Source organism: Bradyrhizobium sp. ERR14, assembly GCF_014198235.1.
Classification (GTDB): Bacteria; Pseudomonadota; Alphaproteobacteria; order Rhizobiales; family Xanthobacteraceae; genus Bradyrhizobium.
Genome location: NZ_JACIHD010000014.1, coordinates 109466 through 163259, shown reverse-complemented (window position 1 = coordinate 163259; position 53794 = coordinate 109466). Strand labels below are relative to the sequence as shown.

Genomic DNA, 53794 nt, shown 5'->3' with positions numbered 1-53794 from the left:
AGCGGCAATCGCCGCTCCGACATCAATCCCCCACGACATCCAATAGGAAACGCCAAATCGGAAACGGATTTGTTGGTTTTTCAGCGGACTGCTAGTGTCGAATGACGCTGAGGCAATGAACCGCCTCCTCGCCAAAGACAAAGAGCTGAAGGAGAAGAAGTTTACCCTTGCCGAGATCGCCAGTGGCAAAGAGCTTGTTAAGGCAGAGGTGCTCGGGCATCTGCGATCAATCGTCTATCACAACATTCCGCGAGTGCGCGCGCTCTACCAAATCGCTGCGGACATCGACCTATTCGAGCTCCTGGGCGACGATAAGGACAAGCTTTTCAAGGCCATTGAGTACCGGCACGACTGCGTGCATCGAAACGGCCGCGACAGCAAGGGCAACCGACTCGAGGTATTCACCAAGGCGTACGTCCAGGAGACGGCCGACATGATGAAGCACCTCGTCGGGAAGGTCGAGGGAAAACTTTACTTCGACGTGACTGACGACGACGACTTTCCGTTCTGAGCGACTCACGCGACGCCAGGGGCACAATTGACGGCTCTGCCGTTCCGTTATCGGCGCCAGTGTTCGTCAGATGAAGGACTATGCGAGCGGAGCAAGCTCCGTTTTGCCCCGTCCACTACCGTCCTTTGCGGCGAAATAGGAATCCGAATAGTCGGTTCGTACGGCGCTTGTTGATCCGCCTGCGGGTGTCCCCCTGCACCGCAATCTCGATGTGCCCGATCTCGAACCCTACGCGATTGCGTTCAAGACTAGTTTGTCTGAGATACCCCCCCATTTTCACAGGGAAGCTCTTGCGGCGGATCGTCTTCGCAATCAGGAGGCTCGGCTTTTTCAGATCCCGCTCTGGCGAACGTGTTGGACTAAATACTGGATGGAGGAGTTTTTCTGCGATCTTTTTGGGGTAGTTACCGTGGGACTAGCCTATGCCTCGGCGCACCGGAAACAACTCACTTGGTGGACGACGCTCGTAACGGAGGGGCTTTATCGTGGCGTTGATTTGCGCCTGTTCACCGAAGATCACCCCGACATGCTAGAAACGATACAGTGAAGCGCGGGCCCCGTCCAAAGTTCCCGCACATCGTCGTGTTGCCGACTACGCGAATGATCGATGCTGCAAGTTTACGGCAAAGCGCTCGGACGGTCGCGCGGAGTTATTCATCTGTGGGTAAAGCTTTATGGACTGCCCGCGCCCCCGCGCGTTGGGAATGGTTGGCTTACCCGCCTCTCGCTCGCGCCGCCGAGCGCTTGAGTTTTAGGCTCGTAGAAGCGAGGGACGGGGCATCCACGGGTTCACGCCGGTACTACGACGCTCAACCCACAGGAGAAGCGGCGTAGTTGACGATGCGCCGCTTTCGGCAGGACCCCGTTCAAAGCGGGGCGTTGGCATTTTTAAGCCCTGGGGCGGATCCGCCAGATGAGAACCCCAGGCTGCTGAAATCGATCATCAATCCCCTCGGCCGGCCGCCGCTGCCTAACGGCTGCCCTAGCGCAACCCATTGGGTCGTGCGGCGTGCCCTTAGGCGGGCCCTACTTCGACGGCCACCCGCTTGACGTTGTAAGTCGACACAGTGCCGGGGACGGCTTTATTCGGATCGAACAGAGCCAAGTTCATGCCGTCGCTGACAGAGCTGCGATAGACGACTCCATCGCGACCAGCTTTTTTTATGAATTCGCAAAGGTACTGGCTGGGGATGTAATCGATTGCGGCCCCTTGAGGCAGAACAGGTCGCGTCAGCTCCTCGCCCAGTCGCTCCAGAAAGGGGATGTCGGCTCGCAGCTGACCAATTGCACTAGCTTCGGCCAGCAAAAATGGTGAGACCAGCTTCCGTGGGTTTCTTAGGTCGATCGCCTTAAGTTTGGGGAGGCTAAAATCGGCAACGCATGCGACCTCGCCGGTGTGAGGGCGCACCTCGGCCACCGCCGTTTCCGGCAATGAACCAAGATAGAGGTAGGGAATGCCGGGTGGATTCGCTCGGCCGTGTGTGGCCAATCGCCTGGGCGGCGCTCCCATTTGATCTATTGTGTAGGCAGTGCCGCCAGCGCGGATGCGCGCTCGATACCACTTCGTTGGCAGGTCATCAGCTGGTAGATAGTCCAACAGATTTTCCAACCGATCCGCATCGATTACTTCATTCAAGAACCATCGGTTCTTGTACATCAGTTCATCGCGAAGTGCCTCCCATCCGACGAGCGCCTCGCTGTGGTAGGTTGTCGAAGGCGAGAACCGCTTTCGAACAATGTCGCCGTCGTCCAAGATGTCGCTCAACAATTCCTTCGAGTGAGCGACGTCCAGTCCCGGAAACAACTGCCAGTCATCTTTCATCCACTCGACCAGCGGCTTTCCGCTGCCGTCAGGCTCATAGATGCTGATAAGAAGCTCAAAATAGTTTGCAAGTTGCCCCGGCTCGACCAAATCAACGTCGACGGCAGCACAGTAGGCGCAGTTTCCCCGGGTGGGTCGAAGCGAGGGAATGATGTCGTTTCGTAGACCACGGTCATCGAAACAATGGGCGCAGCATTGGGCCGGCATCTGACGTTTCACTTAAAATAGTCGACGAGCGTCTCGATGTGGTGCTTCATCGAGAGCCTCTTCACATACCCAAGACCCGGAAAGTGGCCAGCGGCATGGAGTTCGCGAAACTCCGTGATGGCGCTCGACTCAAAGAGCTTGGAGTTTCCGGAAGCAAGCACGTTCATCAGCTTGTTGAGAGCCTCAGCAAACTTGCCGGCGGGATCCGTCGGCGTGTCCCTTGTGGTCGAGACGAAATGATAGATGAACATCACATCGTCTTGGTCAGGATCGATGAACGTCAAATGGATTGCAACGGCATATGCCGGTCCGCCGCTCTCTGTGTAGTCGTCGCCAACGATCAGAAAATCCCCGAACCCATCCATGCCTTCTTCTTGGAAGGTCACGTGCAGGTCCGAGAATAGCTCCAGTCGCGGTTGATCCGCATTCCGGCGGCGGATAAAGCCGTCCCTCAACAGAATCCTGTTGCTGCCTTGAAAGTGCTTGCGGTAGAGCCGTCCACAATGCGCCTCAAAGAACACGTTGCGAGTTCGGCGCAGAGCGCCGCCAAGTCGCTCAGCAAGCCCCTTCGCGTCGGTGAAGCCAGCGTGGATGAAGGTCGTGTTTTCGTGCTCATGTTCAGAATAGAGATTGAAGACCTGCCCGATTGGCATGTCCTTCTTGAGCAAGATGCCGACTGCGATTCTACTTTGATGATCGCTAAAGCCGTTGCGCAATAGCTCGGAAATATTGACACCGTCCTCGCTATGATCGCCGTGGTAAGGATTGATGATCACAATCGCGCGGCCGTCGGCCTCGCAGATAGCCTTGAGAGTACGCTCAAGATTGCCCAGCGACTCTTTCACCGGCTCGATGATCGGAACGAAGTCACGAGAGGCAAGTAGACCGGCTTTCTCACGAATGGCAATCAGCTCATTCTGCTTGCCGCGAAAATAAGGATGATACATTTCGGTTAAGCCCACGCCATCGCTGCGCGAAGCGGCGTTTCAACCGCTTGAACGAGACGCTCATGGTCCGCACGCCGCACCGGGATAGATAAGGCTGCCGCGTGCAGCGATGCAGGGAGCCGTTCCACAAGATCGATGAGCGGCGCGAGGTCGCGGGTCTGCTTCAACACCTTGACCATCGAAGTCTGCACGTCCCTCGGATCAAGTTGGCGGAAAAGCTCGCGCATGGCGCTATGCAATTTCGTGTTGGGAAGGTCGGGAATTGTGACTCCAAGTTCTCCAAGCACTGCTTGGGCCTCGGCAGATCTCAGGGATTCGAACACGGCGACAGGATCGATGTGCCGCGAGCGATCTGCCGCCTCGCGCATAGTCGAAATCCGATAGCGCCTAGACAGCTCCAACACGCCGACGTCCCTGGGCACGATCTGCAAAACCTTCTGCACGTGTCCTTCGGACGCGATGACATAGACCTTCGCGAACACCTTCTTGTAATTATTGATCTGGTTGGCGAGGCGATCCAACGAATCGCGCTCCGATTTGATCTCATACACGGTCGCGGTACCGTTCAGAATCACCAAGTCGGCCTTGCAAGTCCCTGCCCTGAACTCGTTGAGCATGCAGGCGGTGTTCAGCGAGTGCTTTCCCATGAGCACTTTCTGGGTCAGCGCAGCTCGGTAAATATATTCATCGCGCAGACCGCTGGTCTTCAGCACCTGGAACGCTGAGTTGAAGGCGTCTGCGACGGTCACCTCGTCGGTTCCGCTAGGCCGGATCTGAGTCTGTCCCAGCAGGCGGGTGAACAAGGCGGAGCGGCCTCTCTTCGCCATCTCGCGGAAGACGGCCGAAGAGAAGAGACGCGTCATTGCCGCAAGCTGAGAGCTGTCTAATCCCACTGTTCCACCCGGTCCCGCCACACCCTTTTTCCGAGAATCGCTTACCATAATACGCCTAAAAGGAGAACTTCGTCACGGCCAGCTTCCGGGCGGATACTTAATGGCTAGATGCCGGGGGTCTAGCGGGAGCCTGGGCGACCTCCTGCGGCGGTTTTACCCTCCCGGCACGGGGGATGTCCCTGGAGATGCCTGCGGCCGCAGTCGCCTGGTATATTCGAGAATCGGTGCGCCAATTACTCAAATGGGGCGCATCGCTTGGGGCTCGGGCGGCAGCGACCATGCGCGTCTCGGCGCCCTTCCGTGCGGCGCGCGCACCAACTTGGCCACCGCGCCGGTCGCGATGGCTGCCTCGCCGGCGGTGCCGGCTGGCATTGTGGCGAGGGTAAGCGAGGTGACGAACAAAGGATCGTCGCCTGTGCCGCCATCCAAGCCAGGAGCGATTCCGATGGCTGCGGGTTCGCATACATGAGCCGGAGGGTGAAGCTGGAATTCGAAGCGCGCGGCGATTCCTAGTCCATCGAAAAGCCGCAGATCGAATCCTACGCCGCGCAGGAGGTTCCCGATCTCTTCGCCGACCCCGCCTGCACGGTCGACGTTCTGGCTCTGCGTCGCACCTTCTGGGAGAAGGCGACGGGCTGTATGCCGAGCACCATCGCGAACCGCAGTCGCCGATACCACCTTACATCTAGCGGCACTACTACGACCTCGCGACGCTGGCGGATACGGAAGATGGCAAGGAAGCGATGAAGGACGGCGATCTGCTGAAGCAGGCTGCCGACCACAAGTCGGTGTTCTTCCGCGCGGCTTGGGCGAACTACGAAACCGACCGCGTCGGCACTCTCCAGCTTTCGCCCCCCGATCGCGTCGCAGATCTGCACGCCGACTACCGCAAGATGGCGCCGATGATGTTTGACGACCCGCGGCTGACCTTCGACGAGATCCTTGACCGGATCGCGCGGCTGGAGAAGCGGATCAATGGCGCCTAGCGCATCTCTCTTCGATGAGTGCGATCGAGACAGCGAACCTCGACCGTTCCATCAGCGCGGCGGAGGGCGTCTTCGGCGCGGACTGCCCCCTTCGCGATCGCCCCCCTCCCGGAGCAATTTCAGCATTGCTAGGGCTTCGTTCAACCTGCCACCGATCAGATCGAGACTTCTTCCGAAGCTTCGCTCGGGCCCTTCGGAGACGCCTCTCTCTGACGTCGTTCCGCGAATGGCCGTCGTGATCAACGGATAGATCTCGACTTCCACTCTTTGCCGTCGCATCAAGGAGCCTCCTATCTGGGTCTTGGCCGATAGAAGAACATCGAGCTCGACGATAGACAGATCGCATTGAGGCGCGCCCCAGAGATCTTCATCTCTGACTATCTCCCTTGCTATTCTCCAGCCGCCGCCCTGACCTATCGTCAGCATGTCGGAAACGCGCGAGAACGTCTGCAGTGCGCCTAGCCAAAGCCATGCTGCGGAAAGCTTTACGGCATACTCGGACATCAACGAGGCCTGCTGCTCGAGCCCGGGTCTGAGCGCGAAAGCCGCAAAGGCGAGCGCGAAGGCGTTCTCCGACCGAGGATGAGCTTCGTCCGCAGCGACGATTCGGGGAGCCACGAAGTCGAAGAACTTGACGCGCTGCTCCGGCGTCAGCTGCTCGAAATTCCCGAGTCCGTCGTGCGCATCGACGAACGGCGCCAAGACATCGGGGATCAGGCCGGCTGCCCTGCGACCTGCCCGAAGTTGGGCCATCCAGTTTTTCGTCGAGTTCAGAAGCAGCCCGGGAGACGCATCGATGTCGAAAAGCGCGAACACGACTTCGGCGGCGGCTCTCGCGAGGCCTCTGTCGAACTCCTTCTCATGGTCTCGCGGGAGGCTGAGATAAGCATCGATGACCTCGGCAATCGCATCGGGTGGATAACCCAAAGTCCACGCGCGTATGAGGGCAAAGGACAGGGTTATGTTGGGTCGGGCGTTCAACGCGGCTTCGAAATCTCCCCGTCCGTTCTGGGCGATGGTTTCGCATAGGACGAGTCCGACCGCGCCTGGCGCCAACGACCAGAACTCGCGATCCCGTCGTCGATCCACGACGGTCCGCAATTGCTCCATACTGATCGTGCGCGCGACGCCGCTGAGGGGCCCCAGTCCGCGCACATAGGACGCGCTCCACGCGTGCAAGTCCCGCAGGGCCGAGCGCGACCTGGCTACGATGATCTGGGGTAGAGGCGACAGTCTGGAACGTTGTCTGCCCGACCATACGACAAGCAAACCGTTGCCCGGATCCTCGTTGCAGAGCGAGAGTAGATCTGCGTCCCTCAGGCGCATATCGCGGCGCCCGTCGAGCAACTCGACAAGCTGTTCGCGACGGATCGTTTCCGACCACAGGGTTTCATCGGCGGCCAAATGCGGCTCCTATCTCAGGCCTACCAGGAGAAGCGACTCGGAATTCCTGGACCGCGGAATCGAGGTACGCCGGCAGCTGGGCCTCGTGATAGACTGACAGCGCGGTCTTCGCTCTTGTGACCGCCGTGTAGGCGAGGCGTTTCTGACCCGAGCCCGCGGTTGTGACGGTTTCCGCCGCAGCGACATGGAGGGCGCGAAACTCTAGGCCCTTTGCGCCATGGATCGTCGAAAGCCATATTGGCCTTGCCGGATCAATGGTGTTGTATTGCGTCTGGCGGTCCTGCACGCATAGCAAATGCCCAAGCCCGGCGCCTTCGAGCACGGATGCGATCGTTCGAACCTCGCCGATCCGGGGGCACACGACCCCGAGAAACCCTTCCGGGTAGGTTCGGCGTTGGAGTTGAAGCCTGGTCGCGATCTGTGCGGCTTGCTGCTGCAGAGACCCTCGGAAGACATCGACGCTCGAGTTCAGCGCAGGCGAATTGTAGTTGCACGTCGGCAAAATGGGATCGTAGCCCGCGGAGAACGTTCGACCGATCGCGTCAGCGACCCTGCAGATTTCGGGGCCGTTCCGATAGTGAAATCTGAGAGGCAGTATCTCGTCGACTACCTCTTCGAGCGTCTCCAAAGGAGAATCACCCGAGTAGATCCGCTGGCGACTGTCGGCGACCATGAAGACGTCCTCAGCCATGCGGCTAAAAAGCCGAATCTCCCTGGGCAGGAAATCCTGCGCCTCGTCGATCAGCAGGACGTCATAGGGCGGCGTCCTCCAGGAGGGCAGGAGAACCTGTTCGGCGCGTTCGATCCGCCGCAGCCTGTCGGCCTCGAAATCGCCGGTGCTGACGACCGGCTCGCCGGCCTCGCGCAGCATGCCGCCCAACAGCGATGCGCTCGTGACGACGTTCCTTGCGTTGAAGTCGTACCGGGCGGACCCGGATTTGATGAATTCCCTCAATGTGGCGTTGAATACGACGATCGCCAGATTCGGGTGCGAGCTTACCGTCAGGTAATTGGCGCGCAACAGCAGAAGATTCGTCTTCCCCGACCCGGGCGGTCCCTTGACGAGGTAACTGCCCTCATCGGGTAGCCCGATGACGTTCAATTGGTCCCTGTCGAGTTCGCCCTGATCGCGCCACCAGGCTTCCATGGGCATGAATCATATTTCCTTTATGTCGGGCCGGATGCTCAGACCCGCCGCGGGCGGCTCTCCCGTCCCCAAGGCCTTCTCTAGCGCGGCATGCAGATAAACGTCGATGCGCTCCTTCAAGTCCGGAGCCGACGATGCGCCGGTGAACAAAGTGCATTGGTCGTCGCCGATCGGTTTCTCCCCGAGCCGGGCGTCGCCGAGGACTCGCACAAGAGTCGCCTGGGTGTCGAGCGCATCGATGGTCAACTTGACGTGCAGCACGCCCGCCAACTCGTGCGCCTCCGACGGGCCGGCGCACAGGCAGACGACGGCGTGGTCGCCATCGATCTCCGCACTGAGCTCGACGGCGGGATACACCTCTCCCTGCCGACAAACCTCGCGCGCGATCGTCGCGATCGCACCCGACAGTTGGTTCAACAGCCTCCGGCTGGGCCGCGCGCCGGACTTGCTGGTGAGATTGGGAGTGCCCGGTAATTGGACGTTCCCGAGGCGTTTGGCAAGGCGCTGGCGGACCTCGGCCCCCGTTTCGGTCGGCTTGGACGGTCCCTCGAAATCTTTCCAGGCCACGAGTTCCTTGCGGACGCGCCAATCCTTGTGCAGACACTTGCGCGCCAGATCGACCAACCAGGGCTCCACGTCGTCGCAGTCGATCACCGGGGTATGCTCCCGGACCGCCTGGTACAATCGCGCCGTAGGCTGCTTGAAATCATCGAAAATGGGTCGCTTCATCAGAAGATCGTAGAGCGTGGCGCCGAGCTGATAGAACGTGACCGCACGCCACGCTTCGATCGTATCTTCCTCTTCCCGATACAGAAACTCGGGAGAGCTGTAGCGCGCAGTCCCCACGAACTGGTCGCCCGTGCCCGCACTCGGGCCCGTGGGATCCGACGGCGGATAGATGACGCCGAGATCCAGCAGCTTGACCGACGCGTAGTCGGCCGAGATCGTGGCGTTGTCCGGCTTGATGTCGCGATGGGCTATCCCCCTCGTTTCGAGGTATCGAGCGGCGCTTGCCAATTGCGAAATGACCGATCCGATGGATTTCCGGGGCAGCTTGTTGCGGACCTGACCCAACGTCTTCGAACTGACGAGCTCCATCACGACGAAGAGCTTCTGCGTTTCGTTGCATTGGCCGCCGTCGAGTATCTCGATAAGATTCGGGTGACCATGACCCGCAAGTTCCTTCTCCCGCAGAATGCGCGCCAGCTGGCGGTCGACGCCCGATCGCTCGACCATTTCGGGATCGATCACCTTGATCGCGGCGGATCGCCCCGACTTCTGAGCGCTGAGGACGACGGCCGAGAATCCGTTGCCGAGGTAACGGCCGATTTCCCACCCACCCACTGTGCGGCCTTGCAGCTCAAACGCCATACGCTTTGCACGTGTCTTGTCCATGGCCTCACTTGGCTGAGTGTTGCCGCCGATCAATTGGATCGTCCCGGGCCGAATTAAATCGACCGCGGCCAGACGTGCAAATGCATTTGCGCGCTCGTGGTAGCTATCTGGTAGCTACAACAATGCACTCAGTATTACGACTTTCGATAAACAACTGATTTGTTTGGTACAGTTGGGTGGGCTCGAACCACCGACCTCCTGTTCCACAGACAGGCGCTCTAACCAACTGAGCTACAACTGCATCCTGGCGAGCCGCCCTCGGGGCTACCTGAAAAGGCCGTCGACCTAGGGGGCTGGACGGGGCGGAAACTAGGTGTAACGGCCCGGTTTGGCAAGGCCGCATTGGTGCGAAAAACCGGCTGAAATCACCGTCAGTGCGACGAAATCCGGCCTGATGACGGGCATCGGAGTGTTGCGCACCCGCTGCCGCCTACCGAGACAATCCCCGGGCGGAGAGAACCCTCACCCGTCGCCCCGACGATGCTTCGCATCGCCCGGACGCCGGCCTCTCGCGCATCCGCCTTCGCCAAGGCTTCGGCGGGACAAGAGCGGGAGAGGCGAACAAAAAACCCGGGCCTTTCGGCCCGGGTTTCTCAATTCAAACCAACCGGCTGGATCAGGCGGCGGGCTTGTAGAACTTCGAGGCGCTGGCCTTGATCGGCTCGGCGGTCTCGGCGGCGACGCGCTGGGTCAGCTCGACCAGCTCCTTGGCCTGAGACTGGAAGGTCTCGAACTGGGTGCGGGTGTGGCCGGTCCACAGCTCCAGCGCTTCGGCCGGCGACTTCAGGCCGAACAGCTGCTGGGCGAAGTCCAGCTGGGCGTTGCTGTTGGCCTTCATGAATTCCACCAGCTTTGCGGTGTACTCGCTCGCGCCCTTGCTGGCGGAGGTGAACACGGCCTCGACGGTGCCGTTGTGGGTTTCGGCGGCGTCCTTGAACTTGGCGTAGCTCTCACGGGCCTGCGACACGCCCTTTTCGGCGAACGCACGCATCTGCTCGGGCACCTCGAACGGAATGATCGAGGCAGAAAACGGATCAGTCGCACCTGTCATGGTTGTCCCTCACGATAATGAAAAATGGAGTGAGCCTTCTGGCGCGCCCGCCGGCCCCCGGTCTGGGCCGTCACACATTGAGCGGGTACGAAAGACTGGAAACGCGAAACAAACGAGATGGCTCGCCCAGCGCCCAGGATTATGGCTGCCTATCATGTCAACATTGTGCAGCGCAATGCGGCGGCAGGGTGCGCCGCGATAATTTAATCTAGGTTAGGGCGAGGTTCCGGGTTCGGGGAACCGGGGGTTGAGGTAAGGGGGTGGTGCTTCTTACCCTCCCCTGGAGGGGGAGGGTCGGTCGCGCGTAGCGCGAGCGGGGTGGGGTGATCTCTCCCCTCGGGCAGGGTGCGATGTGGAGAGACTGTCACCCCACCTCGGCTCGCATTTCGCTTCGCTCCATGCGAACCGATCCTCCCCCTCCAGGGGAGGATGGGGACCTTTGATGCCGCGCGGCCTGTGACGCTCCTCTCTTCGAATCCCTTGGATGAACCGGGCGGCGGCTTGCGGGTTCGGGCTGATTAAGGTTATCGCGGCTTAGGGCCGCCGCCGGGGACCGGGGCCGTGGACCTGCCCGCGGGCGCGGGCGATACTAACCCTTTCTTAAGGCTGTCATTCCCGGCAGCCGCCAGCTTCAAGCGCGAGACACAGCCGGTCGGATGACGAGTTCGGATTTCCAGTTGCGAGGTGTGGGCGATCCCCGGCTGGCCGTGCATGCGACCTCGCCGCTCGCGACCTGGCTGTGGTCGACCGACGGCGCGCGCGTGCTGTGGGCCAATCCGGTCGGCGCAAAGCTGTTCGGCGCGGCCAACGGCGCAGCGCTGGCGGAGCGGGCTTTTGGCCCGGCGGACGGCCATCGCCGCCAGGTCGCCCGGCTCGCCCGGCAGCTGCCGGCGAGCGGCACTGTGCGGCTCGAACGGCTGCGCGGCTTCGGCGCCCGGCTCGGCACGCTGATGACCTGCGCCTGCGCCCGGCTCGACTTTGCCGATGGCGGACACGCCGTGCTCGTCACTGCGATGGACCCGACCTTGCGCACCATGCCGCTGGTCGAGCGGCTGCATCGCCTGGTCGAGGGCGCGAAGATGCCGATGGCGGCGTTCGCGCCCGACGGCCTGTTCGTCGGCGCCAGCGAGGCCGCCCGCTCCCTGCTCGGCTTCCGCGATCTCGGCGAGGCCGGCCTCGAACAGGCGCGCAGCGATGCGCTTCGCGAGGGCCGCGTCGAAACGCCGATCGGCATCGGCCAGATGGTGCTGCAACGGGTCGGCACGGGCGCCGATGTCGGCCTTGTCGCGCTGATCGAGCCGGCCACGCAGGCAGCACCCGCAGCTTCCGTACCCGAGAGCGCGGCGGAAGCCGCAAACGAGGCGCCGGTTGCACCTGCGCAGCAGGCCGCGGCCATGCCGTGCGAGCCGCCACCGTCGCAGGACGGATCGGCTGGAATCTCGTTGTTCGATGCGTTCGCCGAGCCGGTCGAGGCGTGCACAGCGACCGAGACAATCGCGCCTGAACCGCAGGACTCGACGGGGATCGAGGACACGGCCGAGCAGCCTGTTCGAGAACCAGCTCACGAAACGCCGGACCAGGGCGCCGACATCGCGCCCAAAACTCCGGTTGAAAACCCGCATCAAGCCATCGTCTCGCCGCAGGCTGCGCCGATCACTCCCGGCATGGTCGATCCACCGTCGAGCCAGGAATCGTCTGGCCGGGAATCGTCGGGCCAAGAGCCGCCCGCACCGCGTCAGCATCCGCTGCGCTTCCTCTGGCAGATGGATGCGGAGGGCCGCTTTGTGCTTCTCTCCGACGAATTCATCCGCCTGATCGGCGCGCGCACTGCCGCCGGCTTCGGCCGCCCTTGGCGCGAGATCGCCGAGGACTTTTCGCTCGACCCTGATGGCCGCGTCGCGGAGGCGCTTGCGCGCCACGACACCTGGGCCGGGATCACCGTGAACTGGCCGGCTGACGGCGGCGAGCATCTGCCGGTCGAGCTCGCGGGCCTGCCGGTCTACGACCAGTCGCGCAACTTTGCCGGCTTCAAGGGCTTTGGCGTCTGCCGCGATCTCGACGGCCTCAATCGTCTCGCAGCGCTGAGGCGCTTCGAGACGGTGACCGAACCGCCGGCGCAGCACGGCCCGTCTGCCGAACTGGTCGCGCCGGAGCCCGAGGCCGAGCCGGTCGCGGAGGCGCCGCCTCCGCCGATCGAGCCGCCCGCAGCCGAGCCCGAGCCAGCATCCGAACCTGAACTGCCCGAACCCACCAGCGACGCGAATTCACACCCAACCGATCCGGAAACGTCAGTGGAAACGCCAGTCGAAACCCCTCCGAATGTCGTGCCGTTCCGCCCGCACGGCGATGTCAGATCACCCAGTGATCAGAGATCGCCGACGCTGACGCCGGTCGAGAATAGCGCGTTCAACGAGCTCGCCCGGCAATTGTCCGAACGGCTCGAACGCGAGCGCGAGACGATCGCGGCAGAAGCTTCCGAGCCCGTGGCGGAGACCCTCACCGAGCCGCCGGCGCCGGAGCCCTCACCGCCGCAAGCTGCGGCCGAATGGCTGAGCGAGCCCGCGCCGCCGCCGCGCGGCGCCAGCGCGCGCGACCGCACCCTGCTCGACCTGTTGCCGACCGGCATCCTGATCTACCGGCTCGACCGCCTGCTCTATGCCAACCCCGCCTTCCTCGCGCGCATGGGCTATGCCGGCATCAACGCGCTGGAGAATGCCGGCGGGCTCGATGCGCTCTATGTCGAGCCCGGCGTGTCCTTGGCCAGCAGCACCTCGCAAGCCGGCACGCCTGTCACGATCAGCGCGACGCTCGCGAACGGTGAAGCGCCGCTTGCAACCACCGAGGCTCATCTGCACACGATCGACTGGGACGGCGAGAGCGCGCATGCGCTGATCTGCGCGCTGCCCAATCCTGCACCTGTTGTGGCGCCCAGCGTCGCGGCTTCGATCGCCGAGACCGTCGTCGTCGAGCCCATCGTCGCCGAATCCTTCCCCTACGCGCCCGAGCTCGACTCCGCGGCCGGCGATGCCGATGCGGAGGATCTCGCCGCGATCCTCGACACCACCGCCGAGGGCATCGTCATGTTCGATGCCGAAGGCAACATCCACGCCTGCAACCGCAGCGCCGAGGCGCTGTTCGGCTATGACGGCACCGACCTGCTCGAGCAGAATCTGGCGACGCTGTTCGCGCCGGAGAGCCGGCAGATCGTCGCCGACTATCTCGAAAGCCTCAAGAGCCAGGACATTTCGAGCCTGCTCGACCACGGCCGCGAGGTGCTCGGACGCGAGAAGAAGGGCGGCGTCATTCCGCTCGCGATGATCATGGGCCGCACGCGGCCGGACGGCCCGAACTTCTTCGCCGTGTTCCGCGATCTCTCGCAGAGCAAGAGGGGCGAGAGCGAGCTGACGCAGGCCCGCCACCTCGTCCACAGCGCGGCCAACGCCAAGGCCGACATGCTGGCGCGGATCAGCCACGAGATCCGCACGCCGCTCAACGCCATCATCGGCTTTGCCGAGGTGATGATCTCCGAACGCTTCGGCACGCTCGGCAACGAGCGCTACGGCGAATACATGAAGGATATCCGCGCCTCCGGCGAGCGCGTCATCGCGATCATCGACGATCTGCTGGAGCTGTCGCGGATCGAGACCGGCAAGCTCGATCTCAACTTCGCCAACCTCAGCCTCAACGACCTCGTCGAAGCCTGCGTGACTGTGATGCAGCCGCAGGCCAATCGCGAGCGCATCATCATCCGCACCTCGCTCGCGCATGCGCTGCCGCAGGTCACGGCTGACGCGCGCGCGATGCGGCAGATCACCATGAACCTGATCTCGAACTCGATCCGGCTGGCCAGCGCCGGCGGCCAGGTCATCGTCTCGACCGCGCTGTCCGACCGCGGCGAGATTTGCTTGCGCATCCGCGACACCGGCCATGGCCTCTCCGAGCGCGAAGTCGCCGCCGCGATGGAGCCGTTCCGCACCCCGCCGCCCGGGGACGCCGCGGACAATTCGGCACTGAGCCTGTCGCTCACCAAGGCCCTGGTCGAAGCCAACCGCGCCCGCTTCAACATCAAGAGCGCGGGGAATTCCGGCACGCTGATCGAAGTGGTGTTCGCACCGGTGGTGGCGGGGGCGTGAGGCGTTCTTAACCTCTCCCCGTAAGAACGGGGCGAAGGAGCGAAAGAGCGGCGCGCCCCTTACATCACGCCGCGCGCACGGTGTCCAAGAACCTGCTGACTTCGATCTTCAGCCGGCTGCTGTCGTTCGACAGCGACTGCGCCGCGGACAGCACCTGCGCGGAGGCAGATCCCGTCTCGGTCGCGCCCTGCCTGACGCTGCTGATGTTGGCGCTCACCTGCGTGGTGCCGGCGGCGGCATTCTGGACGTTGCGCGAGATCTCGCCGGTCGCGGCGCCCTGCTCTTCCACGGCCGCGGCGATGGTGGACGAGATCTCGGACAGCCGCTCGATGGTGCCGCCGATGGTCTTGATGGCGCCGACCGAATCCTCGGTCGCAACCTGGATGCTGGAAATCTGCTGACCGATGTCGCCGGTGGCCTTCGCGGTCTGTTCGGCCAGCGCCTTCACTTCCGAAGCCACCACGGCAAAACCGCGCCCGGCTTCGCCGGCGCGCGCGGCCTCGATGGTGGCGTTCAGCGCCAGCAAATTGGTCTGGCCCGCGATGGCGCTGATGAGCTCGACCACGTCGCCGATGCGCGCGGCCGCCTTCGACAATTCGCTGACGCGGTCGTTGGTCTGCCCTGCCTGGCTGACGGCTTCGCCGGCCATGCGTGCGGAGGCCTGCACCTGGCGGCTGATCTCGTGGACCGAGGCGGTCAGTTCCTCCGCTGCGGAGGCCACCGACTGCACGTTGGTCGCTGCCTCTTCGGAGGCCGCCTCGACCAGGGTGGCAAGCTCGGTCGAGCGGCTGGCGGTGGTGGTCAGCGAGGTCGCCGACGCCTCGAGCTCGTTGGCGGCAGACGACACGGTCTCGACGATCTCGCCGATCGCGCCTTCAAAATCGTCGGCCATCCTGATCATGTCGGCGCGCCGGCGCTCGGCGGCGAGCTTGTCCTGCCTGATCTTCTCTTCCGCCTCTTCCTGCGCCTTGCGCTCGGCATTGACCTTGAACGTCTCGACGGCCTGCGCGATCTCGCCGATCTCGTCGGGACGGCCGAGCCCGGGCAGCACGATGGCGAAATTACCGTTGGCGAGCTCGATCATCGCCGCGCGCATGGCCGACAGCGGCTTGGAGACCGAGCGGCCGATGAAAATGCCGAGGCCGAGCACGCAGGATGCGATCAGCGCGATCGCAACCGCAATCCAGAACTGGATGTTGGCACGTTCGGCCTCGTTCAGCCGGTCGGCCTCGACACGGATCTGGTCGACCGACTTCGAGACCTGCTCGATGACGGGCTCGACCGCCGAGAACGCTTCGGACATCGCCTTCAGCTCGGCCGCGAGCTTCAACGCGGTGTCCATCCACGCGGAGAAATCGCGCTGGTAGTCGGCGAGCTTTTGGCGAAGCTCGGCCTTCGAATTGTCGGGAATGGTTGCGGCGTTGAGAAGGGCCGAAAATTCAGCCGCACGCTTCTTGATGTCATCGCCATATCTGGCGTCGCGACGCAGCATGAAGTCCTTCTCGTGCCGGCGCATCATCAGCATGATCACCTTGAGAGAGGAGTCCTGGAGCTGGTCGACCTGGCTTTCGATACCGTGGACGGACGCGCGCAGGCGCCCCTCCAGGCCGGATTTCTCGTCGAGGCCGAGCCGCTGCCGCTCCTCGACCACCGCGGTAAAGCGCGCCTGATAGGTCTTCAGCGATGCGTTCATCGCGTCGATCTTTTGCGCCAGCTCGGGCTTGCCGAGGACAGAGATCCTGCCGCGAAGCGTCTCGATGTCGAGCGCCACCTGCCGGCTGATCTCGACCTGGCGCTCGGCTCTGGCCGGATCGCTGCGCAGAAGGAAATCCTTTTCGGCCCGGCGCGCCTCAAGCAGCTCGACCGCGATCCTGTTGTTGAGCTCGAAGACGGTGCGCGCCTCCTCGGCGGCGTTGCGATAGACGGCCATCGCGCGCTCACCATAGAGGTGAATCCCGCCGATCAGGACGACACCAAAGACGCCGATCACGCCGATTGCAGTGATCTTGTGGGTGAGCCGCAGGGAGAATAATCGCATCTTTGATTTCAAAATTGGTTGTGGCTGATGCGACTAATGAAGCCTCAATGCGCGGAAACTTCCGTTAATCTGCGGACACGTGTGACTACGTACTTATGCACGATACACGTCACAGGATAAGTCTCGATGGCCCCGTCTATGCACGGTGAAGTGCACAAAAAAACACGGCGCTCGTGCGCGCCGTGCTTCTTTCCCTTCAAGCCGTCGGTTGCGGATCGGCTCAGCTGTAGATCTCGAACAGGCCGGCGCCGCCCTGGCCGCCACCGATGCACATCGTCACCACGCCCCACTTCGCCTTGCGGCGCGCGCCTTCCTGCAGCAGGTGGCCGGTGAGACGGGCACCGGTCATGCCGAAGGGATGGCCGATCGCGATCGAGCCGCCGTTGACGTTGTACTTGGCGGGATCGATGCCGAGCTGGTCGCGGCAGTACAGGCACTGGCTGGCGAAGGCTTCGTTGAGCTCCCAGAGATCGATGTCGTCGACCTTCAGGCCGGTGCGCTTGAGCAGCTTCGGAATTGCGAACACCGGGCCGATGCCCATCTCGTCGGGCTCGCAGCCCGCGGTCGCCCAGGCGACGAAGCGGCCGAGCGGCTTGAGGCCGCGCTTCTCGGCGTCCTTGGCTTCCATCAGCACCACGGCGGCGGCGCCGTCCGAGAGCTGGCTGGCATTGCCGGCGGTGACGAACTTGCCGGGGCCCTTCACCGGCTCGAGTTTTGCCAATCCTTCCATCGTGGTCTCAGGACGATTGCACTCGTCGCGATCGACGACGTAGTCGACGATGCTCTCCGCCTTGGTCGCCTTGTCGACGACCTTCATCCTGGTCTTCATCGGGACGATCTCGTCCTTGTACTTGCCCGCCTGCTGCGACGCCGCCATGCGGCGCTGCGATTCCAGCGAGAACTCGTCCTGATATTCGCGGCTGAGCTTGTAGCGCTCGGCGACGATGTCGGCGGTGTCGATCATCGCCATGAAGATGTCGGGCGCGACCTTGAGCAATTCAGGATCGATCGATTCCTTCGGGGTGCCGCCGCCCGGCATCGAGATGCTCTCGACCCCGCCGGCGACGATGCAGTCTGCGCCGTCCGAGCGGATCGAGTTGGCGGCCATCGCGATGGTCTGCAGCCCCGAGGAGCAGAACCGGTTCACCGAGACGCCGGCGGTGGTCTTCGGCAGGCCGGCGAGCAGCGCGGCCTGGCGGCCGATGTTGGGCGCGCCGTGGGCGCAATTGCCGAGATAGCAGTCCTCGACATAGTCCTTGTCGACGCCGGCGCGCTTCACCGCGTGCTGGATGGCGTGCGCCGCGAGCGACATCGGCGGCGTGATGTTGAACCCGCCGCGGCCGGATTTTGCGAGGCCCGTGCGCGCATAGGAAACGATGACGGCTTCACGCATGTGTTTCTCCCTTGTCGAGCGATTTTGAACGGAGCGCTCTTTGAACGAGTTGTCCTGGCGCCATTGGTACACAAAGTTTGAAGGCTGCGGAAAATAAAAACGCCGCCTCCGGTGACGGAGGCGGCGTTGTTCCGCGGGTCGGAATATGTCGGCGTCTCAGAACGTCAGCGCCTTGACCTGCTTGACTTGCGGCAGGGCCTGCACCTTGGCGAGCACGTCCGCCGGGACCGCGCCATCGACCTCGACCAGCGCGATAGCGTCGCCGCCCTGCTCGACGCGGCCGAGATGGAAGGTCGCGATGTTGATCTTGGCGTCGCCCAGCAGGCCAGCGAAGCTGCCGATGAAGCCCGGCTTGTCCTCGTTGGTGACATAGATCATCGACTTGCCGAACTCGGCGTCGACGCGGATGCCCTTGATGTCGACCAGGCGCGGCTTGCCGTCGTGATAGACGGTGCCGGAGACCGAGCGCTCCTGGCGTTCGGTCGCGACCGTCACGGTGATCAGGCTCTCATAGTCGCTCTGGGCGGCGCGCACGATCTCGTCCACCACCATGCCGCGCTCCTTGGCGACGACGGGCGCCGACACCACGTTGACCTCGCCCAGCATCGGCCGCAGCAGGCCCGACAGCACGGCGGAGGTGATCGCCTTGATCTTCATCTCGGCAACGTGGCCCTCATAGGTGATCTCGACCTTGAGGATGCCGGTCTCGGTGAGCTGGCCGGCGAACGAGCCGAGCTTCTCGGCGAGCGAGATGAACGGCTTCAGCTTCGGCGCTTCTTCCGCCGTGATCGAGGGGAAGTTGACCGCGTTCGAGATCGCGCCGGTGAGCAGGTAATCCGACATCTGCTCGGCGACCTGCAGCGCGACGTTCTCCTGCGCTTCGGTGGTGGAGGCGCCGAGATGCGGCGTGCAGATCACGTTGGGATGGCCGAACAGCACGTTGGCGTTCGCGGGCTCCTCGACGAAAACGTCGAACGCGGCGCCGGCGATGTGCTTGGAATTGAGTGCATCGACCACCGCCTGCTCGTCGACGAGACCGCCGCGCGCGCAGTTGATCAGGCGCACGCCCTTCTTCATCTTGGCGATTGCGGCAGCGTCGATGATGTTCTTCGTCTTCTCGGTCAGCGGCGTGTGCAGCGTGATGAAATCGGCGCGCTTGAGAAGGTCGTCGAGCTCGACCTTCTCGACGCCGATGTCCTTGGCGCGCTCCGGCGACAGGAACGGATCGAACGCGATCACCTTCATGCGCAGGCCGAGCGCGCGGTCGGCGACGATCGAGCCGATGTTGCCGCAGCCGACCACGCCGAGCACCTTGCCGGTGATCTCGACGCCCATGAAGCGGTTCTTCTCCCACTTGCCGGCCTGGGTCGAGGCGTCGGCCTGCGGGATCTCGCGCGCCAGCGCCAGCATCAGGGTGACGGCATGCTCGGCGGTCGTGATCGAATTGCCGAACGGCGTGTTCATCACGATGATGCCCTTGGCCGTGGCGGCGGGGATCTCGACATTGTCGACGCCGATGCCAGCGCGGCCGATCACCTTGAGGTTGGTCGCCTTGTCGAGGATCTTTGCGGTCGCCTTGGTCGCGGAGCGGATCGCAAGGCCATCGTAATTGCCGATGATCTCGGCCAGCTTGTCCTTGTCCTTGCCGAGATTGGGCTGGAAGTCGACCTCGACGCCGCGGTCTTTGAAGATCTGCACGGCAGCGGGCGAGAGCGCGTCGGAAATGAGAACTTTGGGTTTGGTCATGGGATGTGTCCTTCACACCCTCCCTTGGAGGGGGAGGGTCGGCGCGAAGCGCCGGAGTGGGGTGAAGCTGCGAATTCGAAATTCGCCGGTGCGCCGTGTGGAGAGATCACCCCACCCGCCGCACCTGACGGTGCGTCGACCCTCCCCCTCCAGGGGAGGGACAGAACTCAGGCCGCCTTGGCGAGCGTGGCCTTGGTCTCGGCAAAAGCCCAGTCGATCCACTGCGTCAGCAGCTCGACGTCCTTGGCCTCGACGGTGGCGCCGCACCAGATGCGCAGGCCGGCCGGCGCATCGCGATAATACGCGAAGTCGTAGCCGGCGCCTTCCTTCTCCACCAGCGCCACCAGCTTCTTGGAGAACTCGGCTTGCGCGTCCTCGGACAGCGAGGTGATGGCGGGATCGGTGAACTTCAGGCACACCGAAGTGTTGGAGCGGATCGCGGCGTCCTTGGCGAGGAAGTCGATCCACGGCGTCTTCGCCTTCCAGTCGGCGAGCACCTTGGTGTTGGCGTCGGCACGCGCGATCAGCGCCTTGAGGCCGCCGATCGACTTGGCCCAGTTCAGCGCATCGAGATAATCCTCGACGCAAAGCATCGACGGCGTGTTGATGGTCTCGCCGACGAAGATGCCTTCGTTGATCTTGCCGCCCTTGGTCATGCGGAAGATCTTCGGCAGCGGCCAGGCCGGCTTGTAGGTTTCCAGCCGTTCGACCGCACGGGGCGACAGGATCAGCATGCCGTGCGCGGCTTCGCCGCCGAGCGCCTTCTGCCAGGAGAAGGTGACGACATCGAGCTTGGCCCAGTCCAGCGGCTGCGCAAACGCGGCCGAGGTGGCGTCGCAGATGGTCAGGCCTTCGCGGGTCGCGCTGATCCAGTCGGCGTTCGGCACACGCACGCCTGACGTGGTGCCGTTCCAGGTGAAGACAACGTCGCTCTTGGGATCGACCTTGGAGAGGTCGGGGATCTCACCGTAAGCCGCATTCAGCTTGGTGACGTCCTTGAGCTTCAATTCCTTGACGATGTCGCTGACCCAACCTTCGCCGAAGGATTCCCAGGCGAGCGTGGTGACGGGCCGCGCACCGAGCAGCGACCAGAGTGCCATCTCGACTGCGCCGGTATCGGAGGCCGGCACGATGCCGATGCGATAATCGGCGGGCACCTCGAGCACTTCGCGCGTGAGATCGATCGCGAGCTTGAGCTTGGTCTTGCCGACCTTCGCGCGATGCGACCGGCCGAGTGCTGCGTCCTTGAGATTTTGGGCGTTCCAGCCGGGGCGCTTGGCGCAGGGGCCGGAGGAGAAATGCGGCACGTTCGGCCGCGAAGCGGGCTTCGCTACAGTCATCATATCTACCCTTCCAGATAGTCAGCCTCCCGTTGGGGGGAGGTGTCCCGCCGCGGCTGATACGGGAAACAGGAAGAGTCGTCAAGGAAGTTCCGGCGTCTCACGGCGGCGTGATGGTGCTTCCGGTGCGATATCAGGGGATTCGACGACCGTGAGCGCATTCAGCAAGTCCGTGGCCTCGCTGATCAATTGCGCGGCTCTGCGGCGGCTGCCGACTTTCAAAATGCACTTGTCATTGGCCTGCACGACGTAATCGTTGCCGACCTTGATTATTGAATAGCTTGTCATCGAAATCCCCGAACCGACAGAGCCCGGTGTCTGAAGCTGCCGTAGCACCGTTCGTTCCCGGATCAACGTGAACGACGGCTGGGTAGTTTATCAGCTGTTAATATGAACAAACGCGCGATCCGAATTCGCTGATCGCGCAAGGCTCGCGAAGAGCTGCCTCAAAAGCGGACAGTCATACCGACGTGGCTCGCCGCGAACCCGAGCCGCTTGTAGAAACGCTGCGCATCGACGCGGCTCGCATGCGTCAGCAATTCGACAAGACTGCAGCCGCGCGCTTTCGCTTCCGCGATCGCCCATTGCACCAACCGCTCGCCGATGCCGTGGCTGCGACAATCCGAAGCAACACGAACGTCTTCGAGCAGGCCGCGCACGCCGCCTTGCGAGCTGATGCCCGGCAGGATCGCGAGTTGCAGGCAGCCGACCACCCTGCCCCCGCTCTCGGCAACCACGAGCGTGAGGTTCGGATCGCGCTCGACCCGTGCGAAGGCATCGTAATAGGCGGCAGGCAACGGATCCTCGAGGCGCTCGCGCGCGCGGCCGAGATGATCGTCGGCGAGCATCGCCACGATCGCTGGAACGTCGTCGCGGCGCGCGCGGCGAATGGAGACGGATTCGGCGTTCATGACAACTTCAACCTCAGCGCGCCGGCGGGAGGCCGAGAACCGCTTCGACCTCGCCGATCCAGCGGCGGAGAGCGGCATAGCGGCCGAGATCGAAGCCGCCCTCATGCGCCAGGCGGGTATAGGCGAGCAGCGAGACGTCGGCGAGCGAAACCTCTTCACCGGCGAAGAAGCGGCCAGCCGAAAGATGCTGCTCCATGCGATCGAGCGCCGCATAGCCGCGCTTGACCTTTTCGGGGTCGAGCTCGGATGCGTCCTTGCCGAGATAAACGAGGAGGAAGCGGCACACCGCGATATAAGGCTCGTGGCTGTACTGTTCCCAGAACAGCCATTCGTCCATCTTGGCCGCAATGAAGGCGTCGCGCGGAACGAGCGCGCTGTCGCGGGCGAGATAGCGGATGATGGCATTGGACTGCGCCAGTGTGCGGCCGTCGTCGAATGCGATGGTGGGCACCTGGCCTGCGCCGTTCATCTCAAGGAATTGCGGCGTGCGCGTTTCGCCCTTGCGCGTGTCGATCTCGATCCACTGATAGGGCAATGCAAGCTTGTCGCAGACCCACTTCACCTTCAGGCAATTGCCGGAATTGCTGTCGCCGTAGATCTTCATCGCTGCCGCCCCGCTTTGGAGCGACAGAGCATCAGGACGCAAGCGAGCTGTCAACCGCGGCGCAGCGCGGTCCCGTCAGAACTTGTAGCCGAGACCGGCGCGGACGGTGTTGATGCTGGTGTCGACCTGGGAAGTGAAGCGAATATATTCGTACTCCGCGCGCATGAACAAGCCGCCGACCAGATTGACGTCGACGCCGAGACCGGCGGTGTAGCCGTAGATCAGGTGATTGTGCTGGGCATCGGTCGAGGTCAACGGCGCCAGCGGCGTGTAGACCCCGAGCTGGGTCGCGCTCACGCGGTCCTGCACGCTGACGGTGCGAACGATGTCGGCATTACCGAGCGCGAGCCCCGCAAACATGTAGGGCAGGAAGCATCCCCATGCGTAGGCGGCGCGACCGCGGAACGTCCCGATGTCGCTGATGCTGATCGAAGAGGTCGACGTCGCCGTGACATCATGGAAGTTGCCGTCGGACAGTGCAGTGGGGCTGACGCGCCGTTCGCTGGCCGACGACGATCCTCCGAACCTGCCATGCAGCCAGCTCACTTCGAGACCGAGGACGACGTCGTCCCATTGCGCATTGTATCCGACGAAGGCGCCGTAACCGGTGGTGCGCTGCGAGGCCTTGCCCAGTCCGAGATTCCACTGAGACACGCCCATCGAGCTCTCGATCAACGTATCCGCCAACAGGGCAGCCATCATGTTGCTGGTCGAGCCGTTGAAGTTCTCGTCGGACGAACCATAACCGGCCTGGGCTCCGATATAGGAGCCTTGCCAGTTGACGCTGGACCGGGTGAGACCGTCCGTGAAGCTGCCGCGCAGGATGGGAAGATCCGGCATATCGGCCGCATGCGCGGCAGACACCGTCCCCAACATCGCCGCCGCCAACAAAAGGCCACGCATCGCAACGCTCCATCGAACTCGAACTTTCATCCGTGATCATGGCTCGTTAACCTTAACCAATGGTTGCGTCCGCCGCCTTCATCGCTACTCGCCATGAAAAATACGCAAAGCAAAACGGCGCGGGATGATCCCGCGCCGTTAAGAAGTCCTAACCGATCGAAGTATCGATCAGCCCTTGGTGACGAGCGGCGGCGCGTAGACCGGCGGGCTGCTGAGATCCCAGCGCACGCCGAGCTTGATGTCGTGCGAGGTGAGCTCCTTGACCTTGATCGAGGTCGGGCCGGAGGCGCTGTTGTCGAACAAGCGGTAATTGCCGGGCGCGGCGTCGCCGAGGTTCATGTAGCTGTAGGCCAGTTCGACGGTGAACCCGGGATTGACCTTGTAGGCGAGACCGGCGTGAGCGGCCCAGGCGAGGTTCCACTTTCCGTTATCGGCGAAGTAGGCAACGCTGTTGTTGAGCAGCGGGTTGTAGGACACGCCGTCGTCGCGGAAGCCGCTGATCTTGTTGTAGGAGCCGCCGACACCGGCGCCGATGAACGGGGTGATGCACCACCAGGTGCCGAGGTCGACATAGGCGTTGGCCATCACGACCCACTCGGACTTGCTGCCGCTGTAGTTGTTGACGCCGACGAAGCCGGGTCCAACGACGTTGTCGCTGCCGTGCAGATTGGATTTGCCACGGTACTGGCCGATCACGTCGGCGCGGAACCAGTTGTTGAAGCGATAGCCGACGCCGAGATCGAACAGCCCCGCCGAGTCGAAGCCGAGCCCCTCGGTCGTCTTGGAATAGCCGGCCGGCAGGGCGCTATCGATGCGCTTGGCGCTCTGGTTGGTCATGCCGATGTCGCCGCGCAGATACCAGCCGCCGAAGTCCGCGGGCGGAGCCGGCGGCGCGTACATGGGAGGGGGCGCCGCGATCGGCATATCGGCAGCGAACGCCATCGACGAGATCAGGGTTGCCGCACCCGCGGCAAGGAGAGACTTAACGCTACGCATTGGCTTCGTCCTTTTGGCCGGTGAGGCAAATACGCAGGCCTCACGTTCTGGAAACTCACGGAGCGGACGATGCCAGCAAATGTTTAAGCGCCACTTAACCCTAATTTTTAAGGTTGATTTTTCCTGACTGCTCGCGCGCACGGATGAGAAGCGTTGCAAAATTGCAGCGCCTGGCGCCGCAATTGCTAACGATGTGTAAAGCCGCAGTGCAGCGGGAGAGAATCCGTTAACGCGCGTGCCGCGGCAGCTTGGGCAGGAACACCGCAAGCAGGCCGATCGCCGGCAGGTAGGCGCAGACCTGGTAGACGAACTCGATCGAGGTGTGGTCGGCGAGCTTGCCGAGCACGGCGGCGCCCAGGCCCCCGATGCCGAACGCAACGCCGAAGAACACGCCGGAGATCATGCCGAATCTGTGCGGCACCAGCTCCTGCGCGAACACGATGATCGATGACGTCGTCGAGGAGATGATCAGACCGATGATGACTGACAGCACCGCGCTGCCGACGAGCCCGGCATAGGGCAGCGCCAGCGTGAACGGCAGCGCGCCCAGGATCGAGATCCAGATCACGATCTTGCGGCCGAAGCGATCGCCCAAGGGACCGCCCAGAAACGCACCGACCGCGTTCGCCGCGAGGAAGATGAAGAGATAGATCTGCGCTGCCTGCGTCGACACGCCGAACCGATCGATCAGGTAGAAGATGTAATAGCTCGACAGGCTCGACACGTAGAGCTGTTTCGAGAACAGCAGCGCGACCAGCACGAGCAGCGCGACGGCGACGCGGCGCGAGCTCGGTGCGTCGGGATGGGCCTGAACCGCCGCTGTCTTCTTCGCCTTGATCTGCGGCGCGTACCAGCGGCCGATGCGCCAGAGGATGAGGATCGCGAGGAAGGCGATCGAGGAGAACCAGGCGATGCTGCCCTGCCCGAACGGCACCACGATCAGCGCCGCCAGCACCGGCCCCATCGAGGTGCCGAAACTGCCGCCGAGCTGGAACACCGATTGCGCGAAACCGTAGCGGCCGCCGGAGGCGAGCCGCGCGATGCGCGCGGATTCGGGGTGAAACACCGCCGAGCCGAGACCGACCAGCGCGGCGGCGACGAGGATGACGAGATATTGGTGCGCGGCACTGAGCAGCAACAGACCAAAGAAGGTCGAGGCCATGCCGATCGCCAGCGAATAAGGCTGCGCCTTCTTGTCGGTGTAATGCCCGACCACCGGCTGCAACAGCGAGGCCGTAAACTGGAAGGCCAGCGTGATCATGCCGATCTGCGCGAAGTCGAGCGCGTAGATGTCCTTCAGGATCGGATACACCGAGGCGATCAGCGACTGCATGGTGTCGTTGAGGAAATGCGAGAAGCTGATGCCGGCGAGCACGACATAGGCCGGCCCGGCCGCTTTGGCGGCGGATGCCACGTCAGCGACGACGACGGGCTCGGTCAGCGTTTCCTCTGAGACGACGACAGGCTTGTTCAATGCAGCATCCCGGCGCGGCAGATTGCCGCGACCTCGTAGGTACGATGCAACGCGCGATGGAACCACCGCCAATCGCAAATGGCTGGAATGCGCGCGCTCTGCTGCGAGCAGCGCGACCTGCATGGTTCGGGAGGCCCGCTTTCACGGGCTCCTCACCATGAAGGTCTGGATCTCGCCATGAAAAGGAATCGTAGGGTGGGCAAAGGCGCCCTCGCGCCGTGCCCACGATCCTTCGATGCCGCAACAGGAGCGTGGGCACGCTTCGCTTTGCCCACCCTACGGCAGGGTGCCTGGGACCTCAGGCCGCCGCCTGGCCGAGCGCCAAGACGATGGTGTCGACGACGTCCTCGACCAGGATGCGGTCTTCGCCCTCGCCCATGACGCGGATCACCGGCTCGGTGCCGGAGGAGCGGATCAGGAGGCGGCCGTGGCCGTTGAGCCGCTTCTCGCCGTCGGAGATCGCCGACTTGACGTCGGAATCGTCGAGCGGCTTGCCGCCCTTGTGGCGGACGTTCTTGAGGATCTGCGGCAGCGGATCGAAGCGGTGGCAGACTTCCGACACGGGACGGCGCAGCTTCTGGACCACCGCGAGCACCTGCAGCGCAGCGACAAAACCGTCGCCAGTGGTGGCATAGTCGGACAGGATGATGTGGCCGGACTGCTCGCCGCCGAGATTGTAGCCGCCGTTCAGCATCTGCTCGAGCACGTAGCGGTCGCCGACCGGCGTGCGGACCAGATCGAGCCCCTGCCCTTTCAGGAAACGCTCGAGGCCGAGATTGGACATCACGGTGGCGACGATGCCGGGCCGCGACAGGCGGCCGTCTTCCTTCCAGCTCTGCGCGATCACCGCCAGGAGCTGGTCGCCGTCGACGACATGACCGCGCTCGTCGACCAGGATAACGCGATCGGCGTCGCCGTCGAGCGCGATGCCGATGTCGGCGCGCATCTCGCGCACCTTCCGCGACAGTGCTTCCGGCGAGGTCGAGCCGCAATCCTTGTTGATGTTGAAGCCGTCGGGCTCGACGCCGATCGGCACGACGTCGGCGCCCAACTCCCACAGCGCTTCCGGCACCACCTTGTAGGCGGCGCCGTTGGCGCAATCGATCACAACGCGCAGGCCGTCGAGCGAGAGGTCGCGCGGCAGCGTGCGCTTGGCGAATTCGATGTAGCGGTCATGCACGCCGTCGATGCGGCGGGCGCGGCCGAGGCTCGCGCTCTGTGCCAGCCGCTTGTCGATGGGCTCGTCGAGCAGCTGCTCGATCTGCCGCTCGACGTCGTCGGACAGCTTGAAGCCCTGCGGGCCGAACAGCTTGATGCCGTTGTCCTCGAACAGATTGTGCGAGGCCGAGATCATGACGCCGAGATCGGCACGCATCGACTTGGTCAGCATCGCAACCGCCGGCGTCGGCATCGGGCCGACCAGCAGCACGTCCATGCCGACCGAGGTGAAGCCGGCGACCATCGCGTATTCGATCATGTAGCCGGACAGGCGGGTGTCCTTGCCGATCACGACCCGGTGGCGGTGGTCACCGCGCTGAAACGCAAGGCCTGCGGCTTGGCCGACCTTGAGCGCGAGCTCCGGCGTGATCAGTCCGTTGGCGCGGCCCCGAATCCCGTCCGTCCCGAAATATTTGCGACTCATATCGTCCCCCGAGCAACAACCAGGGGATCCCCTCTACAACCACGGGCTGCCCGAACGGGACCCGCATCCCTGATTTGCTAAACGTCTTATAATGCCTATGGGGCTAACTTGGCTTCAAAAAATATGATGAATCATTACGGAACCGGGGCGCCGCCGCTCCGACAACGTCTTGTTAACATTATATTTCCTACCCATGGCGCCGGTCGGGGTGGAACCCGATTTAATCGCTGCGCTTGACGTGGCCATCGCCGCGGCTCGGCGCCGGCTGGGTGACGTTGACGGGATCGGAGCCCGGAAAGGTCTCTTCCAGACCCTCTTCCAGGGCTTCCTCGAGATCACGCTTCTCCTTGATCTCTTCCGGCGAAGGTCCAGCGTGCGGCTTCGTCATGGCGCCCTCCTACAAAACGGTCTGCAAACGGATTTGGCTGTGCATCCAACCATGCTAGATGACCCCGAAATCTTCCGATGCAAGACTCTGGGTAGAAGACGGGCCGGGGAACGATCATGAAACATATCACCTGTATCGACGATCTTCGCACGCTGCATAAGCGCCGCGTGCCGAAGGCGTTCTTCGACTATTGCGATCGCGGCTCCTATGCCGAGGAGACGCTGCGCGCCAACCGCGAGGATATGCAGGCGATCAAGTTTCGCCAGCGCATCCTGGTCGACGTCTCCAAGCGCGACACCTCGACCACGATCCTCGGCGAGCCCTCGACCATGCCGCTGATACTCGCGCCCGTCGGCCTGCTCGGCATGCAGCATGGCGACGGCGAAATTTATGCCTGCCGCGCCGCGCAGGCCGCCGGTATCCCGTTCACGCAATCGACCATGTCGATCTGCTCGATCGAGGACATCGCCGCCAATGTCGAGAAGCCGTTCTGGTTCCAGCTCTACGTCATGAAGGACCGCGGCTTCATCAAGGAATTGATCCAGCGCGCGATCGCTGCCAAGTGCAGCGCGCTGGTGCTCACCGTGGACCTCCAGGTGATCGGCCAGCGCCACGCCGACATCAAGAACGGCATGACGGTGCCCCCCGAATGGTCGCTGTCGAAGCTGCTGGATTTCGCCAGCAAGCCCGGCTGGGTCTCCGGCGTGCTGCAGGGCAAGCGCCGCACCTTCGGCAACATCGCCGGCCACGTGAAGAACACCGAGGATCTCAATCGCCTCGCCGAATGGACGGCCTCGCAGTTCGACACCTCGCTGAACTGGAAGGACGTCGAGTGGGTCCGCAGCATCTGGCCGGGCAAGCTCGTCATCAAGGGCATCCTCGACGTCGAGGACGCCGAGGAAGCTGCCAAGACCGGCGCGCAGGCGCTCGTCGTCTCCAACCATGGCGGCCGGCAGCTCGACGGTGCGCCGTCCTCGATCGAGGTGCTGCCCGAGATCGCCGATGCGGTCGGTGACAGGATGGAGATCATGTTCGACGGCGGCATCCGCTCCGGCCAGGACGTGATGCGCGCGCTCGCGCTCGGCGCAAAATCCTGCATGCTCGGCCGCGCCTATGCCTACGGCCTGGGTGCCGGCGGCCAGGCCGGCGTCGCCAAGGCGATCGACATCATCCAGAAGGAGCTGCTCACCACCATGGGCCTGTGCGGCGTCAACCGGATCGACGAGATCGACGATCATGTCATCGCGATGTGACGGCAGCGGCGGTGCCGTAGGGTGGGCAAAGCGTAAGCGTGCCCACCAATCTGCGTAATGTGAGAAAGACGTGGGCACGGCGCTGACGCGCCTTTGCCCACCCTACGTTTGCTTTCTCATCACATCGGCGGCGTCAGGCCGTCGCGGCCGACGCTGACGCGGTTGGTCTCGAACGAGCCGTCGGGCAATTGCTTCATGAAGGCGATGACCTTTGCTCCGGGCTTCAACTCGGATTTGTCGCTCGGCACGAAGGTTACCACCGGCGTGTTGTCGGCGACGAACACCTTCTTCTCGCCGTCCTTGTACTTGACCAGCAGCGTATGGCCGTCATTGCCGACCACGCTCTCCGACACCGTGGCGTTGGTCATGCTCGAATTCGGCTTGAGGTCATAGGGCCGCGAGCCCTCGCCGGTGCCGCGCATGCTCTCCGGAAACACGTGGACCTCGACCGCGTTCTGGCCGCCGTCCGGTCCGGGCACGGTGGTGGCGCCGACGAAGGAGCCGACCTTGATGTCGGCGAGTGAAATTTTGGTAATCCCCGAGACGTTCACGTCGGGAGCGATGCGTAGCTTGACGTCCTCGCCGCTGCGCGATTTGACCTGCATCGTGTCACCATTGACACTTTCGATCGTGCCGCGCACGCGCGTCGGCACCGGTGCCCTCTGCGCGTAGGCATAGAGGGTGGAAGCGGCCACCATCGCGACGGCGATGAGCGGACGTGTGAAAGTTGCACGTTGAACAGACATGACGGTCTCCGATTGTCCCCCAGGAATGGAGAACTCCGGACGACGCGTGCTATTCTCTCAAGTCTTTGTGAGATCGGCCTCGACCAGCGCCCGCAGCTCGGCCGTGACCTCCGGCCGCCGGCCGAACCACAGCTCGAAACCGCGCACCGCCTGGTGCAGCAGCATGCCGAGCCCGTCTGCCGTCTTCAGGCCACGCGCCGTTGCGGCGGCGAGCAGCGGCGTCACCAGCGGCACATAGACGAGGTCGGCGACCACCGCCGCCTGCGGCAGGCGCGCGACATCAACATCGAGTGAGGGCTGGCCGTGCATGCCGAGCGAGGTCGTGTTCACGAGAAGTTTTGCGCGCGGCAGCACGTCGTCGATCTCGTCCCACGTCACGGGATGCACGTTCGGCCCGAACTGTCGTGCCAGCGTCTCGGCCCGCGCGATGGTGCGATTGGCAAGATGGATGTGCTTGATCCCGCGCTCGAGCAGGCCGAACACGACCGCCCGCGAGGAGCCGCCGGCGCCGAGCACCAGCGCCTCCTCGGAGGCATCCCAACCGGGCGCGCTGGCGTCGAGATTGCCGATGAAACCTTCGACGTCGGTGTTGGTCGAGCGTAGCTCGCCGTCGGCAAACCACAGCGTGTTCGCCGCGCCGACGGCCTTGGCGCGCGCATCTGGCGCCGACAGCGCCAGCACCTCTTCCTTGTGCGGGATGGTGACGTTGGCGCCGACGAAGCCGCGCAGCGACAGCCGCAGCACGAAATCCCTGAGATCCTCGGGTGGAACCGCTTCGATGACATAGCCGCCGGGGATGCCGAGCGTGCGCAGCCAGTAATGATGGATCAGCGGCGAGCGCGAATGCGCGGCCGGCCATCCGATCAGACAGGCTGCAGGAGCTTTGGGCGCGGTCATCTTTCCCTCGGGTCGTTTCCGAGGCGATCCATTTCGCGTCCCGTGGGGCCTGTCAAGCGTGCGGACGTCGCTAGTCCGCCGCAGCCTCGTCGGCCGCCCGGCCCTTGATGTCGGCGATCGCGCGGTCGAGGCTCTGGCGATAGCGCGCCCGCGGCGGCGTCACGCCATGGGTGAGCAGCGCGCGGCGGACAGCGGGCGAAGCCCCCGTGATGAACAGGCGGATGCCCTGGCGGTGCGCCTTGGCGGCGACGCGGCCCAGCACGTTGGCCGCCGTCGAATCCAGGAACGGCACCGCGGCGAAATCGACCACGAAGGCCTTGCGCTTGTCGGCGACCTCGTCGAGCACGCCTCCGATGGCGGAGGCCGCGCCGAAGAAGAACGCGCCGGTGATGCGATAGACCAGCACGTCGCGATCGACCGCAAGCGCGGGATCGTAGCGAACGCGATCGCCATTGCCGTCGTCGGGACGATCGCCGGCGACCAGCGGCGAGCGTTCCTCGATCCCCGTCATCTCCGCCATGCGATGGATGAACAGCACGGCGCCGAGCGCAAAGCCGACCAGGATGCCTTCGGTGAGATCGCGGAAGATCGTCAGCAGGAAGGTCGCGAGCAGCACGACGGCGTCGCCCCATGACGAACGCAGGAGCGTGGCGAATTCGTGCTTCTCCGCCATGGTCCAGGCCACCACGACCAGCACCGAGGCGAGCGCCGCCAGCGGAATGTAGCTTGCGAGCGGCGCCGCGATCAGCATGAACAGCAGCAGAAACACGGAATGCAGCATGCCGGCCAGCGGCCCGCGCGCGCCGGCGCGAATGTTAGTCGCGGTCCGCGCGATCAGGCCGGTGACGCAGATGCCGCCGAACAGCGCCGAGCCGATATTGGCGGCGCCTTGCGCCACCAGCTCGCAATTGGAGCGGTGACGGCGCCCGGTCATGCCGTCGGCGACCACCGCCGACAGCAGCGATTCGATGGCGGCCAGCAGCGCGAACGCGATCGCATCCGGCAGCACGGCGCTCGCCTTCGCGACCGAGAACGCCGGCAGCGCCGGTGACGGCAATTCGCGCGGAATGCCGCCGAAGCGCGACCCGATGGTTTCCACCGGCAGCGACAGCACGGCACACGCAACGGCCGCGATCACGACCGCGATCAGGATGCCGGGCCAGGACGGCCGCCAGATCCGCAAGGCCGCGATGATGGCGATGCTGACGATCGCGACCGCGACGGCGGATGGATTGAAGGTGTTGAGACCGCCGGCGAGCGCGACCAGCTTTGGAACGAACTCGCTGGGCTCCTTGCCCGCAAGCGTGATCCCGCCGAGATCGCGGAGCTGGCTGGCGAAGATGATCACAGCGATGCCGGCGGTGAATCCGACCGTGACCGGATAGGGAATGAACTTGATGTAGGTGCCGACCCGGAGCAGGCCCGCAGCGATCAGGAACACGCCCGCCATCAGGGTGGCGAGGATGACGCCGTCAACGCCGTGACGCTCCGCGGTCGCTGCGACCAGGACGATGAAGGCGCCGGCGGGTCCGCCGATCTGGAACCGGCTGCCGCCGAGCAGCGAGGCGATGAAGCCGCCGACGACAGCGGTGTAGAGACCGCGGTCCGGCGTCACGCCCGAGGCGATCGCGATCGCCATCGACAGCGGCAGCGCCACGATCGCAACCGTCAGGCCCGCGAAGACATCGGCGCGGAAGTCCGCGACGCCGTAGCCTTCACGCCAGACGGTGACGAGCTTTGGCAGATACAGTTCGGCAAAAGTCGGCTGACGCAGCTGGTGCAGCCGGCTTGCGTGATCGCTTGTGATGCTCATGCTCCGCTGCCCCACAATGCTCCACCGCATCGTGCGGCCGCGATCCGGACGCGACGGTGCGTTGGTTCAGTCTGCTCCGGGCAAGACCCGCAAGATCAAGCCCCCACCCGGCGCGGCGGCCCGGGCTCCTTCAGGCGGACGCCACGCCCGCCGCTGTCGCTGCGGACCTGCTCGCCGATCAGCTCGACGCCGGCCCGGTCGAACGCCTCGACCACCTTGATCAGGGTCTCGACCACGCCACGCACATTGCCGGTGCTAGCCTCCATCCGCTGGATGGTCGGCAGCGAAACGCCGGCGAGCTCGGCCAGGGTTTTCTGGTCAATGCCGAGCAGCGCGCGGGCTGCCCGCATCTGGAACGACGTGATCACCTTGGCCTCACTTACCAGAACTTATAAATGATATCTGAGACGTGTACAATGATGTAAAATACATCATATCGGACTTAAGGCAAGAGGTTGCCCAGCTACGCCGCCGTCATTGCGAGGACCCTTGCGACGAAGCAATCCAGAGTCCTGCCGCGGAACGACTCTCTGGATTGCTTCGCTTTTGCGGTTGGGGCGCGATCACTTGAAACGCCGCACGCGTAGAGACGGCCCCTCACCCACCCTCTCCCCGCGAAGAGCGGGGAGAGGGTGTGAGAGAGCGTGCGCCTCTGACTAAGCCAGCTTGATCACGCCGCGTGTTGATGCGCGGCGATGATCTGGTCGGCGGCGCGGCCGGTGACTTCGGCCATGTGGTCGAACGTGCGGGTGAAGCTGCCGGCGCCGGCGGTGGCGGAGCGCAGCTCCACGATCAATTCGCCGATCTCGGCTTCCGGCATCATGGCACGGACGCTGTCCCAGCCGCTCCAGCCGTCACGCGTGTCGAAGCCGAGGATCTGGCCGCGCCGCGCCGACAGGATCGCGTTGATCTTGGCGGTGGCGTCGGTCGGACAGACGATCTCGACCACGTGGATCGGCTCCAGCAGCACCGACTGACAATGCGGCAGGCCCTCGTTGAGTCCGATCCGCGCCGCCGTGCGGAAGGCGAGATCGGAAGAGTCGACGCTGTGATAGGAGCCGTCGGTCAGCGTCACCTGCACATCGGTGACGGGGAAGCCGAGCGGACCGCGCGTCAATCCGTCGACGACGCCTTCTTCCACCGCGCCGATGTAGTTGCGCGGCACCGCGCCACCAACGACCTTCTCGGCGAACTTGAAGCCCTCGCCGCGCGGCAAAGGCCTGATGTCGAGCACGACGTCGCCGAACTGGCCGTGGCCGCCGGACTGCTTCTTGTGGCGACCGCGCTGGACGATCGGCTTGCGGATGGTCTCCTGATAGCCGATGGCCGGTGGATGCGAGGTGATCTTGACGCCGAAGCGGTCGCGCAGCCGCTCGCTGGCGACGCGCAAGTGCATCTCGCCCTGCCCCCACAGCACGGTGTCGTGGGTCTGGGCGTTCATCACGATGACGAGCGAGGGATCCTCCTCGTGCAGCCGCGTCAGCGCCTGGCCGAGCTTGACGTCGTCCTTGCGGTCGGTGGCCGCAACCGAGATCGCGAGCACCGGCGGCGTCGGCTCCGAGACCGCGAGCGCCGCTGGCGGGGTCTTGCCGCTCGAGACCGTGTCGCCGGTCTTGATCGGATCAACCTTGGCGAGCGCCACCGTGTCGCCGGCTTCGGCCGCGGCACGCTTGGTGTCGTAGGCGCCGTTGACGGCGAGGATGCCGGAGATGCGGCCCGCGCCTCCGGAAGCGGATTGCAGCGTGGCGCCGTCGTCGAGATGGCCGGCGAGCAGCCGCGTCAATGACAGTTTGCCGCCATGCTGCGAATGCAGTGTCTTGAACACGAAGCCGAGCGCGTCCCTGGTCTCGGGCACACCGAGACGTTTTGCGGTCTCCGCAATGCCCGGTGCCTCGTGACGCAGCGCCTTCATCAAACGCAGTACGCCGTTCTCGCGCGCGGCAGCTCCCAGCAGCACCGGGCAGATCAGTCCCTCGCGCAATTCGCGGGCGAGATCGTCGAACACGGCATCGCGCGGCGGCTGGATGTCCTCGAGCAGTTGCTCCATCAGCGCATCGTCGTGATCGGCGAGCTTCTCCAGCATCGAGAAGCGGGCTTCCTTCTCGCGGTCAAGATTGCCGCCTTCGAGCGCGACCACCTCGGAGGCCTTGTGCTCGCGATAGATGAAGGCGCGTTCCAGCGCGAGATCGACGAAGCCCTCGATCAGCTCGTCCTTCCAGATCGGGATCTGGCGCAGCACCAGCGGCACGCGGGAGGCGGGCTGCAGCATTGCGAGCGACTCGCGGATGCGCTGGCTCGCGCGGTCGATCTTGTTGAGGAACAGGAAACGCGGGATCTTCAGCTCCTCCAGCTCGCGCAGGATGATCTGAAGCTGCGGCAGCTTTTTCTCGTCGGCCTCGCAGACCACGATCGCGGCATCGACCGCAGGCAGCGCGGCGCGCATGTCGTGGGCAAACTCGACGGAACCGGGACAATCCAGGAAGGTGTAGCTGTCGCCCATGAAACTCGTGGTGGCGGCAGTGAGCCCGACGGTCATCTTGTGATGACGGGCCTCGGGCGCAGCGTCGCCGACGGAAGTTCCGGCGTCGACACTGCCGGCACGCGGGATTGCGCCCGTTCGCGCCAGTATTGCTTCGAGAAGTGTGGTTTTACCGCTTTGGAAAGGGCCCACCAGCGCGATGCACCGTGGACCTCGGGGACTTCTGACGTCTTGTCCCATTCGCCGCCTCCTTGGTGTGGAGCTCGGCCCATGATTGGGTCGGCAACCGCAGATGCTCTGCCCGTCCCCGAGATTTGGCAAGCATCAAACGTCGCTGCGGTGCGTCGTCGGCTGGATTAGGTCTTAACGCGGCGAGTACGGCTGTCGGCTGCGTGTTCCACCTCTCCCCGGCGGGAAGAGGTGAAAGCAGCAAACACCGTCGTTGGGCGTCAACGGCCCGGACGAAGTTCCAGGCTCTCGAGGCCGGCGGCAATGTTGAGGCCGACCTGTCCCTGCACGCTGAGCGGCTGGAGCGCGATCGAATTGTTGGAGCCGCCGACCAGCACGTTGCCGCCCAAGCCGACACCGACCGAGGCGCTGCCCTGCGCGCCGGCATAATTGCCGGAGAGGTCGCCCGGGCCGAGCCGGTCGACGGGTGCGAACACGCCCCACGCCAAAGCCGTCTCCTGGGTGATGCCGATGTCGAGACCGACTTTGCGGATGGTCGCGACGTAACGATCGTCGGGCAGACCGTCGGCGCGCAGCACGCAGCCGAGATGGGTCACCGATCCCACGATGAAGCCGACGCTGGCGCCGCCGCGGCATTCGAGCACGCCCACCCGCGCCATCCGCTGCTGTGCACTGCCGCCCACGCTAGAGGCAACGAGGCTGGCGGCGGCGATCCCGGCGAAGATGAACGAACGGCGCATGAAATATCTCCGGCGATGAAGGGATGCGAGCAGAGAGAGCGCCACCCGCGTTGCGCGTCTATGCCACAAGAGTGCTGGAGGTGCCAGATCAGGCGCGGCGATAAGCGTGCAAACAATCCCGCCAATAGCGGACCTTTTCGCAGATATCGTAGGGTGGGCAAAGCGAAGCGTGCCCACGCATTTCTTGCGATCGAGAGAGATGGTGGGCACGGCGCAAGTGCGCCTTTGCCCACCCTACGATTCCAGACTCGCGGAGAGAACTCCCAACCCACAAGCGCGAGAAGAGAACACCGCTTGCCGCAACAATCTCAGCGCAAATTACCGCAGAAGCGCTGGATGCGCTTGCAGGCGTCTTCGAGATCCGAGGTCTTGGTCGCGTAGGAGATGCGGAAGGCCGGGCCAAGGCCGAAGGCTGAACCCTGCACCACCGCGACGCCTTCGGTCTCAAGGAGCTCGGTGACGAAGGTCTCGTCATTGTCGATCACCTTGCCGGACGGCGCGGTCTTGCCGATCGTGCCGGCGCAGGACGGATAGACGTAGAAGGCGCCTTCGGGACGCGGGCATTCGATCCCCTTGGCCTGGTTGAGCATGGAGACGACGAGGTCGCGCCGCTCCTTGAACACCTTGTTGTTGGCGGGGATGAAGTCCTGCGGACCGTTCAGAGCTTCCACCGCGGCCCATTGCGCAATCGAGGACGGGTTCGAGGTCGACTGCGACTGGATCGTCGACATCGCCTTGATCAGCTGCGCGGGGCCACCGGCATAGCCGATGCGCCAACCGGTCATGCAATAGGCCTTCGATACGCCGTTCACGGTGAGCGTGCGGTCGTAAAGTTTCGGCTCGACCTGCGCGACCGTGGTGAACTGGAAGTCGTCATAGACGAGATGCTCGTACATATCGTCGGTCATCACCCACACATGGGGATGCTTCACCAGCACGTCCGTGAGGGCCTTTAGTTCCGAACGCGTGTAGGCGGCTCCCGTCGGGTTCGACGGCGAGCACAGGATCACCCATTTGGTCTTCGGCGTGATCGCGCGCTCGAGCGCCTCGGCCTGGAGCTTGAAGCCGGTCGCGGCGGTGCAGACCACCGGCACCGGCTCGCCGCCGGCGAGCGCCACCATCTCGGGGTAGCTGACCCAGTACGGCGCGGGAATGATCACCTCGTCGCCCAGATTGATGGTCGCCATCAGCGCGTTGTACAGCACCTGCTTGCCGCCGGTGCCGACGATGATCTGGTTCGGCTTGTAGGCAACGCCGTTCTCGCGCTGAAACTTGGCGATGATGGCTTCCTTCAGCTCGGGAATGCCGTCGACCGCGGTGTACTTGGTCTTGCCGGCCTCGATGGCGCGGATCGCAGCCAGCTTGATGTTGGCGGGCGTGTCGAAGTCGGGCTCGCCGGCACCGAGACCGATGACGTTGCGGCCCGCCGCTTTCAGCGCGCGTGCTTTATCCGTGACCGCGATGGTCGCGGACGGCTTCACACGGTCGAGCGCAGCGGCAAGGAAGGACATCGTCATCTCCTGACAAGCGTCGAAAAGCCCTAGGCCTCACGACTCTGATTGTGGGAATGAGATACCCTAAAACGTGTGCCGCTGCGCCGCAAGAAACTTCGGCCCGATCTCGGAAAAACTTACGGATTTGGAGCGGTTCAAGCCGCGATTTCCAGCAATTTTCCGCAACTTTACCGCGCGAATCGCTCATATCCCGGAAGGCTTGTCCTCGGAGCAATTTTGCGTGTTGCGTGCTGAAGCGCCGTCATGGCCGGGCATAGCCGTCCGAACGACGGCGTCGCTTCTGCTCGCCTGTTTCCCGGCCATCCACGCCTCGCCCCGGCACGAAGAACGTCGATGCCCGGCGCACTGGATTGATGACGGCGCTCTCCCCCAATCGCTCGCCCTGCGCACAATCGCGCGAGCCAAGCGCGCGCATGCTGACGCAAGCGTGATCTGATTTGCATCGTCGCGCGGAAATGATCTTCCGCAGCGCTGCAGTGCGGTAGGGATTTCGAGTTTTTCTATTGGCCGGCCCTTGCGGCGGATTCGCATCGGCATCATTGTTTAGCCGCCTCGCGTGGCGACGAGCGCAGTGCCTCCCCGTCTTCCGGAATCATTCTCAGAATGTACAAGCTCTATTCGATGCAACGCTCGGGCAACAGCTACAAGGTCCGCCTTGCGCTGGCGCTGCTCAACGTGCCCTACGAAGCGATCGAGGTGGACATTCTGCGCGGCGAGAGCCGCACGCCGGACTTTCTGACCAAGAACCCGTCGGGACAGGTGCCGCTGCTCGAAGTCGGCGACGACCGCTTTCTCGCCGAGTCCAACGCCATCCTCTGGTACGTCGCCGTCGGCACCCCGCTCGCGCCCGAGAACCGCATCGACCGCGCCGAGGCGCTGCAATGGATGTTCTTCGAGCAGCACGCGCTGGAGCCGAACATCGGCGCCGCCTATTTCTGGCTGTCGCTGGTCAAGGGCGGGCGCGACCTCCAGACCCATTCGCTGGAGGACTGGATGGAGCGCGGCTATGGCGCGCTCCAGGTGATGGAGAACCACCTCAAGACCAACGCCTATTTCGCCGCGCGCCAGCTCACGGTCGCCGACATCGCGTTGTACGGCTACACCCACCTCGCCGATCGCTGCGACTTCGACCTCCAGGCCTTCCCGGCGATCCGCGACTGGCTGAAGCGGGTGGAAGCTGCGCCGGGCTTCGTGTCGATGGACTGGCGGCCGGCCGACGTCGACGACCCCGCCAGCATTGCAGCCGGTGCCTGAGCGCGCCCCTGCCCTCCGGCGAATAGCGGGTACAAAGGTGACGTTCGCCGCAATCCCGCCATTTTCCGCGCGATAGCCGCCGCAATATTGCCGGTTGAAACTGGGAAATTGTGGAAAGTCGCGGGTGATTCGCTCGCGCGTTGAAGGATTTAGACCATGATACGGGCGTCCGGCACGGCAGGCTTTCAGGGCCATCCCGCTACCGTAGCGTCTTCCCGGCTGACCAACGCGGTCGCGGCCTCGCTCGCCGTCGCCGCGCTCTCGCTGTGCCTGATCGTCACCCTGACGGTGCTGTCGACCAAGGCGACCATGGCGATGGGCCTGCCGGTCTGATTCCCGTTTCATCCTGGTCCAGCCTTCAAGGCGCCGTGTGCCTCGCGCCTTCAGGCATCGCGACGGGACGTCGATGAAATCACCTGTGGTAGTCGTTGCAATCACACTGACTGCGGCCATTTTGGTCGCGGCGTCGCTGTTGATTGTCGTCACGCGCAAGGGCCCGGGGATTTCGACGCTGAATGCGCCGGCGCTGCAACAGCCCCTCAAGCACGCCCACTTGGTCTAAAATCATCCGAAAACCTGAAGCTTGCACGCAAGCGGACCTTAAACACACCGCAGGAAAACGTATCGCGGTGGCGCAACGATCAGCCAGTGTTGCGACGTTACCTCGGTTCGGGAGGAGCGAGACGGGTCCATGCGGTTCGGATGGCGTGCGATCTCCGGTCCGGCGCTGACGGCAGCAGCCCTGCTGCTGACGATGCACTTCGATCGCTTCATCCCCTCGCCCGCGCCGCTGCTCGTGGGAATCGTGGCGCTCGCCGGCGCATTGTCGGGTCTCGCCTCCGCCATCGCCAGCGCGGCCGTCGCGGTGATCGGTGCGACGCTGCTCCTCCTCGGCCGCCACGGCGTTTCCGGCGCCACCAGTGCCGATCTGATCCCGCTCGGCCTCATGGCGATCACGGCTGCCGCCACCGCCGGCATCACCGGACTGATGCGCGAGCGGCTGCTCGGTACGGTCGCGGCCGAACGGCAGAGCCACGCCACGGCCGCGCGGCTGTCGGCCGCGCTCGATCAGGTCGATATCGGCATCGTGCTGCTCGATGCCGAGACGCGGGCCGAATTCATCAACCGCGCCTTCCGCGACTATTTTGCGGTGCCGGACGAGATCGCCGACGGCAAGCCGCCCTTCATCGCGCTGATGTATCACAGCCGCGACACCGGCGCGTTCGAATTGCCCGAGGACGAGCTCGGCACCTTCATCGCCCAGCGCATGGAGATGGTGCGGATCGGCGATGCCACGCCGATCAACATCGCCTTGCGCAACGGCGAGGTGCTGCGCTTCGTCTGCAACGCCCTGCCCGATGGCGGACGTATGCTGAGCTACACGCCGGTGACCGATCTCGTGCGCCACACCGATGCGCCCTCGCGCGCCGACTACTACCGCTCGCTGCGCGATCCCACGGGCCGCAGGCTGATCCGGCATCTGCGCGCCGCGGAGTGATGCGACTGGCGATTGATCGGCACGCCCGTCATCACGTATGAAGAACGTCCCATCGGTCGCAGGAAATCCACATGTCGCTCATCATTCGCGCCGTCACCAGGCAGGACTACGATCAATGGCTGCCGCTGTGGAACGGCTATAACGCCTTCTACGGCCGCTCCGGCCCGACCGCGCTGGCGGGCGAGATCACTGCGATGACGTGGCAGCGTTTCTTCGATGCCTATGAGCCGGTGCATGGATTGGTCGCCGAGAGCGACGGCAGGCTGCTCGGCATGACGAACTACCTGTTTCATCGCAGCACCACCGCGATCGAGCCGTCCTGCTATCTGCAGGACCTGTTCACGCTGGAAGCCGCGCGCGGCAAGGGTGTCGCCTCGGCGCTGATCCACGGCGTGTATGAGCGGGCGAAATTGGCGGGATCGCCGCGCGTCTACTGGCAGACGCACGAGACCAATCTCACGGCACAGCGCCTGTATGACAAGGTTGCGGAGCGTTCCGGTTTCATCGTCTATCGCAAGCTGTTCTGATCCCCATCCGCACCCTGTGGATAACTCCCGCTGTCACCCCCGCGTAACATAGCGGGACTACGCTGTGCCTGCGTCTGATCTGGCCCCCCGTCACCGATCAAGCGCCCCAAGCGGTCCCCGTCAGTCGCCGCGTCTGACAGGGGCCGCATTTTTTTGTCCGCCTTGTCAGCATGGCAGCAGCGCGGCGCGCGCCTTGCTGCTGCGGCGCACGATGGTCACAATGCGTGGCTGCTCTCTCTGACAGGATCTCCCATGGAAATTCGCAATCTCGGCGCCTCCGGCCTTCGCGTGTCCGCGGTCGGGCTCGGCTGCAACAATTTCGGCCAGCGCACGGATCTGGAGACCTCGCGCAAGGTGATCCATCGCGCGCTCGATCTCGGCATCACGCTGTTCGACACCGCCGACATCTATTCGAACATGGGCGGCTCGGAGACCGTGCTCGGTGCTGTGCTGGGCGACCGCCGCAAGGACATCGTGCTGGCGACGAAATATTCCAAGCCGATGGCGGAGGACGGAACCAAGCAGGGCGCCTCGCGCCGCTACATCATGGAGGCGGTAGAGGCCAGCCTGAAGCGGCTGAAGACCGATTACATCGATCTCTACCAGCAGCACGACTATGACCCGCTGACGCCGATCGAGGAGAGCCTGCGCGCGCTCGACGATCTCGTCCGCCAGGGCAAGGTCCGCTACATCGGCAATTCCAACTTTCCGGCCTGGCGCGTCGCCGAAGCCGAGTACGTCGCGCGCGCGATGAATGTCAGCCGCTTCGTGTCGTGCCAGGACGAATACTCGCTCCTCGTGCGCGACATCGAAAAGGACCTGCTGCCAGCAGCAACGGAATACAAGCTCGGCCTGTTGCCGTTCTTCCCGCTCGCAAGCGGCCTCCTGACCGGCAAATACCGGAAGGGCGAGGCCGCGCCTGATGATAGCCGCTTCGGCAAGGTGGAGCGGCTACGCGACCGCTACGTCACGCCGCGCAACGAGGATATCGTCGAGAAGCTCCAGGCCTTCGCCAAGGCCCGCGGCCACAGCATGCTCGAGCTCGCCTTCTCCTGGCTCGCCGCCCGCCCGCAGGTGTCCAGCGTGATCGCCGGCGCCACCCGCGTCGAGCAGATCGAGCAGAACGTCAAGGCGATCGCCTGGAAGCTCAGCGCGGATGAGATGGCGGAGATCGACAGGATCACGCTGGGCTAGAGCATGATCCGGAAAAGTGTGCAGCGGTTTTCCGGAAAGATCATGCTCAGACAAACAAAGGCCGGCGCGGCGCGCTACTTCGCGCCGCGTCCCACGGTCTGCATCACCTCGAAGCCCTCGAACTGGGGATGGCCGAGATAGAGCGGCTTGTTGTCGCCTGCCTTGTGGTGCGCAGCGCGAAACGCTTCGGACTTGGTCCAGGCCTCGAACGCGGCATGGTTCGCCCACACGGTGTGCGAGGCATAGAGCGTGTGGTCCTCGAGCTCGGGTCCGCGCAGCAGATGGAATTCGACGAAGCCCGGCACCTTGTCCAGATGCGTATCGCGGCCGAGCCAGACCTGCTCGAAAGCGGCCTCGGAGCCCTTGGCGACACGGAAGCGATTCATGGCGATGTACATGGGTACGGTTCTCCTGATGCTGCACCATTATCTCGTCATTCCGGGATGCGCCGCAAGGCGCAGGCCCGGAATGACGCGCGTGGGGTTAGGCGACCAATCCCTTCATCGGCCGTACTCCCGCACTATCCGGGAACACCGTCTCGGCCAGCACGCGATCGGACAGGCCGAACTGGCCCTGCAGCACGCCCTTGATCACGGAGCGCAGATCGGTGGTCGGCTTGAGATCGCGAGCTTCATATAAGTTCGCGAGCTTGAGGCCCGGCCAGTCGGAGATCACGCGGCCGCCTTTCACGGCGCCGCCGGCGAGCAGCGCGATCGTGCCGGTGCCGTGATCCGTGCCATCGGTGCCATTGATGCGCGCGGTGCGGCCGAACTCCGTGGCGACGACGACGACGGTGTCGCGCCAGCGCTCCCCCAAACCGCTTTGGAATTCGGCGAGCGCGCCATCGAGCCCGCCGAGCAGGAAGGCGAGACGCCCCACGGGGCCGCCTTCATTGGCATGGGTGTCCCAGCCATCGAAGGCGAGCGCGGCGATGCGCGGGCCATCGTCCGCCGCCATCAGCTTGGCCGCGCCGCGCGCGACCTGGCGCATCTGCGCCACCGCATTGCCGGGTTTCGGTTTCATGTCGTCTCCGCTCGCGGCCTTGTCGAGCTGAAGGCCTTGCGACAAGGCCATCGCCAGCGCGGGATCGCGATGACGGTAGAGATCGACGAGGCGCATGGCGGTGTCGTCATCGGCCTGCGGCAGCGCCACCGGGGCCCAGCCGACGGTCGGCGCATTGCCGCGCAGCACCAGCGGCGTGGTGGGCCCGACCGCAAGAGCGCTCGATACGCGCTCGCCGCGCGGCAGCGCTTCCAGCGCGCGGTTGAGCCAGCCGGACTGCACGCGGCCCGGACCGGCATAGCCGCTTTCGAGCACGTCCTGGCCGTCGAAATGCGAGCGGTCGCGATAGGGCGTCGCCACGGCATGGATCACCGCGGCGTGCTTGTCGCGATACATGCGCGCAAATTCCGGCATAGCCGGATGCAGCGCGAAGAAGGAATCCAGCATGATCGCGGGATGCGCGCCGTCAGAAGTGAGCGCGATCGAGCCGTGCAGGCCGGCATAATCGGGATCGCCGATCGGCGCGACGGTCGCAAGACCGTCGAGCGCGCCGCGCAGGATCACCACGATCAGCCTGGGATCGCGCCCATCGGCCGCGCGCGCGAATTTCGGCAAATAAGCCCAGGCCGCGAACGAGGTGCCGCCAAGCAGGAGACTGCGGCGCGAGGTGAGGAGCCGGTTCTCGGTGCAGTCCATCGTCACCTCCTCTGCATTTCCGGCGACATCAAGAGCAGCGCCAGCGCCTGCTGGCGCGACTCCGCGCGCTCGATGGTCCGCCGCGTTTCGATGGAGGCCGCATCCGCCGCTGCGAATTCCAGCAGATCCAGCGGATCGATGTTGGGCCCGAGCCGTGCGCCCATCTGCGCGGCGATATCGAGCCTGAGCTTCATGCCCTCGGGCGCAGCCCATGCGGCGCTGGTATCGGGGAAACCATTGGGGCCAGCCGGCGACCACAGCGGCTGTCCCAGCAGGTTGAGATTGTTCAGATAGGCGCCGGGATCCTCTGGCACGCGCGCGAGCAGCCGGCCGCTCGCGACCAGGAAATCATAGGGCGAGCGCATCTTGGTCAGCGGCGCCTTCCACGCCTCGTCGGAATCGACCAGCGCCGCAGCAAGCGCCTTGAGGTCGCCGTCGGACTTGACGAAGATTTCGCGCAACCGCGCAACCAGAACCGGCGGCGGATCATCGGCAACGAAATGGCGGACAAACTTGGTGGCGATGAAATTCGCGGTCGACGGATGGCGCGCGATGTCAGCGAGCGCGGCTTCGCCTTGCGCGAGGCCCGTCGCCTCGTAGCTCTTGCCGAGCAACATCTGCGCGCCGGGCTGGTGCGCATTGGTGTTGAACACGAAGGAGCCGGGTGTGCCGAGCTGCCCCTGTCGTCCGGCGAAGGTCCAGCCGGTAATGATCCGCGCGAGCGAGGTGACGTCCTCCTGCGTGTAGCCGCCACCGACGCCGAGCGTGTGCAGCTCCATGATCTCGCGCGCGAGATTTTCGTTCAGGCCGCGCTTGCGATTCAGGCCTGCGCGCGAATCCGGGCCGAGCGATTGCTGGTTGTCGAGGAAGAACAGCATCGCCGGATGCTGCTCGACCGCTTTCAGCATGTCGGCGAAGCGCCCGAGCACATGCGGCCTGATCGCCTCGCGCTCGAACGCGCCGGCCCAGATCCGCGCCAGCTCGCCCTTGGTCGCGGAAATGCAGAAATGGTTGGACCAGAACGCGACGAGACGCTCGGTGAAGCCGCAGGTGGCCAGCGTCGCGCGCTGCAGGCGCGCCAGCGCTTCGCTGCGGAAGGTCTTCTGGATCACGTTGAGCGGCTGCGGGGCCGGCTTGGCCGCCGGCGGTGCAGCCGCATTGGGCTGCATCGCGTCCGGCTTCGCCGCATTGTCCGCCGGCCTGGCCTCGGTCATCTGGCCGGCGACCTCCGTTGCTACCGCATTCAGCGAGAGATTGCGGCGGAGCCCGGGCTTCGGTTCACTCGGCGCAGGCGGCTGCGTCTCGGCGGGCGCAGCGGCCTTCGCCGCTTCGCGCGCCTGCCTGACCTGATCCTGATAGGCGAAGACGGCCTGCCCGAGTTGCTGGGTCGACTGCAGACCGGGCGCCTCCAGCAACACCCCACTCGCACGGACCAGCTCTGCCTTCACGAAACCGCGAGGATCGGAGGCTGCGTTGATGAGATCGCCCGAGGCGCCGCCGCGGGCGCCGAAGCCAAAACGGTTGAGCGCGACGAGCGCGGCTTGCGAATCGCGGGCCATCGATTTGTCCTTCGCGTGTCGGGAGCCGCTTTCGGAGTCCGCGCGCGACGCCTAATATACCGCAGCGACCGATGAACCCGACATGAAAATCACGGCGAAGCTTCGACGTAAATCATGACAAATCCGAAAGAATCCGCATCAACGGAACCGCGCCGCCTCGCCTGCGCGCGCTGCGGTACTGAGTTCAGCTGCGACCTCTCGGGCACCTGCTGGTGCGCGGAGGAAACCGCGAAGCTGCCGATGCCGGTCGAAGGGGAAGACTGCCTGTGCCGGGAGTGCTTGCGCAAGGCGGCGGAGGCGGCGAGCGCTACCCGTTAAGCGCGGGAGAGCCGCCACACCCTCAATGTCGTCCCCGCGAACGCGGGGATCCATACCCCCAGGGAAGAGTTTGGTGAAGACTCGTCGTGCGGTACTTCGACCATCCGCGCTCGATAGATCACGCGGTATGGATCCCCGCGTTCGCGGGGACGACATCGGAGAGAGTGTGCCTTACACCTCATGCCCCGGCGATTTCCGCGCCATGCCGTCGAACGCATCGAGCAGCTTTTCGCGCCAGGCATAAATGGGATCATCCGTCTCGAGCAGCTTGAACGGGCTCACCACGCGCGCCCACTGGAAGCCGCCGAACACGATGTAGTCGGCGTAGTTCGGCGTCTCGCCGCCGATGAAGGGCTGTTTCTTCAATGTCTGGCGCATCACCTCGAGCGACTTGCGGAAGGCGACCACGCCGGTGTCGCGACTTGCCATGACCTCTTCCAAGCTCTTGCCGCCGAAGCGCGCCTCGCGCGACTTGCGGAAATAGGCGGCATCGATCTCGGCGAGATTTTTCGGGATGTCGGCAACGATCAGCGGAAAGATGCCGCCGACCACGGCGATGTCGCCGAAGGCGTTGATCATGCGCGCCATGGCGCGGCCGCCCTCACCGCCGAACAGCGACGGACGGTCCGGGAAATTGTCATCGAGATAGGTCGCGATCGTCCAGGAGTCGACGACCGGTCTGTCATCGTGCAGCAGCACCGGAACCTTCTCCGACCCGTGCGGCGCAAGCGCGCCCTTCTCGGTGAAGCGCCAGGGCAGCGATTCCGCCGCGAGACCCTTGTGCGCCAGCGCCATCCGCGTGCGCCAGCAATACGGGCTGAAGGGACGCGAGGCGTCAGTGCCGACGAGTTCGTAGAGTTTGAGTGACAAAGGCGCCTCCACTGGCTCCGTCATTGCGAGGAGCTCTTGCGACAAAGCAATCCAGCCTGCCGCGCGGCGACATTCTGGATTGCTTCGCTTGCGCTCGCAATGACGATGTGGCGAGAGTTAGCGCCCGTTGGTTCGCAGCAATTTCTCGCCGCCCTCCGTCACCGCGATCACCAGCCCGAGACCGGGCAGCGTCTCGCGCGCGACGTAGCCGCGCTCGGCGGCATCTTCCCAGATGGTGAGGCGCGGGCACGAGGTCTTCCAGGTCGCGATCACTTCGGCATAGGCGCGCGGCTCGCGCGCGACCCATTCGACGAAGTCCAGCACCAGGGGATCGGCAGTCTCGTTCATTGCAAACCTCCCTTGTCGAAGGCGGCCAGCACTGGCGTGCGAACCATGAGCCAGCCGCCATAGGCGATGTAGTAGCAGGCAATCGTGGTGATCAGCTTGTTCGACCAGGCCACGAATTGCTGGTCGGTCATGGCTTCGAGGATGCGCCGCGCCAGCGTGGTGCCGAGCATCGAGGCAAGGATGGCGACGCCGGCGAGCACGGGATCGAGGCTCGCCGCCTGGTCGATGATGCCGCCGAAATAGACCAGCTTGGTGAAATGGCTGACGAGCTGGCGCATCGCCTTGGTCGCGACCTTCTCGCGCCGGCCGAAATCGCCGCCGAGGAAGAACGTGTCGAGCAGCGGCCCCGACACGCCGGTCATCAGCATCAAGCCCATGCAGATCGTGCCATAGACGGTGCCCTGCCAGAGGCGGTCCGGATCCGGCTTGATGTTGGCGGGCAACAGCCGCGCCATGAACGGTGTAACGCCGAGCAGCAGCAGCGCCATCGGCTTATCAGGCACGTAGCGGGTGAGCGACCAGGCCGCCAGCGCGACGGCAGCGCCGACCATATAGTTCGCAACCGGGCGCCAGCGGATATGTGCGCGCCACAGGAAGGCGCGCCAGCCGTTCGAGGCCATTTGCGTGATCGCATGCAGCACCATCGCGGTCGGCAGCGGCATCAGCGCCAGCAGCACGCCAATCAGGATCAGCCCGCCCGCCATGCCGAACAGCCCCGACAGGAATGCGGTGGCGACCATCAGCAATCCGAGGGCAGCGATCATGATGGGCGTCACGTGGGGAATCTCCGGTGGTGGCTCATCGTAAGGGACGCAGACTGTTTCACTCCCTCGCCCGGTTCTTACGGGAGAGGGTGGGGTGAGGGGCCGCTTCCGCAATCACGGTGGTAGATGGACTCGCGGAGGCTCCCCCTCACCCGCCGCGCTTTGCGCGTCGGCCTCTCCCCGCGCGCGGGGAGAGGCGAAGGAGAACGTGCCTCGCTTGCTCCTTCCGCGCAAACTGAGTTATCTTGGCCTGGCATCAGCTTTCCTGAGGGTTGGGCCTTTGCGGCGTCTGCTGTTTCTCAACGGCATCAAGGCATTCGAGGCGGCGGCGCGGACCGGCAGCTTTGCTGCGGCCGGGCTCGAGCTGAGCGTGTCTGCGGCCGCCGTCAGCCGCATGGTGCATCTCCTGGAAGAGCGGCTCGGCGTCGCGCTGTTCGAGCGCAAGGCCAATCGCCTGGTGCTGACGCAGCCCGGCCGCGCCTATCAGGGCGGCCTGACGCCGATCTTCGATGCGCTGGCCAGCCTCACCGCGCAGGTGACGGCGCCGGCAAGCGTCCGCGTGCTCACGATCGGCGTCGGCCACACCTTTGCGATGCGCTGGCTGATCCCGCGCCTGTCGGAGTTTCGCAGCGAAGAGCCCGACATCGAGGTGCGCTTTACCACCGGCGGCGCGTCGGTCCCGTTCGGCGAGGATTGGAGCTGCGGCATCAAGCTCGGCACCGGCGACTGGCCTGGCCTAGTCGCCGAGCCCCTGTTCGCCGGCGATCTCACGCCCGTCTGCGTGCCCCGTCTTGCGAGCGGCCTGAAGCGGCCGGCCGACCTGAAGGGACCGAGCCTGATCCGCGTCGAACATTCGCCGGAGGACTGGCCGATCTGGCTGAAAGCCGCGAACCTCACCCGCATCAATCCGCGCGGGCCGGAGTTCCAATTTTACGGCCAGGCACTGCAGGCCGCCGCCGACGGGCTCGGCATCGCCATGGGCATCCGCCCCTATATCGACGACGATCTTGCTGCCGGCCGGCTGGTCGCCCCGTTCGACCTCTCGGTGCCCAAGGGCATGCGCTGGTACCTGCTCTATCGCAGCTTTCAAACCGAGCACCGCGACTTTGCCGCGTTCCGCCGCTGGATCATGCGCGCGGCCTCGGAACCCGCCGCCCGCCCGGTCAAGCGGACGGGCCGTGTCGCCGCGCGGAACTGACGCCGGAGGCAAAAAAGCCTGCCGCTTGTGAACGACTTCACATTCCGGAATCCGCAAACGTGGTCCCCTGACCCTCCGAAAAGAAACGTGGGACCGACAAGAATGACGACCCTTTACGACGGCTTTGACATTGAATCCTTCGAGGCTGGCAAAGGCCTCTGGCACGCCCGCATCCGCCGCGCCGATCTCAGTCCCGTCGCCATCGACGGCGTGCTGTTTCCGGCTATGGAAGTCGGTTTCGCCTGGCCCGATCAGAACGCCGCGATCGCCGACGCCAAGCACCACATCGACCGCTTCCGCCGCCGGGCCGACAGCGACGACGAATAAGCGAGCCGGACGGCAAGCGAACCAGGGGCAGCGCAGCGTCAAAGGGGGGAACCGGGTCATGTCAGTCATCGAAATCGAAGACACGCCGCGGCCGAGAATCTACGCCCGCAATGTGCTGTCCAACTGCCCGGAATGCCACGGCGATCTTTCGGTGCTCCGCGTGATCGGCGGCCGCGCGGGGTGCGAGTACTGGACCATGCGCTGCACCGATTGCGGCGGCATCCATCTCGACGTTCTCAAGCCATATCAGGCGGGTGACGAGGACGGGCCGGCGGCGTGAGGCCGACCCTGCTGCCAACCTGCTGTCAGCAGGCTGCATGAGGACGGTCATTCACCCTTTATCGGGAGGCGGACTCATCCCATATTCGCCTCATGGCGAAGAAACCTGCATCCTCCGAAAAATCCGGCAAATCCCCCAAGACCAAGGCCCCGAACTCGAAGGCACATCGGCCTGATGTGCAGCCGATCGGGCCGGCGCTGGCCGAGCTGCTCAATCCCGCGATCAATCGCGGCGACGCCGGACTTGGCTCGGGCACCGGGCTGCAGCCGCCGCCGGACAATTCGCGCGACCGCCGCTCCGGCGGCGAGGCTGCGGCGCATCGCGCGCGGGCCTCGACGCCGAAGGAGTTTCCGCAGGACAGTGCGCGGCCGATGCCGCTGCGGCCCAACCCGCAGCCGGCGGGCGCCCGGCAATCCAGCGAAATTGGCGGACTGGAAGAAGCGCCGCAGGCCAATTACGGAACCGCGGCCACGATCCCGACGCTCGATCCGGAACTGGCGCGGCAGCTCGGCCTGCCCACCGAGGAGGACGATGCCGAGGCGCTGGCGCGTCCGCCGCGCAGCAAGATGGAGGCGCTCGGCGTCAAGGCGACCGCGGATGCGCTGGAGGCGCTGATCCGCGAGGGCCGGCCGGAGTTCCGCAAGAACGACGGCTCCACCAAGGTGTGGACGCCGCACCGGCCGCCGCGGCCGGAGAAGTCCGAAGGCGGTGTGCGCTTCGAGATCAAATCGGAATACCAGCCCAAGGGCGACCAGCCGACCGCGATCGCCGAGCTGGTCGAAGGCGTCCAGCGCAACGACCGCACCCAAGTGCTGCTCGGCGTCACCGGCTCGGGCAAGACCTACACGATGGCGCAGGTGATCGAGAAGACGCAGCGCCCCGCGCTGATCCTGGCGCCGAACAAGACGCTCGCCGCCCAGCTCTATGGCGAGTTCAAGAATTTCTTCCCCGACAACGCCGTCGAGTATTTCGTCTCGTATTACGACTATTACCAGCCGGAAGCCTACGTCCCGCGCACCGACACCTATATCGAGAAGGACTCCTCGATCAACGAGCAGATCGACCGCATGCGCCACTCGGCGACGCGCGCGCTGCTCGAGCGCGACGACGTCATCATCGTCGCCTCGGTGTCGTGCATCTACGGTATCGGCTCGGTCGAGACCTACACCGCGATGACCTTCGCACTGAAGAAGGGCGAGCGCATCGACCAGCGCCAGCTCATCGCCGACCTCGTCGCGCTCCAGTACAAGCGCACCCAGGCCGATTTCACCCGCGGCACGTTTCGCGTGCGCGGCGACGTCATCGACATTTTCCCGGCGCACTATGAGGACCGTGCCTGGCGCGTGAACTTATTCGGCGACACCATCGAGAATATCGAGGAGTTCGATCCGCTCACCGGCCACAAGCAGGACGAGCTCGAGTTCATCAAGATGTACGCCAACTCCCACTATGTGACGCCGCGCCCGACGCTGGTGCAGGCGATCAAGTCGATCAAGTTCGAATTGAAGCAGCGGCTCGATCAGTTGAACGACCAGGGGCGCCTCCTGGAAGCGCAGCGGCTGGAGCAGCGCACCACCTTCGATCTCGAGATGATGGAGGCGACGGGCAGTTGCGCCGGCATCGAGAACTATTCGCGCTATCTCACGGGACGCCGCCCCGGCGAGCCGCCGCCGACGCTGTTCGAATACGTCCCCGACAACGCGCTGATCTTCGCCGACGAAAGCCACGTCACCATCCCGCAGATCGGCGCGATGTTCCGCGGCGACTTCCGCCGCAAGGCGACGCTGGCCGAATACGGCTTCCGCCTGCCCTCGTGCATGGACAACCGGCCCTTGCGCTTCGAGGAATGGGACATGATGCGGCCGCAGACGGTTGCGGTGTCGGCGACGCCGAGCGGCTGGGAGCTGAACGAGAGCGGCGGCGTGTTCGTCGAGCAGGTCATTCGTCCCACCGGCCTGATCGATCCTCCCGTTGATATTCGCCCCGCCCGCACCCAGGTCGACGATCTCGTCGGCGAGGTCCGCGCCACCGCGCAGGCCGGCTACCGCTCGTTGATCACGGTGCTGACGAAACGCATGGCGGAGGACCTCACCGAATATCTGCACGAGCAGGGCATTCGCGTCCGCTATATGCATTCGGATATCGACACCATCGAGCGCATCGAGATCATCCGCGATCTGCGCCTCGGTGCCTTCGACGCGCTGGTCGGCATCAACCTCTTGCGCGAAGGCCTCGACATTCCCGAATGCGCGCTGGTCGCGATCCTCGATGCCGACAAGGAAGGCTTTTTGCGCAGCGAGACCTCGCTGATCCAGACCATCGGCCGCGCTGCGCGCAACGTCGACGGCAAGGTGATCCTCTACGCCGATCAGATGACGGGATCGATGGAGCGCGCCATCGCCGAGACCAACCGCCGCCGCGAGAAGCAGGTCGAGTACAATACCGCCAACGGCATCACGCCGGAGAGCGTGAAGAAGCAGATCGGCGACATCCTCAACTCCGTCTACGAGCGCGACCACGTACTGATCGAGGTCGGCGGCCACGACATGACCGACGACGTCATCTCGATCGGCCACAACTTCGAAGCCGTGCTCGGCGATCTGGAAACGCGGATGCGCGAGGCCGCAGCCGATCTGAACTTCGAGGAAGCCGCGCGCCTGCGCGACGAGGTCAAGCGCCTGCGCGCCACCGAGCTCGCCGTGGTCGACGATCCCACCGCAAAACAGCGCACCGTCGCGGGCAAGGCCGGCGCCTATGCCGGAAGCAAGAAGTACGGCGACGCCGCCAACCTGCCTGTCAGCGCCATGAAGAAGAAGACCGTTGGGTCCGCGCTGAAAGCCAGCGGCGGCGGAGGCGGCTCGAAGGTCCATAAGCCGCATCTCGACGAGATGCACGGGCCGGAGTCGTTGCCCTACCGCGAGAACCAGACCCTGCCGTCAAAGCCGTTCGGAAGTACGAGCCGGATCATCCAGCCGACGGATTCAAGGCAATCCGGTCCGGAGTTCGGGCCCGCACCGAAGTCGACGGGGGGACAGCCGGGAAGACGGGGTGGGTGGAAGAAGAGGTAATTGCCCGACAGCGGCAGGGGGCGTGCAAATGTCAGCAAAACCTGAAGGCGCAGCGTTAGGGAGAGAACGGGAAGAGCTTCTGGAAAAAGTTGGCAAGATTGTCTTTCCTCAAGCAGCCCTGAAACTGCTCAGAGACGGACTGATTTCGATCGAGGGAAGGACGGATGAACAAATTGTTGACGACGTTCTATCTTACCTTCGGTCGAACCTTAAGAATACAACGTTCGGCCTCGTGACGGATCATGCAACAAGCATTCTTCCGGAAGCTCGGAAATTTTTTCGTCAAGGCGAGCTTGAGCTAAGCGCACTGTATTTCGCGACGTACTATGAGCACAGGCTGAATTGGATCATTGTCCAGATCTGTGAAACCAAGCGAATAGATCCTCGGATCATTAAACAGCTACTTCGTGAAGCCAGCATGCGGGCGAAGTGCACTTGGGTAATGGCCCTTCTTGAGCTCTCCCCCTTCCCGAAAGAGAAGCTGAAGGCAATCGACGAGATCAGCGAGGTTCGCAACTCATTCATTCACTACAAGTGGCCGATTGAGTCTGGCGATGCCAACACCTCACAGTCGTCTCGCGAGCAAATCCTGACGAGCCTCAACAAGGCAGAGTCGATAGTTCGCTACCTAAGGGATTTTGAGCAGCGGCATCTCTACAAGGGACAAGGGCATCGACTCCTCAGAGCATTGGCCAAACGGCGGAGGGGCTCTCATACTTCAGAGCCGATCTGATAGTATTCCTCGGTCGCACCCAGCGGGACTTGATCGTCAAGCGAGACGCGCTCGGCGTTCCCCCTCACCCCACACTCGCCGTCACCACCGCCATCACCGACAGCAGCAGCACGATCGTCACCAATTGCAGCGAGGCGACCGGCTGGGTGCGCCAGGCCGTGATCTTGTCGGACAGCGACAGATGGGCCTCGAAGAACTTTGGCTCGTAGACGGTCTTGAAAAAAGCCGGGAAGCTCGGGCCCAGGGTCACAGCCAGCATCGCGTGGGCGAGCGAGGCGATGGCGACGAAGACGGCGACGCCGGGGTCGCCGACGAGATCGTGGTTGCCAACGAGCTTGAGCAGGAAGGCGGCGGCGGCGAAGGTCGGGAAGCTCTGCAGGATCGTGGTCAGCGCGAGGCCTTCGAGCGCGTTGTGCAGGCGGGACTTTCTGACGGTGGCGAGGGCGGCCATGGCACGTCTCCCTGATGACTTGGGATGACGTTAGCTGCCATGCCGGAGCGGTGATGTGAGATGCGTCACGCGGCCTTCTTCACCTCGCCCCGCTTGCGGGGAGAGGTCGATCGCGAAGCGATCGGGTGAGGGGGACTCTCCGCGG

49 protein-coding genes and 1 tRNA gene are annotated in these 53794 nt (G+C 64.2%); 16 read left to right on the top strand and 34 right to left on the bottom strand.

Translation table 11 applies throughout. The features are described 5' to 3' along the window. Window positions 1–115 precede the first annotated feature (115 nt). Window positions 116–511, top strand: coding sequence for a hypothetical protein (locus tag GGD62_RS29775; protein ID WP_183711696.1), 396 nt, complete (start codon window positions 116–118; stop codon window positions 509–511). Between the two features lie 1015 nt (window positions 512–1526). Here the strand turns inward: GGD62_RS29775 and GGD62_RS29770 are convergent. The 3 genes from GGD62_RS29770 to GGD62_RS29760 are packed head-to-tail and all read right to left on the bottom strand — an operon-like array spanning window position 1527 to window position 4350. Continuing rightward, window positions 1527–2552 carry an RES family NAD+ phosphorylase gene (locus GGD62_RS29770; RefSeq protein ID WP_312014308.1) on the bottom strand — a complete coding sequence of 342 codons (1026 nt, stop codon included), beginning with the start codon at window positions 2550–2552 and terminating at the stop codon, window positions 1527–1529. Next, window positions 2549–3487, bottom strand: a complete 939-nt coding sequence (locus GGD62_RS29765; protein ID WP_183711695.1) for a sce7725 family protein — start codon at window positions 3485–3487, stop codon at window positions 2549–2551. The genes GGD62_RS29770 and GGD62_RS29765 overlap by 4 nt, the downstream gene beginning before the upstream one ends. Window positions 3488–3492: 5 nt before the next feature. Then, window positions 3493–4350 carry a sce7726 family protein gene (locus GGD62_RS29760; RefSeq protein ID WP_183711693.1) on the bottom strand — a complete coding sequence of 286 codons (858 nt, stop codon included), beginning with the start codon at window positions 4348–4350 and terminating at the stop codon, window positions 3493–3495. A gap of 773 nt (window positions 4351–5123) precedes the next feature. Here GGD62_RS29760 and GGD62_RS29755 point away from each other — a divergent pair. After that, the gene (locus tag GGD62_RS29755; protein ID WP_246800341.1) at window positions 5124–5366 is read left to right on the top strand and encodes a hypothetical protein; all 243 of its coding nucleotides are present in this window, start codon (window positions 5124–5126) and stop codon (window positions 5364–5366) included. A gap of 51 nt (window positions 5367–5417) precedes the next feature. Here the strand turns inward: GGD62_RS29755 and GGD62_RS29750 are convergent, their stop codons facing one another. The 5 genes from GGD62_RS29750 to GGD62_RS29730 all read right to left on the bottom strand — a co-directional run bounded on the left by GGD62_RS29750 (window position 5418) and on the right by GGD62_RS29730 (window position 10363). After that, the gene (locus GGD62_RS29750) at window positions 5418–6770 is read right to left on the bottom strand and encodes a hypothetical protein (RefSeq protein WP_183711691.1); all 1353 of its coding nucleotides are present in this window, start codon (window positions 6768–6770) and stop codon (window positions 5418–5420) included. Then, entirely contained in the window at window positions 6757–7923 is a 1167-nt protein-coding gene (locus tag GGD62_RS29745; RefSeq protein ID WP_183711689.1) for an ATP-dependent helicase, read from the bottom strand. Before GGD62_RS29745 ends, GGD62_RS29750 begins: the two co-directional genes overlap by 14 nt. A gap of 3 nt (window positions 7924–7926) precedes the next feature. Further along, on the bottom strand, window positions 7927–9312 hold the full coding sequence (locus GGD62_RS29740; protein ID WP_183711687.1) for a protein kinase domain-containing protein: 1386 nt from the start codon (window positions 9310–9312) through the stop codon (window positions 7927–7929). Between the two features lie 164 nt (window positions 9313–9476). Beyond that, window positions 9477–9553, bottom strand: a tRNA-His gene (locus GGD62_RS29735). A 375-nt stretch (window positions 9554–9928) separates the two neighbouring features. Beyond that, window positions 9929–10363 carry a phasin gene (locus tag GGD62_RS29730; protein ID WP_179731531.1) on the bottom strand — a complete coding sequence of 145 codons (435 nt, stop codon included), beginning with the start codon at window positions 10361–10363 and terminating at the stop codon, window positions 9929–9931. A gap of 656 nt (window positions 10364–11019) precedes the next feature. Between GGD62_RS29730 and GGD62_RS29725 the strand changes: the two genes are divergently transcribed. Continuing rightward, complete coding sequence (locus GGD62_RS29725; protein ID WP_183711685.1) at window positions 11020–14496, top strand: PAS domain S-box protein; 3477 nt, start codon at window positions 11020–11022, stop codon at window positions 14494–14496. Window positions 14497–14560: 64 nt separating this feature from the next. Here the strand turns inward: GGD62_RS29725 and GGD62_RS29720 are convergent, their stop codons facing one another. The 12 genes from GGD62_RS29720 to GGD62_RS29665 all read right to left on the bottom strand — a co-directional run bounded on the left by GGD62_RS29720 (window position 14561) and on the right by GGD62_RS29665 (window position 27931). After that, complete coding sequence (locus GGD62_RS29720) at window positions 14561–16534, bottom strand: methyl-accepting chemotaxis protein (protein ID WP_183711683.1); 1974 nt, start codon at window positions 16532–16534, stop codon at window positions 14561–14563. A gap of 220 nt (window positions 16535–16754) precedes the next feature. Then, window positions 16755–17927: an acetyl-CoA C-acyltransferase gene (locus tag GGD62_RS29715; RefSeq protein ID WP_018318278.1), complete on the bottom strand. Its 1173-nt coding sequence runs from the start codon at window positions 17925–17927 to the stop codon at window positions 16755–16757. A gap of 156 nt (window positions 17928–18083) precedes the next feature. After that, entirely contained in the window at window positions 18084–19673 is a 1590-nt protein-coding gene (gene serA, locus GGD62_RS29710) for a phosphoglycerate dehydrogenase (RefSeq protein ID WP_018318279.1), read from the bottom strand. Window positions 19674–19840: 167 nt separating this feature from the next. Then, window positions 19841–21013, bottom strand: coding sequence for a phosphoserine transaminase (locus GGD62_RS29705; protein WP_183711697.1), 1173 nt, complete (start codon window positions 21011–21013; stop codon window positions 19841–19843). 81 nt (window positions 21014–21094) lie between these two features. Beyond that, the gene (locus tag GGD62_RS29700) at window positions 21095–21301 is read right to left on the bottom strand and encodes a hypothetical protein (protein ID WP_018318281.1); all 207 of its coding nucleotides are present in this window, start codon (window positions 21299–21301) and stop codon (window positions 21095–21097) included. A gap of 158 nt (window positions 21302–21459) precedes the next feature. Further along, entirely contained in the window at window positions 21460–21924 is a 465-nt protein-coding gene (locus tag GGD62_RS29695) for a GNAT family N-acetyltransferase (RefSeq protein ID WP_183711681.1), read from the bottom strand. Between the two features lie 13 nt (window positions 21925–21937). Beyond that, the gene (locus tag GGD62_RS29690) at window positions 21938–22528 is read right to left on the bottom strand and encodes a glutathione S-transferase family protein (protein ID WP_183711679.1); all 591 of its coding nucleotides are present in this window, start codon (window positions 22526–22528) and stop codon (window positions 21938–21940) included. A gap of 75 nt (window positions 22529–22603) precedes the next feature. Then, a complete protein-coding gene (locus GGD62_RS29685; RefSeq protein WP_018318284.1) occupies window positions 22604–23431 on the bottom strand; it encodes an outer membrane protein in 828 nt (275 codons plus the stop codon). A 168-nt stretch (window positions 23432–23599) separates the two neighbouring features. Next, window positions 23600–24427, bottom strand: a complete 828-nt coding sequence (locus GGD62_RS29680; RefSeq protein WP_091958410.1) for an outer membrane protein — start codon at window positions 24425–24427, stop codon at window positions 23600–23602. A 226-nt stretch (window positions 24428–24653) separates the two neighbouring features. After that, window positions 24654–25901, bottom strand: a complete 1248-nt coding sequence (locus GGD62_RS29675; protein WP_183711677.1) for an MFS transporter — start codon at window positions 25899–25901, stop codon at window positions 24654–24656. Between the two features lie 298 nt (window positions 25902–26199). Next, window positions 26200–27543 carry a phosphoglucosamine mutase gene (gene glmM / locus GGD62_RS29670; protein ID WP_018318287.1) on the bottom strand — a complete coding sequence of 448 codons (1344 nt, stop codon included), beginning with the start codon at window positions 27541–27543 and terminating at the stop codon, window positions 26200–26202. Between the two features lie 220 nt (window positions 27544–27763). Then, window positions 27764–27931 carry a hypothetical protein gene (locus tag GGD62_RS29665; RefSeq protein ID WP_162832259.1) on the bottom strand — a complete coding sequence of 56 codons (168 nt, stop codon included), beginning with the start codon at window positions 27929–27931 and terminating at the stop codon, window positions 27764–27766. A gap of 116 nt (window positions 27932–28047) precedes the next feature. On the opposite strand from GGD62_RS29665, the gene GGD62_RS29660 reads away from it, so the two are divergent. Then, window positions 28048–29184, top strand: coding sequence for an alpha-hydroxy acid oxidase (locus GGD62_RS29660; RefSeq protein ID WP_018318289.1), 1137 nt, complete (start codon window positions 28048–28050; stop codon window positions 29182–29184). 119 nt (window positions 29185–29303) lie between these two features. Here the strand turns inward: GGD62_RS29660 and GGD62_RS29655 are convergent, their stop codons facing one another. The 7 genes from GGD62_RS29655 to GGD62_RS29625 form a co-directional block, all read right to left on the bottom strand. Continuing rightward, complete coding sequence (locus GGD62_RS29655) at window positions 29304–29930, bottom strand: hypothetical protein (protein WP_092254998.1); 627 nt, start codon at window positions 29928–29930, stop codon at window positions 29304–29306. 57 nt (window positions 29931–29987) lie between these two features. Then, entirely contained in the window at window positions 29988–30827 is an 840-nt protein-coding gene (locus GGD62_RS29650; RefSeq protein WP_183711675.1) for a shikimate dehydrogenase, read from the bottom strand. Window positions 30828–30897: 70 nt separating this feature from the next. Next, entirely contained in the window at window positions 30898–32640 is a 1743-nt protein-coding gene (locus GGD62_RS29645) for a SulP family inorganic anion transporter (RefSeq protein ID WP_183711673.1), read from the bottom strand. 95 nt (window positions 32641–32735) lie between these two features. Further along, a complete protein-coding gene (locus GGD62_RS29640; RefSeq protein ID WP_026201995.1) occupies window positions 32736–33008 on the bottom strand; it encodes a helix-turn-helix domain-containing protein in 273 nt (90 codons plus the stop codon). A 302-nt stretch (window positions 33009–33310) separates the two neighbouring features. Next, a complete protein-coding gene (locus GGD62_RS29635) occupies window positions 33311–35359 on the bottom strand; it encodes an elongation factor G (protein WP_018318294.1) in 2049 nt (682 codons plus the stop codon). 209 nt (window positions 35360–35568) lie between these two features. Then, on the bottom strand, window positions 35569–36048 hold the full coding sequence (locus tag GGD62_RS29630; protein WP_183711671.1) for a DUF992 domain-containing protein: 480 nt from the start codon (window positions 36046–36048) through the stop codon (window positions 35569–35571). A 308-nt stretch (window positions 36049–36356) separates the two neighbouring features. Next, window positions 36357–37559: a pyridoxal phosphate-dependent aminotransferase gene (locus GGD62_RS29625; protein WP_183711669.1), complete on the bottom strand. Its 1203-nt coding sequence runs from the start codon at window positions 37557–37559 to the stop codon at window positions 36357–36359. Window positions 37560–38165: 606 nt separating this feature from the next. On the opposite strand from GGD62_RS29625, the gene GGD62_RS29620 reads away from it, so the two are divergent. From GGD62_RS29620 to GGD62_RS29595, 6 genes are all read left to right on the top strand, one after another. Then, window positions 38166–38816 (top strand): glutathione S-transferase family protein, encoded by a 651-nt coding sequence (locus tag GGD62_RS29620; protein ID WP_018318298.1) that lies wholly within the window; start codon window positions 38166–38168, stop codon window positions 38814–38816. Window positions 38817–38972: 156 nt separating this feature from the next. Further along, window positions 38973–39149 carry a hypothetical protein gene (locus tag GGD62_RS29615; protein WP_018318299.1) on the top strand — a complete coding sequence of 59 codons (177 nt, stop codon included), beginning with the start codon at window positions 38973–38975 and terminating at the stop codon, window positions 39147–39149. 73 nt (window positions 39150–39222) lie between these two features. Beyond that, entirely contained in the window at window positions 39223–39378 is a 156-nt protein-coding gene (locus GGD62_RS29610) for a hypothetical protein (protein WP_092255007.1), read from the top strand. Between the two features lie 129 nt (window positions 39379–39507). Next, window positions 39508–40314, top strand: a complete 807-nt coding sequence (locus tag GGD62_RS29605; protein WP_092255011.1) for a PAS-domain containing protein — start codon at window positions 39508–39510, stop codon at window positions 40312–40314. Window positions 40315–40385: 71 nt separating this feature from the next. Continuing rightward, entirely contained in the window at window positions 40386–40841 is a 456-nt protein-coding gene (locus GGD62_RS29600; RefSeq protein ID WP_183711667.1) for a GNAT family N-acetyltransferase, read from the top strand. Window positions 40842–41093: 252 nt separating this feature from the next. Further along, the gene (locus tag GGD62_RS29595; RefSeq protein WP_183711665.1) at window positions 41094–42035 is read left to right on the top strand and encodes an aldo/keto reductase; all 942 of its coding nucleotides are present in this window, start codon (window positions 41094–41096) and stop codon (window positions 42033–42035) included. A 74-nt stretch (window positions 42036–42109) separates the two neighbouring features. On the opposite strand, the gene GGD62_RS29590 is transcribed toward GGD62_RS29595, so the two are convergent. The 3 genes from GGD62_RS29590 to GGD62_RS29580 form a co-directional block, all read right to left on the bottom strand. Further along, the gene (locus GGD62_RS29590; RefSeq protein WP_018318304.1) at window positions 42110–42433 is read right to left on the bottom strand and encodes an antibiotic biosynthesis monooxygenase; all 324 of its coding nucleotides are present in this window, start codon (window positions 42431–42433) and stop codon (window positions 42110–42112) included. Between the two features lie 85 nt (window positions 42434–42518). After that, window positions 42519–43733: a DUF1501 domain-containing protein gene (locus GGD62_RS29585; protein WP_183711663.1), complete on the bottom strand. Its 1215-nt coding sequence runs from the start codon at window positions 43731–43733 to the stop codon at window positions 42519–42521. 2 nt (window positions 43734–43735) lie between these two features. Beyond that, window positions 43736–45292 carry a DUF1800 family protein gene (locus GGD62_RS29580; protein WP_183711661.1) on the bottom strand — a complete coding sequence of 519 codons (1557 nt, stop codon included), beginning with the start codon at window positions 45290–45292 and terminating at the stop codon, window positions 43736–43738. Between the two features lie 114 nt (window positions 45293–45406). On the opposite strand from GGD62_RS29580, the gene GGD62_RS41080 reads away from it, so the two are divergent. Continuing rightward, window positions 45407–45610: a cysteine-rich CWC family protein gene (locus GGD62_RS41080; RefSeq protein WP_246800340.1), complete on the top strand. Its 204-nt coding sequence runs from the start codon at window positions 45407–45409 to the stop codon at window positions 45608–45610. A 171-nt stretch (window positions 45611–45781) separates the two neighbouring features. Here the strand turns inward: GGD62_RS41080 and GGD62_RS29575 are convergent, their stop codons facing one another. From GGD62_RS29575 to GGD62_RS29565, 3 genes are all read right to left on the bottom strand, one after another. Further along, complete coding sequence (locus GGD62_RS29575) at window positions 45782–46480, bottom strand: glutathione S-transferase family protein (protein ID WP_183711659.1); 699 nt, start codon at window positions 46478–46480, stop codon at window positions 45782–45784. Between the two features lie 117 nt (window positions 46481–46597). Continuing rightward, a complete protein-coding gene (locus GGD62_RS29570) occupies window positions 46598–46828 on the bottom strand; it encodes a hypothetical protein (RefSeq protein ID WP_183711657.1) in 231 nt (76 codons plus the stop codon). Then, window positions 46825–47604 carry a sulfite exporter TauE/SafE family protein gene (locus tag GGD62_RS29565; protein ID WP_183711655.1) on the bottom strand — a complete coding sequence of 260 codons (780 nt, stop codon included), beginning with the start codon at window positions 47602–47604 and terminating at the stop codon, window positions 46825–46827. Before GGD62_RS29565 ends, GGD62_RS29570 begins: the two co-directional genes overlap by 4 nt. Window positions 47605–47872: 268 nt before the next feature. On the opposite strand from GGD62_RS29565, the gene GGD62_RS29560 reads away from it, so the two are divergent. From GGD62_RS29560 to GGD62_RS29540, 5 genes are all read left to right on the top strand, one after another. After that, the gene (locus GGD62_RS29560; protein WP_177237057.1) at window positions 47873–48790 is read left to right on the top strand and encodes a LysR substrate-binding domain-containing protein; all 918 of its coding nucleotides are present in this window, start codon (window positions 47873–47875) and stop codon (window positions 48788–48790) included. 102 nt (window positions 48791–48892) lie between these two features. Further along, window positions 48893–49117: a hypothetical protein gene (locus GGD62_RS29555; protein ID WP_018318312.1), complete on the top strand. Its 225-nt coding sequence runs from the start codon at window positions 48893–48895 to the stop codon at window positions 49115–49117. A 58-nt stretch (window positions 49118–49175) separates the two neighbouring features. After that, window positions 49176–49397: a hypothetical protein gene (locus tag GGD62_RS29550; RefSeq protein ID WP_183236830.1), complete on the top strand. Its 222-nt coding sequence runs from the start codon at window positions 49176–49178 to the stop codon at window positions 49395–49397. Window positions 49398–49489: 92 nt separating this feature from the next. Further along, the gene (gene uvrB / locus GGD62_RS29545) at window positions 49490–52465 is read left to right on the top strand and encodes an excinuclease ABC subunit UvrB (RefSeq protein WP_183711653.1); all 2976 of its coding nucleotides are present in this window, start codon (window positions 49490–49492) and stop codon (window positions 52463–52465) included. A gap of 28 nt (window positions 52466–52493) precedes the next feature. Further along, entirely contained in the window at window positions 52494–53198 is a 705-nt protein-coding gene (locus GGD62_RS29540) for a hypothetical protein (protein ID WP_183711651.1), read from the top strand. 64 nt (window positions 53199–53262) lie between these two features. Here GGD62_RS29540 and GGD62_RS29535 read toward each other — a convergent pair whose 3' ends face one another. After that, window positions 53263–53649: a hypothetical protein gene (locus tag GGD62_RS29535; protein ID WP_183711649.1), complete on the bottom strand. Its 387-nt coding sequence runs from the start codon at window positions 53647–53649 to the stop codon at window positions 53263–53265. Between the last annotated feature and the right edge of the window lie 145 nt (window positions 53650–53794).

Bases quoted from the DNA above. Each gene is read 5' to 3' on its own strand.
- GGD62_RS29645 (WP_183711673.1), bottom strand. From the start codon at position 32,640: ATGAGCATCACAAGCGATCACGCAAGCCGGCTGCACCAGCTGCGTCAG.
- GGD62_RS29630 (WP_183711671.1), bottom strand. From the start codon at position 36,048: ATGCGCCGTTCGTTCATCTTCGCCGGGATCGCCGCCGCCAGCCTCGTT.
- GGD62_RS29540 (WP_183711651.1), top strand. From the start codon at position 52,494: ATGTCAGCAAAACCTGAAGGCGCAGCGTTAGGGAGAGAACGGGAAGAG.
- GGD62_RS29760 (WP_183711693.1), bottom strand. From the start codon at position 4,350: ATGACGCGTCTCTTCTCTTCGGCCGTCTTCCGCGAGATGGCGAAGAGA.
- GGD62_RS29650 (WP_183711675.1), bottom strand. From the start codon at position 30,827: ATGACCGCGCCCAAAGCTCCTGCAGCCTGTCTGATCGGATGGCCGGCC.
- glmM (WP_018318287.1), bottom strand. From the start codon at position 27,543: ATGAGTCGCAAATATTTCGGGACGGACGGGATTCGGGGCCGCGCCAAC.
- GGD62_RS29705 (WP_183711697.1), bottom strand. From the start codon at position 21,013: ATGACTGTAGCGAAGCCCGCTTCGCGGCCGAACGTGCCGCATTTCTCC.
- GGD62_RS29555 (WP_018318312.1), top strand. From the start codon at position 48,893: ATGACGACCCTTTACGACGGCTTTGACATTGAATCCTTCGAGGCTGGC.
- GGD62_RS29700 (WP_018318281.1), bottom strand. From the start codon at position 21,301: ATGACAAGCTATTCAATAATCAAGGTCGGCAACGATTACGTCGTGCAG.
- GGD62_RS29615 (WP_018318299.1), top strand. From the start codon at position 38,973: ATGATACGGGCGTCCGGCACGGCAGGCTTTCAGGGCCATCCCGCTACC.
- GGD62_RS29730 (WP_179731531.1), bottom strand. From the start codon at position 10,363: ATGACAGGTGCGACTGATCCGTTTTCTGCCTCGATCATTCCGTTCGAG.
- GGD62_RS29550 (WP_183236830.1), top strand. From the start codon at position 49,176: ATGTCAGTCATCGAAATCGAAGACACGCCGCGGCCGAGAATCTACGCC.
- GGD62_RS29595 (WP_183711665.1), top strand. From the start codon at position 41,094: ATGGAAATTCGCAATCTCGGCGCCTCCGGCCTTCGCGTGTCCGCGGTC.
- GGD62_RS29600 (WP_183711667.1), top strand. From the start codon at position 40,386: ATGTCGCTCATCATTCGCGCCGTCACCAGGCAGGACTACGATCAATGG.
- GGD62_RS29610 (WP_092255007.1), top strand. From the start codon at position 39,223: ATGAAATCACCTGTGGTAGTCGTTGCAATCACACTGACTGCGGCCATT.
- GGD62_RS29745 (WP_183711689.1), bottom strand. From the start codon at position 7,923: ATGCCCATGGAAGCCTGGTGGCGCGATCAGGGCGAACTCGACAGGGAC.
- GGD62_RS29680 (WP_091958410.1), bottom strand. From the start codon at position 24,427: ATGCGTAGCGTTAAGTCTCTCCTTGCCGCGGGTGCGGCAACCCTGATC.
- GGD62_RS29535 (WP_183711649.1), bottom strand. From the start codon at position 53,649: ATGGCCGCCCTCGCCACCGTCAGAAAGTCCCGCCTGCACAACGCGCTC.
- GGD62_RS29580 (WP_183711661.1), bottom strand. From the start codon at position 45,292: ATGGCCCGCGATTCGCAAGCCGCGCTCGTCGCGCTCAACCGTTTTGGC.
- GGD62_RS29635 (WP_018318294.1), bottom strand. From the start codon at position 35,359: ATGGGACAAGACGTCAGAAGTCCCCGAGGTCCACGGTGCATCGCGCTG.
- GGD62_RS29720 (WP_183711683.1), bottom strand. From the start codon at position 16,534: ATGCGATTATTCTCCCTGCGGCTCACCCACAAGATCACTGCAATCGGC.
- GGD62_RS29695 (WP_183711681.1), bottom strand. From the start codon at position 21,924: ATGAACGCCGAATCCGTCTCCATTCGCCGCGCGCGCCGCGACGACGTT.
- GGD62_RS29605 (WP_092255011.1), top strand. From the start codon at position 39,508: ATGCGGTTCGGATGGCGTGCGATCTCCGGTCCGGCGCTGACGGCAGCA.
- GGD62_RS29690 (WP_183711679.1), bottom strand. From the start codon at position 22,528: ATGAAGATCTACGGCGACAGCAATTCCGGCAATTGCCTGAAGGTGAAG.
- GGD62_RS29725 (WP_183711685.1), top strand. From the start codon at position 11,020: ATGACGAGTTCGGATTTCCAGTTGCGAGGTGTGGGCGATCCCCGGCTG.
- GGD62_RS29755 (WP_246800341.1), top strand. From the start codon at position 5,124: ATGAAGGACGGCGATCTGCTGAAGCAGGCTGCCGACCACAAGTCGGTG.
- GGD62_RS29590 (WP_018318304.1), bottom strand. From the start codon at position 42,433: ATGTACATCGCCATGAATCGCTTCCGTGTCGCCAAGGGCTCCGAGGCC.
- GGD62_RS29585 (WP_183711663.1), bottom strand. From the start codon at position 43,733: ATGGACTGCACCGAGAACCGGCTCCTCACCTCGCGCCGCAGTCTCCTG.
- GGD62_RS29665 (WP_162832259.1), bottom strand. From the start codon at position 27,931: ATGACGAAGCCGCACGCTGGACCTTCGCCGGAAGAGATCAAGGAGAAG.
- GGD62_RS29660 (WP_018318289.1), top strand. From the start codon at position 28,048: ATGAAACATATCACCTGTATCGACGATCTTCGCACGCTGCATAAGCGC.
- serA (WP_018318279.1), bottom strand. From the start codon at position 19,673: ATGACCAAACCCAAAGTTCTCATTTCCGACGCGCTCTCGCCCGCTGCC.
- GGD62_RS29765 (WP_183711695.1), bottom strand. From the start codon at position 3,487: ATGTATCATCCTTATTTTCGCGGCAAGCAGAATGAGCTGATTGCCATT.
- GGD62_RS29625 (WP_183711669.1), bottom strand. From the start codon at position 37,559: ATGTCCTTCCTTGCCGCTGCGCTCGACCGTGTGAAGCCGTCCGCGACC.
- GGD62_RS29685 (WP_018318284.1), bottom strand. From the start codon at position 23,431: ATGCGTGGCCTTTTGTTGGCGGCGGCGATGTTGGGGACGGTGTCTGCC.
- GGD62_RS29740 (WP_183711687.1), bottom strand. From the start codon at position 9,312: ATGGACAAGACACGTGCAAAGCGTATGGCGTTTGAGCTGCAAGGCCGC.
- GGD62_RS29715 (WP_018318278.1), bottom strand. From the start codon at position 17,927: ATGCGTGAAGCCGTCATCGTTTCCTATGCGCGCACGGGCCTCGCAAAA.
- uvrB (WP_183711653.1), top strand. From the start codon at position 49,490: ATGGCGAAGAAACCTGCATCCTCCGAAAAATCCGGCAAATCCCCCAAG.
- GGD62_RS29620 (WP_018318298.1), top strand. From the start codon at position 38,166: ATGTACAAGCTCTATTCGATGCAACGCTCGGGCAACAGCTACAAGGTC.
- GGD62_RS29570 (WP_183711657.1), bottom strand. From the start codon at position 46,828: ATGAACGAGACTGCCGATCCCCTGGTGCTGGACTTCGTCGAATGGGTC.
- GGD62_RS29655 (WP_092254998.1), bottom strand. From the start codon at position 29,930: ATGTCTGTTCAACGTGCAACTTTCACACGTCCGCTCATCGCCGTCGCG.
- GGD62_RS29775 (WP_183711696.1), top strand. From the start codon at position 116: ATGAACCGCCTCCTCGCCAAAGACAAAGAGCTGAAGGAGAAGAAGTTT.
- GGD62_RS41080 (WP_246800340.1), top strand. From the start codon at position 45,407: ATGACAAATCCGAAAGAATCCGCATCAACGGAACCGCGCCGCCTCGCC.